This window comes from Methylobacterium sp. ME121 (genome assembly GCF_000974725.1).
Classification (GTDB): Bacteria; Pseudomonadota; Alphaproteobacteria; order Rhizobiales; family Beijerinckiaceae; genus Methylobacterium; species Methylobacterium radiotolerans.
Map to the genome: position 1 here is coordinate 1 of NZ_BBUX01000056.1, position 42,360 is coordinate 42,360.

A 42,360-nucleotide genomic window follows, 5' to 3' on the forward strand; every position below is an offset into this window, starting at 1 on the left:
CACTTTGCCCTTCGACGACGCCACGGCATCTCGTCTCTGATCCGTTGTCACGATATCGGCTCCTGAGCCTTCCGGCAGGCGGTCGGCGAAAGATCGGTGTCGGGAACGAACCGGTCGGATGCACTCATCGTCCCGGGTTCAGATAGAGTCGTCGTGCCGACTCGTCGATGCAAGCCCGTTGCAACCGAACCAGTGCGCGCAGGCTCCGGTTCGACGGAGGTCGCCAGCCTCCGTAAGCGGATTGCGAAAGGAGGCCGCGGTCAAGCGCGAGTCTCGGCAGCGGTCGCCGGTAGTTGGCTCGGCCGAGAACGATAGGCGATCATATCGTCGACGCTTAGAGTGGCCCGAGCGCCCGGACACCGACGGTGCAGTCGAAGATTGCGGGGCACGGTCAGACGAGGACTGGCGAATGACGCCCGACCCGGTAGCGGCCGAGCACCGCGCATTCGTGACAGCCGGGTTCGCAGCAAGCGCCGATGCGGGCTTCGCTTCTCGCAAACCGAGAGTCCTGCGCGGGGCCGGAGCGATAACCCACACGGTCGCGTCTCAGGTCGCCGAAGACTGGAGGCGACCGGACGGCGGGAAGGCGCGCGTCGTTCGCCCCTGTGGCACACCGGCACGTTTGAGCCGCAGCGCAGGACGCCGAAACTCGGCTGAATGTTCAAGGCCATTACGCAAAAGGGCCGTGGCCGGCCGCCGCCCCGCCCGCCCAGTCGACGTCCCAATCCACCTGTCGGCGATCACGTCCGGATCGTCCGTATGAGAGTGGACAAAACGAAGAGGCGACCGCTTGCGAATCGGCGCCGAAGCACGCGCCTTGGGCGACACTGCCTAAGCGGTTGCGGGCTCGACCGGAATCCCATGAAGGTTGCGGTCGCGATCGGCGCCGATCCTGACCCCACCGAAAACCCGGATTCGTTGAACTTGTAGGAGATCGGGGATCGACTCCGCCAGGGGCACGCTTTGGTGTTGAATTGGACTTACGCCCGACGTTGGCGCCCGAAGCCGCGCTGATTCACATAGACCCACTTGCTCCTGCCCGACTTCGGTTTCCGTCATCGTCTCGATCGCGCTCAGCTGGTCCGGACCGACATTCCGACCAGACCGGTTCAACGCCATCATACAACGGAGATCTGTAAACGAGCGTTCGTTCAAATCGAACGACCCGGGTCCCGACGTCGGTTCCGCCATCCCTCGAGTTCGGACTTGAGATAGCGCACGCGGGCTCCGATCCTGTGGAACGGCGGGCCGTTGCCCGTCAGCCGCCACTTGTCCAAGGAGCTTTTGCTGACACCCAGGAAGCGACTTGCCGCGCGGACGTCCATGCCTTCCACGTCGCCGGTCGAAACGACCCCCGGCGCACCGACGTCGCACGGCGTCTGCCTGCCGGTCGCTGTCGGGCCGCCCTCGTCGCCGGGGCGCGGCGAGGGCGGTTCCGACCGGGCGACGTGGATCGAGAAGTACACATGGCCGTCCGGCGACGTGCACGTTCCGGCGGCCCAATCGATGGACGAGGATGCCCATACGTCGGCAGGCACCTCCCTGAAGCCGTCGACCGGTCTGGGACCGCCCCTTGCATGGACGGCCAGGACGTCGCCGACGATCAGAGCCGAATGGCGGCTGATCAGCGCCGACCAGAAGGCGTCGACGAGGCCGGCGCACAGCATCGCCGATGCGGACGGCGACGTTCGCGATGCCGCGGATCGGAAAAGTGCGGGATGCGAGCTCACGCACACGCGGTAGCCGTCACCCGGCCCCATGTCGTCGTCGACCGGATCCCGGGCGAGCACCTCGATCAGTCCGGCGGACCAGTCCGCCCGAACGAGCATGTGATCCGGCGCGTCGACCGCCAACGCGCGCTCCAACTCCGCATCCAGCTCGAGATCGCGAGCGCACGGCTCCTGCATCCGGCGCAGAGTGAACGGAGCGAGATGCAGCGGGATCCAGTGCGGACGAATCTTGGTCGGGTATCTCACGACCGTTCTCCGCCATCGGCCGCGTTCGACCGTTCTCCACCGAACGCGTCGCGTGTCGGCGCGCCCAGCGCCGCTGCGAAGTCGGTCATGCATGGGCCGGCCGCTCTGGCCGCGACGTCGTGCTGGACGTGGGCGTAGATCAGCGTGGACCGAAGGTTGGCGTGTCCCAGCAGGGCTCCGGCCAGGGGGATGCTCAATCCCTGGGAGATCGCGTTCGATCCGAAGGTGTGCCGCAGGAGGTGCGGGAACAGCCTGTCGAGTCCGGCGAGGCGCATGATCAGTGGCAGGTACCTTTTCGTACCCGTAAACCAGCCGTCGCCTCTTTTCGCCGGGAAGACGTAGGCGGAGTCGGCTGTCTCCTTCAGCTTCCGCAGGAACGCCACCGCCGGGGGCGTGAGAGGCCGTTTGGTCTCGCTCTTGGAAGTCTCGAGTTCCAGGCTTTCATGTTCCAGCCTGACCTCGCTCCATTTCAACGCGGCTCCTTCGTTCCTCCTCAGGCCGGTCAGCAGCCAGAGACGGATCTGGTCCGTTGCGACGCGCGGGACGCCGTGACTCGTCTCCGCCTCGACGAGTGCTCGCCCGAGGCGCTGCACGTGCGCAGTCGTCAGGTAGTCCTTGCGCTCGTTGTCCACCTTGTTGACCCGCGCGTTCGCGACGGGATTCGCCTTCATGAGATTGTTGTCGACTGCGAACGTGCAGACCGCCGATAGATCGCGGACCACCTTTCGCGCGGCACCGCGTCCGCCGCGGACGACCGCTCCCCTGCCGGTCCGCTCCTCAGTCTTCGCGGCTGTCGCTCCGGAGCCGACCTTCCTGAAGAGCGACTCGACGTGCGTCTTGTCGAGTTCGACGAGCCGGAGCTGGCCCAGGACCGGTACGACGTGGTTGCGCAGCCGCGCCATTGTGTACTTTGCGGTCTCCTCCGTCATGTCCTCGCCCTTGCGGCGTCCTTTCAAGCGGACGAGGCCTTCCGACCCGTATAGGTCGATCAGTTCGTGCACGAACAGGCAGTTCTTCGCCGCGACCCGCTCGGCTGCCGGATCCTCGCCCTTCCGGGCAAGCACGAGCTTCTCCGCCGCTTCGCTCCGCGCTTGGCTCACACTCATGCTGCGCACGTCGCCGAGCTTCATCTTCTTGGAAGGAAAGCCGCGGCCTCCGAGACGATAGTGGATGTAGAAGGATTTCGCGCCGGTCGGCTCGATCCGCAACCCGAACCCGGGCTGATCGAGATCCCAGATGAAATAGGAGGTGGGCTTTGCGGCCGCCTTTTCGATGGTCCTGAGCGTCAGGCGAACGGCGTTCCTTCGCTTCATGGTCTTGCTCCTTCAGGACGCACGCAGGCAGCACCGTGTCGGAAACGGGCGGCTACGCCATGAAACGGCGCAAAGCGAATGCAGTCAATACTGCAACGACTTGCAATGATGAATGAAAACTTTTGAAATCGGCGGAAACACAGGGAAACGACTTCATACATCCTTGCCAAGGTTGGGGTCGAGGGTTCGAATCCCTTCGCCCGCTCCAGTTTTCCCAACCATACGAACGACGTACAAGGCCGCAGCTCTGCGGCCTTTGTCGTTTCCGGCCGCCTTCGCGGTGCGCTCCAGGCGCGTCGGACAGGGCACACGGCTCGTCGCGCTCCGAGCGGGGCGATAGCCTGAGCGGACGGTCGTCGGAACCAACTGTCATCCTGCCGGGCTGTCATCGGCAAGCCCGGACCGCCGCGCCGCGACCTCGGGGCGGCGATAGCCCAAGGCAGAGCGATCATGAGAATCCGACCTACCGCGGCCACGCTCGCCCGATGAAGCACACGCCCCTCACGGCCGCCTCTCTCCGGGAGCACCCGCTGCCGCTCCCGCAAGCGGGGAGCAAGGACGCGCGCGGCAGGGCGCTCGTGGTTGCCGGCTCGGCCTCGGTCCCGGGGGCGGCCCTGCTGGCCGCCGTCGCCGCCCTGCGCGCGGGCGCCGGGAGGCTGAGGATCGCGACCGTCGCGAGCGCGGCCGCCGGCATGGGACTGATGGTGCCCGAAGCCATGGTCGTCGGATTGCCGGAGACCGCGGATGGCGCCGTCGATGTCGCGCAGGCTGCGACCAGCCTGCGGACGCTGGCGGACGGATGCGACGCCGTCCTGATCGGGCCCGGAATGCTCGGCGAGGCGCCGACCGCGGCGCTCACGGTCGAGCTGCTCGGCGCCGACGCGTCCTTCATCCTCGACGCCACCGCACTGTCCGAGCTCCGCGCCCGTGCGGGGGCCGTCAGGGCCCGCGCCGGGCGGGCGGTAGTCACGCCCCATGCCGGCGAGATGGCGCGGCTCCTGGACCGCCGCCGCGAGGCGGTGGAGGCGGATCCGCTTGAGGCGGCGCGCGCGGCAGCCGAGCTTCTGGGATCGGTCGTGGTGATGAAGGGGGCGTCGACGTGGATCGTGGAGCCGCAGGGCGGGCGCTGGCTCTATGCCGGCGGTGGCATCGGCCTCGCGACGTCGGGCTCGGGCGACGTTCTGGCCGGCCTCATCGTCGGGCTCCTCGCGCGCGGCCTGCCGCCGATCTCGGCCGCTCTCTGGGGCGTGTTCCTGCACGGCGAAGCCGGCCGGCGCCTTGCCGGGGCGATCGGCCCGGTCGGCTTCCTTGCCCGGGAACTGCCGGGCGTCGTGCCGGAACTGATGCGAGAGACGATGGGCTAGGGCGCCGACTGCGGGGCGATCCGGATGTGGCGCGGTTCCACGGGCGCTGCGGACCGCCGCACGCTCGGAACAGCGCGTCCCGCCGCCGCCTTGCCCTTGGACAGTGAACGCGCGGACGGGCGACATGCAGGGCTACGCGACCTCTTTCGGCATCGGGTTCGTCGCGGGGATGCGGAGCCTGTCGGCCTGTGCCGCCCTGACCTGGGCCGCCTCTGGAGGACGGACGCGCCGCGCGCCGATCCCGGCCGGTGTCGCCGCGCGCGGGGTGGCGACGGCGGCCGCCCTGGCGGAGATGGCCGGCGACAAGATGCCGTTCGCGCCCGACCGCCGCATCCCTCCCTCCTTCGCGTTCCGACTGGCCATCGGTGCGGTCGGCGGATGGGCCCTGGCCGGGCAACGCACCTCACCCGAATTTGGGGCCCTGGCCGGCGCGGCCGGCGCGGTCGCGGGCACGCTGATCGGCCGGTCGGCACGGGGTGGCGATTCTCGTACCGCGTCCGGCCGGAGCCGCGGCTTGGCCGAGGACGCGGCCGCCGTCGTTCTCGCGGCGCTGGTGATCGCGTCGGCGGAAGGCCCGCCCCGCGCGCCGCGGGAATCGCGGGCCCGCGGCACCCGGACCTGACGCGCCCGCACGAGAGCCTGTCAGGCCGCGTCTCAAGCGGCGCTCGGCGCTTCCTGCATCGCGGCGAGGGGGGCTTCGAGCCGGCAGATCAGGCCGGTCGGGGCGAAGGTGAGCCTGACCTCGCAGCCGACTTCGACGGAGAAGCTGCGCTCGATCAGCCGCGAGCCGAAGCCGCGCCGCACGGGGGGCGCGAGGATCGGCGGTCCACCCGTCTCCGACCATGTCAGGCAGAAGCGCGGCTCGGCGGCCTCGCGTACCACGTGCCAGCGGAGATCGACGCCGCCCTCCGCGGTCGAGAGCGCCCCGTACTTGGCCGCGTTGGTGGCGAGTTCGTGCAGCGCCAGCGCCAGGGCGAGCGCCGGCTTGGCGGCGAGGAGCACGCCGGGCCCGCTCACGCGGATGCGCGTCCCGGCGCCGCCCTGATGCACCGCGAGAGCGCCGTCCACCACGTCGGCGATGGGTGCCTCGGTCCAGCTCGCCCGGGTCAGGATGTCGTGCGCGCGGCCCAGCAGGATCAGGCGCGCCGAGAAGGCGTCCCGGGCCGCGTCCAGGTCGGCGGCGTTGCGGAACGTCTGGTTGGCGATGGCCTGGACCATCGCCAGCGTGTTCTTGACCCGGTGCTGCAACTCACCGGTGAGAAGGCGCTGATGCTCCTCGGCGCGCTTGCGCTCAGTGATGTCGAGCATGGCACCGATCATCCGCACGGCCTGCCCGGCCGCGTCGCGCAGCACGTAGCCGCGGTCGAGGACGTAGGCGTAGTCGCCATCCGCTTTCCGGAAGCGGTACTCCTCGGACCAGTGCTCGATGCTGTCGTCGATCACGGCGTAGATGCCGGCCGTCACGCGCGCCCGGTCTTCGGGGTGGATCTGCGCCTTCCACCACGACCCGCTCGCGCCCACCGCGTCGGCCGCGTAGCCGAACAGGGTCTGCACGGCCTCGTTCCAGAGGATGTGGTCGCTCGCCAGATCCCAGTCCCAGATCGCGTCGTTGGTCGCACGGGCCGCGAGCCGATAGCGCTCCTCCGCCTCGCGGGTCGCATTCTCGGCGCGCCGGCTCGCGGTGACGTCGCGCGTGGTGCCGATGAATCGCACCGTCCGCCCGTCCGCCGCGAAGGCTTGACCCTTCGCGGCGACCCAGCGCTCGACCCCGTCCTGCAATCCGACAACGCGGAAGGCGATGTCGTAGGTGCCGGGACCGGTCGGGTCGATGGCGCGCTGGACCGCCGCGTCGACCCAGGCGCGGTCATCCGGGTGAAGCCCGGCCAGGAAGACGTCGTAGCTCACGGGCGCGTCGGGCGGCAGGCCGAACAGGGCGCGGGTGCGCGCGTCCCAGGTCAGCACGTCGGCGACGAGATCGTAGTCGAAGATCCCGGTGGCGGTCGCCTCGACGGCCAAGGCCAGCTGCTCCCTGGCCTCACGCAGCTCCAGTTCGGCGCGGCGCCGGTCATGGATGTCACTGTTGCTGCCGAGCCAGCCCACGACCGCGCCGCTCGCGTCCTTCAGGGGCTCGGCCCGAATGAGGAACCAGCGGTAGGTGCCGTCGTGGCGGCGCAGGCGGGCCTCGGTGTCGTACATGACCTCCCGGCTCCGCGCCGTCTCCCACGCCTGCAGCAGGCCCGGGAGGTCGTCCGGATGGACCGGCCGGTCCCAGCCCATCGGCAGCGCCTGCTCGGGCGTCTGGCCGGTGTAGGCGTACCACCGGTCGTTGAGGTAGTTGAGGCTGCCGTCCGGATTGCCGAACCAGATTATCGCCGGGGCCAGCTCGGTCAGGACCTGGAAGCGCTCCTCGGCCAACTTGCGCTCGTGGATATCGATGGTCGTGCCGATCCAGCTGCGCCGCTCGCCGTCCCCGTCGCGGACGGGGTGGGCGCGGGAGAGGAACCAACGGTACTGCCCGTCCGCGCGCCGCAGGGGGAACTCCACCTCGTAGAGACGCCCCGCGCCGGCCGCCGCGAGCCACGCCGCACGCGTCGCCTCCCGGTGATCGGGATGGATGACGCTCATCCAGCTCTGCTCGCCGGTCGCGCCGGCGGGTAGGCCCGTGTAATCGTACCAGTAGGCGTTGCAGTAGGTGACGCTGCCCTCCGCGTCGGCGAACCAGACGATCTGCGGGCTGACCTCGACGAGCGAGCGGTAGCGCAGCTCGCTGGCCTCCAAGGCGGCGTCGGCCGCGCGCTGCTCGGTGCGGTCACGCAGGATCTTGACGAACCCCACGAGGGCGCCGTCCTCGGATCTCAGCGGCATGATCTCGCCGCTGGCCCAGAAGCGGCTGCCGTCCTTGCGCAGATGCCAGCGCTCGTCCGGCGCGCTGCCCGACTCGAGGGATTGCCTCATCTCACGCGTCGGCCGCTCGGCGGCGCGATCCTCGTGGGTGAAGATCACTCCGATCGTGCCACCCAGCATCTCGGCTTCCGACCAGCCCAGGATGCGCTCGGCACCGGCGTTCCAGCGGGTGACGCGTCCCTCGGGATCCATCGCCACGATGGCATAGTCGGTGGCGCTGTCGAGGATGCGCGCGTGCAGCAGGCGCTGCTCGGCCTGCTCGCGCAGGGAGCGGCGCAGCTCCATCTGCGCCATCGTCTGGCGGGCGAGCCGGAGCAGGCCCGCGCGCTGCCGGTCGCTGAGCTGATGGGGCTTGGTGTCGAGGACGCAGACGGTGCCGATTGGATGACCGTCGGCGGTCTTCAGCAGCGCCCCGGCGTAGAAGCGCAGCCCCGGCTCCCCCGTGACGAGCGGATTGCCCTGGAAGCGCGGGTCCCGCGTCGCGTCGGGTACGTGGAGGAAATCCTGCTGCAGGATAGCCTGGCGACAGAACGAACTTTCGATTGGCGTCTGCCGTATGCCCAGTCCGACTTCGGCCTTGAAGAATTGCCGCCCGTCCCCGACCAGGTTGACCACCGCGATGGGAGTCCCGCACAGCTCGGCGGCCGCCTCGGCAATCTCGTCGAAATCCTGCTCACGCGGCGTGTCGACCAGGCAGTAACGGTCGAGGGCGCGCAGGCGCGCCGCTTCGTCCTCGCGTATGCGGGAGAGGTCCATCGGAATGGTAGTTTCGCGCGGTCCGGGTGGTTCCGTGAGAGGGGTTCTCGGGCGGCGAAAGTATGGCCGCCGGCAATAAACATCGGGCCGGCGGCATTTCCCCGCGGGATCCCGCGCCGACACGACGGGTTCGGATCGCCATATACGGCGCGGCAGCGATCGCCCGCGCGGGATCCGAATCTGGGAACATCGCGCGTCGACAACGATCATCGTCGGCGACCTCGGGACGACAGGTGACACGGACGGCATGACCGGCAGAACCTCATCTCGCGCCGAGTACCGGGCCACGCGGCAGCCTCCGATCGGGGCGGGCGCCCGCTCGACCGGGCGGAGCGCGCGCGGTCACCGAGACGTCCCGCTGGCGGCACGGTTCCGTCGTGGCTGATCCGTTCAGGTTCCTGCCGCCCGGCGGTCTGACGGGGGTGGAGATCCGCGCCCGTGACTGGGCGGAGACGCCGCTCGGGCCGCCCGACGGGTGGCCGTCGGCCCTGCGCAGCGCGCTCGGACTGATGTTGTCCTGCCCCACCGCGATGTTCCTGGCCTGGGGACCGGACCTGCTCTGCTTCTACAACGACGCCTACCGGCCGGTCCTCGGCTACCGCCTCGCCACGGCCCTCGGTCGTCCCTTCCGCGAGGTCTGGGCCAGCATCTGGGACGAGATCGCACCCCTGGTGTCTGCGACCCTCGCGGGCGAGAGCCAGACCCTGACCGACGTCATGCTCGACCTGTCGCGGGACGGCCGGTCCGAGCAGGGCTGGTGGTCCTTCACCTACTCGCCGGTGCTGGACGATGCCGGAGCGATCAGCGGCCTGTTCTGCGTCACCGCCGAGACAACGGCGCGCGTCCTCGGCGAGGCGCGGCTGCGCGAGAGCGAGGATCACTTCCGCCACACGGTCGAACTCAACCCGCAGGTGCCGTGGACCTGCGACCCGCAGGGCAACATCACCTCCTACTCCAAGCGCTGGCTCGACCTGACGGGACAGGCGCCCGGCGAGCCGGACGGCACGGGCTGGACCAGGGCGCTGCACCCGGATGATCTGCCGTGGACCATCACGGTGTTCACGCAATGCCTCGCTTCGGGCGACACGGTCGATGTCGATTACCGCATCCGCGTCGCGCGGACCGGGACTTACCGGTGGATGCGCGCCCGCGCGCAGCCGCGCCGGGCCGAGGACGGTGCCATCGTCCGCTGGTACGGCGTGGTCGAGGATATCCACGACCGCAAGCTCGCCGAGGACCGGCTGCGCGAGATGAACGCCACCCTGGAGCGGCGCGTCGCGGAGGCCCTCGCTCAGCGCAAGCTCTGGGCGGACGTGTTCGAGACCACCGACGCGCTCGTGGGCGCGCTGGATACCGAGTACCGGTTCCTCGCCGTGAACGCGGCTTACGCTGACGCGTTCGAGGCGATTTACGGCCTGCGCCCGGCCGTGGGGGCCAATCTGCTGGATCTGCTGTCCGGCTATCCCGAGCAGCGGGCCGCCGCGCAGGCGGTCTGGTCACGCGCCCTCGCGGGCGAGGAGTTCACCGTCGCGGAGGCCTTCGGCGATCCCGGCCTCAAGCGGCCCTCTTACGAGCTGAAGTTCACGACGCTGCGCGACGCGCGCGGTCGACGGATCGGCGCCTTCCAGTACGCCCAGGACATCACCGAGCGCCTGCGCCACCAGGAGCAGCTCGCGCGCGCCGAGGAGGCGCTGCGCCACGCGCAGCGGATGGAGGCGGTGGGCCAGCTCACCGGCGGCGTCGCGCACGACTTCAACAACCTGCTGACCATCATCCGCTCGTCCGTCGAGTTCCTGCGCCGGCCGAATCTCGCCGAGGAGCGCCGCACCCGTTACCTGGAGGCGGTCTCCGACACGGTCGACCGCGCCGCGCGGCTGACGAACCAGCTCCTGGCCTTCGCCCGTCGCCAGCCGCTCGCGCCCGAAGTCTTCGATGTCGGGGCGCGGCTGGGCGAGATGGCCGACATGCTGAACGCCGTGACGGGCGGGCGCGTCCGGATCGTGACGGAGATCTCCGACGCGCGCTGCCACGTGCGGGCCGACCCGAGCCAGTTCGAGACGGCTTTGGTCAACCTCGCAATGAATGCCCGCGACGCCATGGAGGGCGAGGGCACGCTGACGCTCAGGCTCACCTGCGGCGCCGCCCTGCCGCCGATCCGCGGCCATGCCGGCGCACCCGGACCGTTCGCCGCCGTCGCGGTGACGGACGAGGGGCCTGGCGTGGCGCCGGATCTGCTGGGACGGATCTTCGAGCCCTTCTTCACCACCAAGGCCGTCGGCAAGGGCACGGGGCTCGGCCTCTCACAGGTGATCGGCTTCACCAAGCAGTCGGGCGGCGACGTCGAGGTCGTGAGCCATGTCGGTCGCGGGGCGACCTTCACCCTCTACTTGCCGGAGGTCGACCCGCCGCCCGCGGCGGCGGACGACGGGGCCGTCATGGACGCGCCGGCAGGCGAGGACCGCGCGCTCTGCGTGCTGGTCGTGGAGGACAATCTCGAGGTCGGGCGCTTCTGCACGCAGCTCCTGGAAGATCTCGGCCACGCGACCGTCTGGGCCCACAACGCCGAGGCCGCGCTCGCCGAGATGGAGAAGGTGCCGTTCCGGTTCGACGCCGTCTTCTCGGACGTGGTGATGCCCGGGATGGGCGGCGTCGAGCTCGCGCGCCGGCTGCGCGCCGACCACCCCGCGCTGCCGGTCATTCTGACCACCGGCTACAGCGACGCGCTCGCGCGGGACGACGCGCACGGATTCGAGCTCGTGCGCAAACCTTACTCGGCCGAGCAGGTCGCGCGGGCGCTGCGCGACGTCCTGGCCCGGCACCGTCCAGGGTCGATCGACCGGTCCGGGGTGCAAGATCGCGCCGGGTAAGCGCGTCTCAAACGTCCTCCCCCTTCGCGAAGGCCCGCAGCGAGACGCGCGCGACTTCCCGCAGCGCCTCGCGGTCGGCGCCCGAGGAGGCCAGCACGCCCATGCCGGAGGCGACGGTCGACAGGAACCGTGCGAGGGCGACCGGATCGGCGTCCGCCGGGAGGTCACCGTCCTCCCGGGCCCGGACGAAGCGCTCGCGAAGTTCCATCTCGCTCTGCGCCCGCCGGGCTGCCAGCTCGAACGGGATGTTCTCCGAACCCGCCCCGCAGGCGAGCCCGCCCTGGACCAGGAGGCAGCCGGGCGGGTTCGCCGGATCGGTGTGGCTCTCGGCGATGCTGCTCAGGAAGCGCTCGGCCACGTCGTGCGCGGTCTCGCCCGCCAGGACGAAGCGCATGTGCTCGGAACGACGCTGCGCGTATCGGTCGAGGGCGGCCTTGAGCAGCCCCTCCTTGCTGCCGAAGGCCGCGTAGAGACTCGGAGGCTTGATGCCCATCGCCTTCGTCAGCATTGCGAGGCTCGCGCCGTCGTAGCCGTGGCGCCAGAACACCTCCATCGCCTCGTCGAGGGCCTTGTCCGTGTCGAAGGACCGGGGGCGCCCCATCACCATTGCCTCTGGACTCCAACTTTTATATCGAGTGGTAGATAAGTCACTTGACGCCCCGCGTCCATGCCGACATGTGTAGCGACCTGTACAGATGTCGGAGCCGCTCGTGGAACCTCAGCGTCATCCCTCTCGCGGTCCTCTCCCCGTCCGGCGCTTCGCCGCCGGCGGTCTCGCCATCGCACTTCTGGCGGGCGCTGCCTACGCTCTCGTACCGGGGACGCTGATCCGAGGAACCGCGGCCATCGCCGCGACGCCACCGGCCGAGGTGGCGATGCCGGCCGCGGTCGCGACCGTCGAGCCGCGCGACGTCATCCTCTGGGACGAGTTCTCGGGGCGCCTGGAAGCGGTCGAACGCATCGACGTGCGCGCCCGGGTCGGCGGTGCGATCCTGGCCACGCATTTCGCCGAAGGCGAGCTGGTCAAGGCCGGGGACCTGCTGGTGACCATCGACCCCGCGCCCTACGCGGCCGAGGTCCAGAGGCTCGAGGCCCAGGTCGCGGGCGCCGAGGCGCGCGTCGGCCTGACGGCGAGCGACCTCGAGCGTGGGCAGAAGCTGTCGGATCAGCACATCGTTACGGCACGCGACCTCGACGTCCGGGCCAACGCGTTCAAGGAGGCTCGGGCGAGCCTCGACGCGGCGAAGGCGGCGCTGGAGGCCGCGCGCCTCAACCTCGGCTACACGCAGGTGCGGGCTGCGGTGAGCGGCCGCGTCGGCCGCCGCGAGATCACGCCGGGCAACCTCGTGGCGACGGGCGCGGCGGCCGCCGTGCTGACCACGCTGGTCTCGGTCGATCCCGTCTACGCCAGCTTCGACGCCGACGAGGGCGTGGTCCTGAAGGCGCTGGCCTCGGTCGCCGAGCCGGGCGGCCGGCGCGGCAAGCTCGGCCTCATCCCCGTCGAGATGGCGACCGCCGACGGCGCGCGCGCCAGCGGGCATCTCCAGTTCATCGACAACAAGGTCGATGCGCGCAGCGGCACGGTCCGCGTGCGCGCGACCTTCTCCAACGGTGACGGCCGCCTGATCCCGGGCCAGTTCGCGCGGATGCGCCTCGGTCAGGCCGCTCCGGAACGCCTCGTCCTCGTCGACGAACGGGCCGTCGGCACCGATCAGGACAAGAAGTTCGTGCTCGCGGTCGGGGCGGACAACCGGGCCGAGTTCCGCGCCGTGACCCTCGGCCGGGCCGTCGACGGACTCCGCGTGGTCACCTCCGGCCTGTCGGGCGGCGAGCGCATCGTGGTCAACGGCCTGCAGCGCGTCCGTCCCGGGACGCTCCTGAGCCCCGAGCCCGTGGCGATGGGAGCGCGGCCGCAGGACAGCGGGTCCGGACCGCGCAAGCTCGCCCAGCGCTGACGGAAGCCGCTCGGGCGCGCCTCCCTTCCCCCGAGTCAGATCCCGGACGCGACGATGACGGCGGCCGCCTACGGCCGCCGGGACGCCCCTGCCTCGCGCCCTCGGAGGGCGGCATGAATCTCTCCAAGTTCTTCATCGACCGCCCGATCTTCGCGGGCGTGCTCTCGATGCTCATCTTCATCGGCGGCCTGCTCTCGCTCTTCGCGATGCCGATCTCCGAGTACCCGGACGTGGTCCCGCCCTCCGTGGTCGTCCGCGCCACCTTCCCGGGCGCCAATCCCAAGGTGATCGTCGAGACCGTGGCGACGCCGATCGAGGAGCAGATCAACGGCGTCGAAGGCATGCTCTACATGTCGAGCCAGGCCACGACCGACGGCATCATGACCCTGACCGTCACCTTCCGGCTGGGGACCGATCCCGACAAGGCGCAGCAGCTCGTCCAGAACCGCGTCTCGCAGGCCGAGCCGCGCCTGCCGGCCGTGGTGCGCCAGCTGGGCATCGTCACGGTGAAGAGCTCCCCCGACCTAACGATGGTCGTGCATCTCGTGTCGCCGAACGGGCGCTACGACATGACCTACCTGCGCAACTACGCGGTGCTGAACATCAAGGACCGCCTGGCCCGGCTCGACGGCGTCGGCCAGGTCCAGCTCTTCGGCTCCGGCGACTACGCGATGCGGATCTGGCTCGACCCGCAGAAGGTGGCCGAGCACGGCCTGTCCGCGGGCGACGTCGTGCGCGAGATCCAGGCCCAGAACGTGGAGGCCGCGGCCGGCGTGATCGGCGCGTCGCCGGCCGTCCCGGGCCTCGACCTGCAGCTCTCGCTCAACGCCGAGGGACGCCTGAGCAGCGAGGAGCAGTTCGGCGACATCGTGGTCAAGACCGGCACCGACGGCGCGATCACCCGCCTGCGCGACGTCGCGCGGATCGAGCTCGGCGCCTCCGACTACGCCCTGCGCTCGCTCCTCGACAACAAGTCGGCGGTGGCGATCCCGATCTCCCAATCGCCGGGCTCGAACGCGATCCAGATCTCGGACGAGGTCCGCCGCACCATGGCGGAGATCAAGCGGACCATGCCGGAGGGCGTCGATTACCAGATCGTCTACGACCCGACGCAGTTCGTGCGCGCCTCCATCGAGGCCGTGATCCACACGCTGCTGGAGGCCATCGCCCTCGTCGTGCTGGTGGTGATCCTGTTCCTGCAGACGTGGCGGGCGTCGATCATCCCGCTGCTCGCCGTGCCGGTCTCCATCGTCGGCACCTTCGCGGTGATGCACGTCTTCGGATTCTCGATCAACGCGCTGAGCCTGTTCGGCCTGGTGCTCGCCATCGGCATCGTCGTCGACGACGCGATCGTGGTGGTCGAGAACGTCGAGCGCAATATCGAGAGCGGCCTGTCCCCGCGGGAGGCCAGCTACCAGGCCATGCGCGAGGTCTCGGGCCCGATCATCGCCATCGCCCTCGTGCTCGTCGCTGTCTTCGTGCCGCTGGCCTTCATCAGCGGGCTGACCGGCCAGTTCTACAAGCAGTTCGCCCTGACCATCGCGATCTCGACGGTGATCTCGGCGATCAACTCGCTGACCCTCTCGCCGGCGCTGTCGGCGCTGCTGCTGAAGGACCACCACGCGCCGAAGGATCGCCTGACCCGCGTCCTCGACCGGCTCCTCGGGTGGTTCTTCCGCCGGTTCAACCGCGCCTTCGGGCGGGCCTCGGACGGCTACGGCCGCGGCGTCGGCTTCGCGGTGTCGCGCAAGACCGTGATGATGGTCCTCTACGTCCTGCTGGTCGGACTGACCGGCGGCCTGTTCCGCCAGATCCCGGGCGGCTTCGTGCCCGGGCAGGACAAGCAGTACCTCGTGGGTTTCGCGCAGCTACCCGACGGCGCGACCCTCGACCGGACGGAGGAGGTCATCCGCCGCATGAGCGAGATCGCCCTCAAGGAGCCCGGCGTCGAGAGCGCCGTCGCCTTCCCGGGCCTCTCGATCAACGGCTTCACCAACAGTTCCAACTCGGGGATCGTGTTCTCGACGCTGAAGCCGTTCGACGAGCGCAAGGACCCGTCCCTCAACGGGGCGGCGATCGCGCAGTCGCTGAACAAGAAGTATGCCGCGATCCCCGAGGCCTTCATCGCGATGTTCCCGCCGCCGCCGGTCAACGGCCTCGGGACGATCGGCGGCTTCAAGCTGCAGATCGAGGACCGCGCCGGCCTCGGCTACGAGGCGCTGAACGACGCCACCAAGGCGTTCATGGCCAAGGCCGCCCAGGCACCGGAACTCGTCGGTCTGTTCTCGAGCTTCCAGATGAACGTGCCGCAGCTCTTCGCCGACATCGACCGGACGAAGGCACGTCAGCTCAACATCCCGGTGACGGACGTCTTCGACACGCTGCAAATCTATCTCGGCTCGCTCTACGTGAACGACTTCAACAAGTTCGGCCGCACCTACTCGGTGCGCGTCCAGGCCGACGCCCCGTTCCGGGCCCGATCTGACGACGTCGGCCTCCTGAAGGTCCGGGCCGGTTCGGGCGAGATGGTGCCGCTCTCCGCCCTGCTGCGCGTCCGCCAGAGCGCCGGACCGGAGCGGGCCATGCGCTACAACGGCTTCCTGTCCGCCGACATCAACGCCGGCGCGGCGCCCGGATACTCGTCGGGCCAGGCCCAGGCGGCTGCGACGCGGATCGCGGCCGAGACGCTGCCGCGGGGCTTCGCCTTCGAGTGGACGGATCTCACGTACCAGGAGTTCATCGCGGGCAATTCCGGGATCTGGGTCTTCCCGCTGGCGCTGCTCCTGGTCTTCCTCGTGCTCGCCGCGCAGTACGAGAGCCTCGCCCTGCCGCTCGCCATCCTGCTGATCGTGCCGATGGGCCTGCTCGCCGCCATGTTCGGCGTGTGGCTGTCGGCGGGCGACAACAACGTGTTCACGCAGATCGGCCTGATCGTGCTCGTCGGGCTCTCGGCCAAGAACGCCATCCTGATCGTGGAATTCGCGCGCGAGCTCGAGTTCGCCGGGCGGACCCCGCTCCAGGCGGCGATCGAGGCGAGCCGCCTCCGGCTGCGGCCGATCCTCATGACGTCGATGGCCTTCATCATGGGCGTGCTGCCGCTGGTCACCGCGACCGGCGCCGGATCGGAGATGCGCCGCGCGATGGGCGTCGCGGTGTTCTCCGGCATGATCGGCGTGACCGCCTTCGGGCTGTTCCTGACGCCGGTCTTCTACGTGCTGCTGCGTCGTCTGAGCGGCAACAGGCCGCTCAAGCACCACGGCACTCCCGCAGGGACGACCGCGCCGGTCCCGGCGGCTCCCGATCACGGCCTTCCGTCAGGCGCGCCGCTGCCACAGGCCTGACAGGGCCCGCCACGCCGGCGCCAGCACGAAGGTCGTCAGCGGGATCAGGGCTCCGCCGACGACCAGCCCGATCACGCCCGACACCGTCGCGGTGACGAGCCACGCGACGAGGCCCGCGGCGAACGGCACGCGCGCCGCAGCGGCCTCCGCCATCGCGTGGGCGGCGTGGGCCGGCGCCGACAGGCCGTAGGCCTCGAGCCCGTGCATGAGGATCCCGCCGCCGACCCAGATCATCGCCGCCGTCCCGATGATCGCCAGGATCGTGAGCAGGATCGGCATGCCCCTGACCACGCCGCGGCCGAGCCCGCGGATGAGATTTCCGACCGGCGGGCCGGCGGTGCTGCGGGCGAGGGCGAGACCGGCATCGTCGGCCTTCACGATCAGCGCGACCACACCGTAGACGCCCGCGGTGATGCCGACGGCGACGATGGCCAGCACCGCCGCGCGCATCCAGAAGCTGCCCTCCGGCAGCGCCGCGAGGGTGATGGCCATGATCTCGGCCGAGAGGATGAAGTCGGTCTTGATGGCGCTCGCCACGCGGCGGTCTTCGCGGGCCTGATCGCCGCCGGCGCCACCCTCCTGGTCCGCCTCGTCGCCGTGCCCGTGATGGGCGAACACGGCCTCGTAGACCTTCTCGGCGCCCTCGAAGCTCAGGTATGCGCCGCCCAGCATGAGGAGCGGCGTGATCGCCCAGGGGGCGAAGGCGCTGAGCGCCAGGGCACCCGGCAGCAAAAAGAGGATCTTGTTGCGCAGCGACCCGAGGGCGATCCGGCCGACGATCGGCAGTTCGCGCTCCGCGGCGAAGCCGACGACGTAGCGCGGCGTCACGGCCGCGTCGTCGATGACGACGCCGGCGGCCTTGGTGCCGGCCCGCGCCGCTTGGCCGGCGACGTCGTCGAGGGAGGCCGCCGCGGCCCTGACCATGAAGGCAACATCGTCCAGCAGGGCGATCAATCCGACGCTCACCCGTCTCCCCTCATCCGTGACCGGTCCGCCAGAGAGACGATCCGCGGGAGGATTTGATCCCTGACGGATGAAATTCGGCGCGCCCGACCTTCGGCGGGACGATCCTGCCGACGCTCGCTCGGGCCTAGCGGAGCGCCAGGGCGTCGAGCCATCCGTGCGCGGCGGCGTAGCGGATGATCTCCGCGCGCGTGCGCAGGCCCAGCTTCTCGGCGGCCCGCGCCTTGTAGGTCTCGATGGACTTGACGCTGAGATCGAAGCGCCGCGCGATCTCCTTGTTGCTGAATCCCTGCGCGATCAGCCGGAGCACGTCGGTCTCGCGCGGGCTCAGGGCCTCGGCCGACGGCTCGGTGTCCCCGCCCTGAGTCGGGGTCGCGGGATGCGCCATGGCGTGGCTCGCCACCGAGGGGTCGAGGTAGATCCCGCCCGCCGCGACGGCGCGGACCGCGCGGAGCAGGTCCTCCGCGGCCGAGCGCTTGAGGAGGTAGCCCCGGGCCCCCGCCTTGAGCAACGGCTGGACGTAGGCCGCGTCCTCGTGGACCGTCAGCACCAGCACGCGCGTCCGCGGGCACGACCCGGCGACGCGCTCGGTGAGCTCCAGGCCGTTGAGACCCGGCATCGAGACGTCGACCACGGCGACGTCCGGGTCCGCGGCGTGGATCATCGGCAGCGCCTCGCTGCCGCTGGTGGCCTCGCCGACCAGCTCGATCTCCGGGTCGGCGTTCAGGAGCGTCCGGATCCCCGCGAGGACGATGGGGTGGTCGTCGGCCAGGGCGACGCGGATGCGGTCCGTCATGCGCTTCTCCTCAGGTCTCGGGATGGTGCGGGATCGGGATGGTGACGAACAGCGTCGTGCCGATGCCCGGAGACGATTCCAGCGTGAGGGTCCCGCTCAGGAGCGACAGCCGCTCGCGGATGCCCGACAGGCCGAGCCGCAACTTGGCCGGTGTCTCGCCGATGGCGCGCTCGCGCAGGTCCTCGGTGACGAAGCCGATGCCGTCATCCTCGATGACGACCCGCATCTCGCCCGGACGCTTCTCCAGCGAGACGCTGACGCTCGCGGCCCGGGCGTGCTTGAGGACGTTCGTGAGTGCCTCCTGCACGATCCGGTAGACGGCGGTCTCGATCGCGGCCGGCAGCCGGGTCGCCTCGCTCAGGAATTCCAGATCCGCGCGGATCCCGTGCCGCTGGCTCCAGTCGCGCAGCAGGGTGGCCAGGGCCTCGCGCAGGCCGAGATCGTCGAGGGCGGTCGGCCGCAGGTCGACGGCGGCCCGGTGGATGTCGCGACCGATCTCGCCGGCGAGGGATTGCAGCCACTCCACCTGCCGGCCGGCCTCGGCCGTGGCCCCGCGTGCCAGGAGCCGCTCCATGCTCTTGAGGCCCAGCGACAGGCCGGTCACCGTCTGGCCGACTTGGTCGTGCAGTTCGCGGGCGATCCGGCGCTGCTCGTTCTCCTGGGCCTCGCCGAGGCGGCGCAGCAGCGCGAAGCGCTCGGCCTCCGCGCGCTTGCGCGGCTCGATGTCCGACACCACGCCGTAGATCAGCCCGGCCGGAGTATGCTCGTGGAGCTGCGGCACGCGGCCGGCGACCCGCACCCAGCGCGGGTCCCCATCACCCTGGATCACGCGGAACTCGACGTCGAGCGGGGTGTCCTCGGCGAGGCTCCGGTGCAGGGCCTCGCTCAGGCGCCCGCGATCCTCGGGATCGACAGCCTGCAGGACGGTGTCGGCGTCCACATCGCTGTCGCGCCCCTCCGCGGCCGCCGTCCACCCGAGGAGGTCGGCCGCGCGGGCCGAGCCGGTGACCCGGTGCGCGACCGTGTCCCAGCGCAGCGTGCCGAGTTCCGCGGCCTCGGCGGCCACGGCGCCCTGCTCCTCGCTGGAGCGGAGGGCGAGGGAGAACCGGGCTTGCTCGCCCGCCCTGCGCTGCGCCATGTCTCGGCCGACCAGTCCCACCAGTGCGAGGGCGAGGCCGATGCTGACGAAGCTGCCGCCGCCCAGCACGACGTAGGACCGCGACACCGGCGCGTTGAGCGTCGCGACCGGCATGCCGAAATGCACTGACCAGCCGCCGGTATGCTTCAACGTCCGGTAGACCACCTCGACATCCGCGCCTTCCAGCGTCGGTCCGGTGTAGAAGCCGTTGGGGGCGTGCCGGATGGCCGCCTGCAGCGCCGGGTTCGCCGGGTGGCCGAGTTCCTCCACCTCGGCCCGGGTCCGGGCGATCGTATTGCCCTCCGCGTCCACGATGGTGCCGACCCAGCCCTCGGGGGCGCCGGCGTCGCGCAGGATCGAACTCACCGCGTTGGTGGCGAGCCGGATCGACAGGACGTAGCGCAGCGTGCCGTCGCGGATGACCGGCACGCGCAGGGCCACGAGGCGCTTGCCCGAGATCGAGCCGGCCGGGCCGATCCCGCCGATCACCGGCTGCCGCGTGCGCACCACCGCGTCGAAGCTCGTCCGGTCCGAGGTCGGTCCGAGTTCCTCCTCGAGGGAGCGGAGCAGGTTGACGATCTGAGCGCCGTCCGGTCGGGCGAGCTCCACCGTCTCCCAGAGGGGGTGCGCCTGCCTGAGCCGCTCGGCCTCGGCGTAGAAGGCCGCGAGGTCCGGCCGGTCGAGGGTCGCGGAGGCGGCCTCGGCCTCGAGGACAGCGATCTGGGCAGCGATGTCGGAGGCGACGCGCTCGGCAACCCGTGTCGCGCTGGCGACGGCGGCGTTTCGGGCGAGGTCGCGCTGCTGCTGCGCCATCAGCGTCGCGACCCAGCCGCTCAGCAGCAGGACGGGAATCGCGGCCGCGAGGGCGAGGGCGACGAAGGTGCGGCGGCTGCCGCGGCTGAGCTGGGGCTCGGGCCCCCGGATGGCGTCGCGGGGTCGGACGGTCATGCGTCCGTGTGCGGGCACGCTGCGCGTCGGTCCGCACCTGCCGCCCATCGCTCGGACGGCCTGACCACCCTACCGCGCCGTCCCGAGCGCATCGTCGCCCGCCTCCCCAATCACCGCATCGCCTTGGAAGTCCCCCGCTCTCCTACGGGAAAGTCGCCCCGCCGTCAGGCCGGGGATGCGGAGTCGGACGCGGCATTGCCGTCGCAGAGGGTCGATCCGGGCAGCATCCGGGCCGGGTGCGGCATCCGCGTCGCCACCGCCCACGATGAGCCGTCGTAGCCCTCGAACCAGGCCCGGCGCTCGCGCGACTCGCCCGGATACGGACAGGCATCGCGGGGCCGACCGACGGAGCGCGCGCGGGCGCCCTGTTTGACGATGTCCATGAGCATGGGCGCTGATCTCTCCGGCTGCTCGGGAGCATGTCCCGCCCGGTCAGAAGCGCCGAGATCGAACAGCCGAGCAAGCTGTTTCGAACCGGGATATCGCTCACACCGACGCGTGTCGGGCTTATCCCGACACGCGTCGGAACGATGATCGGTTGACCATTGCACGAAAGGGGCACCGGACCTCGCGGTACTTGCGCCGATCCATCCGAATGCCGCGCGGAAGGCTATCAGATCCTCGCGTCGTCGGGCGCGAGGACGACCGGGCGCGGCTCGGCGCAGGACGCTGTCCGGGAAGCCGCGATGGCCCGGTCTCGCGGACCGGACGGCCAGCCTAGTAGTAGGCGCAGCCGTAGCCGGCCGGTGCGTAGCGGTAGCCGTAAGGCCGCCCGTAGGCCGCACCGTAGAGACCGGGGCGGGCGGCGCCCGCCGCGAGGCCCAGGCCGGCGCCGGTCGCGAAACCCAACCCGCGGTGACTGCCCCAGCCACCGTAGCGATACGCGTAGGGCCGGTAACCGTAGCCGGCGGGGCGGAAGTGGACGCCGCGGTATCCGCGATACCCACGGTGCCGCCGGTAGTGCCGGTGGAGACGGTGATGCCGATGGCGGTGCAAACCGTGGCGTCGCCCCCTCCAGGCACCGTGGCCGAGATGGTGGGGCCCATGATGGAAGCCGCGGCCGTGGGGCCGCGCCTCACTCGACGGCGCGAACAGGACGAGGCTGGACAGCGCCGTGAGGGCGATCGCAAGACGTTTCATGGGTCTGCTCCAGAGACGGTGAAGGACGTCCGCGCGGATCGGACCCGATGCCGGATCCGGACGCGCGGCGCGGTCTGTCGGGGTGGCGATGCCGGCCGCCATCGCCGGCCACCGCTCGTCCCCTGAGGGGCCCGTCGGCGGGTCGCCGCCGGTCGCTGCCCCGCACCCTCATCTGTGCCGTCGCGGGCCGATCAGCAGTCGGAGAGATCGGCATTCGTGTCAGGGTCGGCCCGACATGCCCGGGCGCCCGGCCTGGATTAGCTTGGCCGTGGGCATTCGCGCTCGCGCCAGAGGGGGACGGCATGAGGAAGGCGTTGGGGCTGCCGGTGCAGCGGGCGCGATCCTGGTACCGGCGCTACGGACGCCTGGGGGAAGCGCAGACATCGCGACCCGTCGTTTCGGGCCCGCACGTCGCCCGCGGACGGACGCTGGAGGACTGGGCGCGGCTGGGGGGCGGTCTACTCACACCCGAATCCGCCGATGCACCGCCTGCGGAGAGCCGCGCGCCGACCGAGCGGCGGTCTTCCGCCGCCTCGATCAGTCCGACGGGCTGAAGACGGCGTCGCCCACGAAAATCATCTCGCGGTCGATCTCGGGGGGATTCTTCTGGGAGCCGTAGGCGAAGAACAGGCGCCGGGTCCGGCCATCCGCTGTGATCAGGGTGAGCGTGTGGCGATCGAGGGCGTAGTGGCCGCCCTCCGGCGCGCGCCGACGGCCGATCGCCGTGCCGACCCCGGTGCTGGCCCCGGAATTCGTCGCGCCGACCGAGCCGCCGCGGCCGTAGCTCCCGTCCGCGTGGAAATCGTAGCGGCTCTCCACGGCGATCGCCACGTCGCCCCCCAGGGCGGTGTTGCCGCCGCCCGACAGCCGCCGGTACGCCCGCGCCACGCGCTCGCCCGAAGCGGCCGGGAAGGCACGGAAGAAGCTGCCGTCGCCGAGGGCGTAGTCGCTGGCACGGCCGCGCCCGTCCGTCAGCACGAAGCCGGCCCCCTTGGCGGTCCACCGCCCGAACCGCTTGGGTCGGGCGCCCCGCTCGGCGGCGAGGTCCACGTCTTCCAGCGCGGTGTCGTCGATCTCGTAGTAGGTGCCGTCGCGCAGGAAGATCAGCGGCTCGAAATCGATCGTCATGAGACCACCGACGCCGAATCCCGTGGTCGACCGGAAGTACACGCCCTCGACCGATTCCCAGTTGGCCGCGTGGCGCGGGGGTTCGGGCGCGGCCGGCGCGGCCGGGCTCTCCGCGGCCGACGGCGGCTTCGGGCCCGCGCGTCCGGCCCGGTCCTTCAACACCAGCCCGTCGTCAGTCAGCGCCAGGGTCCGCAGCGTCGCGACCGGGATGAACTCCTTGGACAGGCCCGCGAGGAAGCGCGGCAGCACGCCGAGCCGCTTGGCCGCCTGCCATCCGGCATGGTGGAGCACGGCACGCAGCTTGACCTGCTCGGCGAAGGCTGCCCGCGCGGCCGGCTGGGACAGGGGCGGCCGCTCCGCCATCGGGGCCACGAACCGGCTCCGGATCGCCCGCAGGGCCGACGGGCTCGGCTCGATTGTCGCGTCGTTGGCGACCATCCATTGCAGGGCGATGAAGGCAGTGAGCACGTCGCCCGCATCGTCCGGCCGCAGGGGCGTCCCGTCGAGGAAGCCGCGGAAGACGGAGTCGTAATCGTGCCGGGCGAGTTCCCGCGCCGTCTCGTCCGCGGCGATCGGGTTCGCCGCGCGCTGGTCGCGCACCGCCCGTACCACCGTGGCGGCCCTCAGGTCAGGCGTGGAGGCGTAGGGCAGGGCCGGACCCTGCGCCTCGGCCGCCTGCGCCCGTGCCGACGTCGCTGACGCGGCTATCGCCACGCTCGACAGCGGGACGGCTGACAACCCGAGGCCGAACAGCGCGGCCGCGCGCCAAATCGCATGTCGCATCATCGCCGCCGCCACGCCTTGAGGAGCATCAGCAGGCCCTGCAGCCCGGTGAGCAATAGTGTCAGGGCCATGAAGGGCAGGAATGGGATCAGCAGCCAGCCCGTCATCGTCAGCGTGTAGAGCAGGTCGCCGATATCGTGTCCGGCTACCGGGCACGGGTGCGTGCCCGCCTCGTTCACCGTGCATCCGGTCAGGCTCGTCAGCGTGAGGCCGAGGGCGAAGGGCAGGACCGGCAGCCACGTGATCAGCAACAGGATGAGGATCACGCGCCGGCGTCGCCGGGACGGGCTCGGCCGCGCCGTGCTGTGGATGTTCATCGGTCAGAGTCCTGCACACAGGCGCCGGTCCGCGAGGCATCCGGAGGCCGGTCGCGCGACGCATCCTGCGCGGGCCCGGGGCGGCCGCGTCTCGCCGCGCCGCTCATGGCTGGCGGCGGTAGAGGCCGCGGAAGGAGACGTTGAGCCCTCCGCAGGCGAGGTTGTCGTCGACGATCAGCCAGGGGCCGACCCGGCGCAGCCAGACCTTGCAGTCGGAGGCGTCCCCGGTCTCGACGGGCAGCGCCCCGCTCTCGCCGACCGCGAAGCTCGCCGCGTCGCCCTGCGGCGCGACCGTGCCGGCGAATTCGCCGATATGGACCCCGCCGCGGCGTACCCGCTCCGGGTCGCCGGCACCCCATGTCGCGTCCCCCGCGAAAGTGAGCATCCCCGGCTTGTCGACCGGCTTGTCGCCCGGCGTGACGCGGATGCGCGCCTCCGGCCGGGTCCAGGTGCCGAGCCAATCCGCCGGTGCGACGGTGCCCGACGGCTCGACGGCGACAGCTTCGGCCGGGAGCCAGCCGGACCGGCCCATATCGTCGCCCGCGCCACGATAGTGGGCGCAGACATAGGCGCCGCGCCGCTCGCCGAGAATGACGGGATCGGCGGTCACCAGGTAGGCGCGCTCGCGGCAGGCGGCGCTCGGGTCCGGGCAGTTGGCGCGGGCGAGTCCGTCCTTGACGAAAGCCGTGCGCCCCGGGGCGGTGATCCGTCCGAAGATCGGGGGCGGACCTGAGGCCAGCGACGGTGGCCGCCGGCACTCGTTCTCTTCCGCATGTGCCGGCCCCGCGAGCAGCGCGAGGGTGGCGAGCAGGATCGAGGGAGCGAGGGGCGAGAGACGCATCGGGCAAGCGCTTTCGATTTCGGGCCGGAGATCGGTCAGCGCATCGCCACCGAAGCGGCGACGCGGTCGGCCCGGTCCAGGGCGTCGGTGCGACCGGCGTCGGCGAAGCCCAGAACCCGCAGGTAGCGCTTGCCGTCGAACACCATCGTCTGCGTCACGCCGAGGGCGCGGCCGCTCTTGGTGTCGGTTCCGGTTCCGCGCAGCCGCACGACTACCGCCCCGCCGCGGCTGGACCGCGCCTCGTCGGTGACCTTCACGTCGGCGAAGTCCTTCTGCGACGCGAGAAGCCGGCGGGCGACCGCGACCTCCGCGCCCGACGGGACCGGCGCCTGACCGAGCGACGGCGCGACGACGATCACCGGCTGCTCGCGCTCGGGATCGACGTCCTTGGGGCCCTCGGTGAGGAGCAGGCTGCTGCCCGCGAAGACCGCGGCCGGACGGTAGCCCGCCATGTCGCCGACCGTGTAGGGCAGCGCCGCGACCTGATCGGTCAGGCCCGCCTTAGGCCGGAACGCGATGGTGCGGAGGGCCGCCTCGACGGCCGCGGCGGGCACCTGCCGGGCCGCCTTCTCGGGCACCTGCACGGTGACGAGCCCGGTCCCCGGGGCACCGCGCACGACGGCGACCCACTTCGCGTAGGTGAGGCCGTTGGCGGGCTGGGTGCCGCGCAGGACGAAGCCCTCGCCGCCCGCGACCGGCAGCGTCTCCGCCCCGCCCTTCACCCGGAAGCCCGTGGCGGCCAGCGCCTCGGGCGTGAACCGGCCGTTGATCTGGTCCCAAGCTTCCGGCGGCATCTCGACCAGGATGATCGAGGCGCCGGCCGGATGCTCGAAGCCGGCGAAGCGCCGGCTCACGCTCATCCCGGCCGGCGGCGTGAGGCCGAGGGCGCCGGCGGCCGGAAAGACCGGATCGGCGCAGGCCTCCGGGGCCGGTCCCGCGATCGCCAGCGGCGCCACGACCAAGCCGACCAGCAATTCGCGCCGCGCCGGTCGGCACGGGCCAAGACGGGAGAGGACGCCGCGCAGGCGCTCGCGAACCGACATGGTCAACCTCCAGGTCAGGGGGGACGAAGGGGCGGGACGGTGAGACCGGCTACCGCGTCGCCACGCGGCTGATGACGAAGGTGTTGCCCGAGAACTGGACCTGCCCCGGCGCGCTCATGTGCTCCAGCATCAGGCGCAGGTTCCGGCCGAGCCGGGCGGAATCGGAGCGGGTCTCGTACCAGTACTCGGTGCTGGCCCCGCTCGCGCGCACCGGACGGTGGTGCTCGTAGCAGCGGAAGGCCGCCATGTACTCCTCGGCCGCCTGGACCTCCTGGTTCGAGAAGCCGTTCAGACGGACGACGTAGGCGCTGGGCAGGCCCCCGCAGCCCTCTGCGCCGGGCGCCGCCGTTACGGCGCCGCCGATTGGCGCGGGGTCGGGCGGCGCGGCGCCGGCATCGGCCCCGCGGCGGGGCGCGATGACGCCGTCGAGCTTCGCGGCGAGCGCGGCCGCGACGTCGGCGGCCACGGTCTTCGCCTCGGCGCCGACGCGCTCGAGCAGGCACTCGCGATCGCAGCCCTGGGGCAGGGGCGGCAGCTGGAGCCCGGCCACCTCGAACGACCCGAGCGACTGGCCGGTGCGGACGTTGAGGAGGCGGCCGGGGATACGGATCTCCGGCCTGACGATATCCGAGTAGGCGGATTTCGACGCCGACGCGTAGATCTGGAACACCGCCACCACGTCGAGAGGCGGGTTCTGGACCGCGCGGGCCACCTCGATCAGCTCGGCATCCCGACGGCGCACCCGGTTGGCCTGGGTGAAGCCCATCGCCACGGCGGTCTCGTCGTAGACGTTGTAGCCGCGCAGGTTCATCGTCTCGGACAGTTCGTGAATCACCCGCTGGAAGATGCGGTTGCCCCGCGGCACCGCGTCCTCGTCGGCGTCCTCGCCCATCACGACGATGTTGGGTTTGGTCTGTGCCCGGGCCGGTGCCGCGTAGGTGGATCCGAAAGCCAGGACGGCGAGGCAGGCAGCGCGGAACGCCGTGGTGCGGACGAGGGGCATCGGGATCCTCCAGGACATCGCGGGTCTCTCGGTGATCGGAGCGCGGGTGAGGGGGGCGGGCTTCATTCAGCGCAGGGACGCGGCGTCGGCGCCGCGCCGAAATCGTCGAGGTCGAGATCAGTCCGCAGGCGCGGATCGGCCGAGTCCGTGCAGGTGTGATCCGCCACCGGAAGGACGAAGCGCAGGGCGCCGCTGCGGGCGGGCGCGATCAGGCTGACCTCCACCCTGCGGTTCACCCGTGACAGGGGCGCGTCGGGATCCTTCGGTCGCGCGGGTCCCCAGCCGTGGACGCGCAGGCGCTCCGGCGCGAGGCCGTAGGTCTCGACGAGATGCGCCTTCACGGCGCGGGCCCTGGCCAGGGAGAGGCGGCGATTGTAGGCGCGGCCGCCGGCGGCGTCGGTGTGACCGGCGATCAGGAAGGCGTGACCGGCCAGGGGCTGGGCGCGCAGGGCCTCACCGAGCGGTTCGAGCTGGATCCGGGCTTCCGGCGTCAGGCGGGCGCTGTCGTAGGCGAAGAATACGGTGAGATCGACCGCCCGTGCCGGAACGACCCGCACCGCGGGGCCGCCGTCGTCGGGGCTGATCGTCAGCGGACGCGCGGGTGCGCCCGGATCGCCGTCCGCGAACGGCGCCAGCGACCGGATGATCGCGGTGGCGCTCGGATTCGTGGCCCGCGCCTCCTCGGCCTGCGCCCGGTCCGCGACCGGGTCCGGCGGCGGGGCCGCCGCGTCCGGTTGTGCGGCCCGGGCACCCGGCACCTCGGTGAGCGGGTTCGCCCGGGCGGGCACGACCAGAGCGAGGCCGATGGCGAGCAACAGGCCCGAGCGGCCGAGGCGCGTCCGCGCGGCGCGTGGCAGATCGTGGGTCCGCATCGCTTCCCTCTCCGAATGCCGGGCCTCGCTGCGGCCCCTCTCACCCCGTTCATGGTCGACCCAGAGCGATTTCCGTCGCCGGGCGGAGCGGTTTTCGACGACGGCGCTCAGCGCCCCCGCAGGATGGCGTTCATCCCGGCCGGATCGAGCGGTCCGTCGGTCGCCGGCCTGGGCTGCGGCGCCGGGCCGGGTGCGGGCGGGACCGGCCTGCCCCCCGGATCGACGGCGGCGACCGGTCGCCCCTGGGCCGCCGCGATCCGCGCGAGGATCGGGCTCCGGCCCAGGATGGCGGAGAGCCGGGTCGCACTGTTGAAGCTCGTCGGATCCTTCGGATCGAGGCCGCCCTCCTTGTGGAGCGCGATGCCAGCGACGGACGCGTCGAACATCAGCGACCCGGAAGAGCCGCCGAGGGTGTCGCAGCGGTGGCGCAGGTCCGGACCCTCCGCCTGATCCTTCACGGCGAAGCAGCGGAAGCGGCTCATCACCTTCGGACGCCCGAGGGGATGGTGGATGACCAGCATCGAGCGGTTGGCTGTCACAGGCTCGCCCGAGAGCCGCGCGGCGCCGTAGGTCGCGGTCGGATTGCCGGCGACCCGGGCGAGGGCGAAGTCGAGGCGCGCATCGTACTCGACGGGTTTCGGGTCGATCTCGAACCGTCGGGAGCCCTTCCCGTCAAGGGTCAGGTAATCCATCAGGATCGACGCTTTGATCGGGTGCAGGTCGCCCGATTGCGGCAGGCAGTGGTGGTTGGTCAGCACGTAGTCGCCCGGCAGGAGCGTCCCCGTGCAGGAGGCACCGACCTGCTGACCGGTGCGGCCGTTTTGGAGCACGATGTCGACGCGGCCGATCGGCCGAGCGAGCGCCGCGAGGCCGTCCTTCGGGTCGAGTTCGCTGACCGGCTCGAAGGCGCCCTTGTTCTGGTCGACATAGGCCGCCGCGTCGCCGGTCGTCTGACGCAGGGGCAGCTGCGCCCGGCCGTAATCGGCGGGATCGAAGCCGACGCTCTGCGCCCGCGCGGCGTCGCCGCGGCCGAGCACGATCAGCGCGCAGGCTGTTCCCAGCAGGAGAGGGCCTTTCCGGCGGATCGAGATCATCCTCTCCCTCCTCGCGGTGCGGGGCTCCGGCCGGTGCTCGCGGCGTCGATCGACAGCATTCGGGACACGTCGGGCTCCCATCAGCGCGTCAGGGCGTGGACCAGACGGCCGGCCGACGCGGGGCCCCCGGCCTCCGGAACGGCCTGGACCGTGTAGACGAGGTTCTGCCGCGCGCCCTCGCGCAGGAAGTAGCCGAGAGTGCCGTCCGCCAGCCGGATGGCGGGAAGGGCGGCGTCGCGCAGTTCCGCCCCGACCTGCACGCGCAGACCCGGCTCCGCACCGATGGCGAGCCCGCACAGATCCGGCGTGAGCCGGCTCGCGGCCAAGCGATCGCCCGCCTCCGCCCGCACCGGACGCCGCTCGGGCGGATCAGCCCCGAAGGCCACGCGCCGGCAGGAGGAGCCCGCCGGGGCACGCAGCTCCGCGACGTGGACCCGCTGCGCGATCCGGGCTTCGGTCCCGGCCGGCGTCTCGTCGGGAACGGCCGGCGCGTCGCGCCGCGGGTCGCCCTCGGGGCCGGGCCTCGTGGCCCCGAGAGCGAGCACACCGGCGAGGCCGGCCGCCGCGACGGCGCCGGCCGGCAGCGCCAGACGTCGCCATCGCGGCGGCGGCGAGGCGGCGGCTTGCTGCGGTCGCTGAGGGGCCGCCAGCCCGGCCAGGGCCGCGGGCACGCTGTCCGATGGCAGGAGCCTCACGTCTCGGCCGAGGTCGCGCAGGGCGGCCTCGGCCTCGGCGCGCTGCGGCCCCTCGGGCAGGAGGACGGCCAGCGCGGCGCCCGGAGCCTCGGCGATCAGCGAGGTGCAGCGCGCGATCTTGTCGAGCAGCGCGTAGTCGCCGGGCAGGACCGAGAGGTCGAGATCGACCGCGCCGGTCGCCCAGAGGATGAGGTCGGCCTCTGCCGGTGTCGCGGCCAGCGGGTGGCCGCTCTCGACGAGGCCGTGCGCCAGGCACACCGGGACTTCCCAGGAGCGTCCGGCATCGAAGGAGCCCGACAGCCGCAACTCGTGGGGCTCGGGCGGGCGGCCCATCCATCGGGCGAGCGGGCCGCCGGCACCGCAGAGCCGCGCGTAATCGGCCGACCAGGGTAGCGGCCGGTAGTCGCCGTCCGCGAAGGCAGCCGGGGCCGGAAGGCCGGGGCGCGGCCTGAGCGCGCGCAGTACCAGCGGTCCGCGGGTCGTGGGCACCACGACGAGGATGGCCGGACGCGTCATGCCCGAGCCGGCCATCCGGACCCGGACGGGCCCGGACGGGTCCGCCTCCTGTCCCACCGGTTCGTCAAAGCAGGAACACCGCGCAGGCCGGGTCGCGCAGCATGCGGCCGAGGAGGGCCGCATTTGGCACGGCCGGGTCGAGGGCGAGCACGACCGCGCCCTCGGTCGCCGCGCCGAGGTCGAACCGGACCGTCTCGTCGTCGAGCCACGCCTCGATCACCCGCGGCATCTGCCCGGCCTCGCCGCGCAGGACGAGGAGCGGGGGCGCGCCGTCCGCGGCCTCCAGGATTTCCAGCGCGTAGGCGCCGACCCGGCGTCGGACGATCGCGCCGTCCGAGGCGGCCGCGGCGAGCGGCGCGTGGGCCAGCGCCACCGCGCCGAGCATCGTCCTGTAGCGGCGGCCGGTCGTGGGGTCGCTGCGGATCGCCCGTACCGTCGCGAGGTCGACGGGGCCGTGGGGCGCCCGGGTCGCGTGGGCCCAGAGCCTCGCGTGGTCCGGCCGGGCGCTCGCCTCTGCATCGCGCAAGCCATCGCGCACGAGCGCGCGGGCCGCGTGGATCTCGGCGAGGAGCCGCGCCGCATCGCTCACGCGGCGGCCTCCCCGGCATAGGCCGCCGCGAACGCGACCGCGAAGATGCCGCGATCCGCCGGGAACAGCGCGTCCAGCGGCCGTTGGCGGGCGAGGCCGTCGAGCGACCGGTTCAGGTCGGCCGCCGCCTCGGCGAGGCGCAGCAAGGCTGGCTCCGCGGCGGCGAAGCCTGCCGAGAGACCCTCCCGATCGTCGAAGCCGGCGCGGCGGACGCGGTGCAGGTCCGCCTCGGCGGCCTCCAGCGCGGATCGGACCGCCTCGGGCAGCGCGTCGCGGTCGGCGATCCGGAGCGCCGCCGCGATGCGGAGCATCCGGGTGAGATGGGCAGCGAGCAGTCCCGCGCGCGCGCGCAACGCGCCGTAGCTCTCGGCCTCCAGACAGCTCGCGCGCTCGGCGATGTCGGCGCCGCCTCCGCCGCGGCGGAGGCGGTTGGCGATGCCGGACTGAACCCGGCCGAAGCTCACGGCCCTGAGCGTCGTCAGCGGGCGGGTGCGGTGGTAGGGCTCGAGGCGCAGGAAGTCGGTCAGATCCTCTCGCTCGGCGCCGGTGAGGATCTTCGGGCCCTGCGGCCAGTCCGCCAGGAGGCTCGCCAGCGCCGCGGCGGGCTCGGCGGCCGCGAGATCGCCCAGTGCCGCGTCCAGCCTCTCGTCCCAGCCCTCGTGAGCGTCGAGGGCCGCGGGGGCCGAGAGGGCCTCGAGACCGTCGAGAAGGTGGCCGGCCGCCTCGAAGGTCACGAAATGCTCCGCGACCGTACGGAAGCCCGGCCGCTCGCCCGTCGCCATCTCGGTGCACCAGAAATCCAGGATGTCGTCGTCCGTGACGGACCGGCGCCCGCCCAGGAAGGTCAGCAGCGCCCGGAAGCGCCGTTCCAGCGGCGCCAGCGGCAGGTGGGCGGTCCGGTAGGCGGCGAGATGCCGGGCCAGGCGCTTGGCCAGGATGTCCGCGCTGTCGGGGTCAGGCGCGGCGGCGAGTTCGTCGAGCCAGCTCGCCACGGTGGCGAACTGCGCCAGATCCTCGGCGGTGAGCACGAACTCGGCGAGCGCGAGGAGCCGGGCGAGCCCGACCCAGCTGGTGGACCAAGCGGTGCCGAGCACGGGTCCGCGGTCATCGACGGCCGGGCCGTCGCCGAACCGCGCCGCGAGGGCGGCCGGTCGCGCGAGGCCCGGATCGAGGGTGAGGGTGATGAGATCGCGCCCGTCGCGGGCGCCGGTCGCCCCGGCCAGAGCCGCGAGGGCGTGGGCGAGGTCCCACACGGGCTTGTCGCGGTTCGGTCGCACGGCACCGGTGACCACGCGGGCGAGCCAGGCACGGTCGGCGCGGGAGAGATCGCGGCCGTCGCCGACATTGGCGAGGTCGGCCGCGCAGCGCTCGTCGTATCCGCCCGTCATGCGCCTCCCGGTCGCGGGCTGCCACGCAACCCCTTGGGATCGTTCGATTCGCCTTATGGTTACCTCGCGACCGGCCATCCGTCGACCTCCGGCAGCCATCCGGGCGCCACCCGTCCGATCTGTGCGAACCAGACGCTGTTCTGAGTCCGTCGCTCCGCCTCAGCGGACCACGATGCGCGCGGTGGCCTCGGTGACCCCGGGGGTGGCCCGGATCCGGTCGAGGAGGTCCAGCACGTCCGGTGGCTGGAGAAGGCGCGCCTCGCCGGCCGCGCCCGGCGCCGCCGCCAGCCACCGCGCGGCGAGTTCCGGCGGCAGGCCGCCCGGCACGCCGAAGCAGGCGAACAGGTTCTCGAACGCTTCCCCCGCCACGATCTCGTCGAGGCCGTAGCCGCGCGGGTAGCGCCGCGACTCTCCCGGTGTGAGGGCCAGCTGCGAGGCGGCGTTGTCGCGCACCGGAAGGGCGACGAAGGCGGTCTCGTCGGGCGCGACCACCCAGCAGTACAGGTTCTGCGCGACCCGGGACTCGATGCGCATCTCCAGGCGCTGACCGGCCGCGAACGGCGTGGCGGCGGCCGCCACCGAGAGGCGGCCGGCATCCGTGCGCGCCGTGGCGGCGAGGTGGTCGAGAAAGGGCCGCGGGACGGGATCGCAGCCGAGGCCCTCCGTGGCGATGCGGCGTTGCCCCGTCGGGGCCAGCACGGCGCCGTCGCGCTGGAACTCGACCTCCAGCCAGGATTGCCGGTCGTGATCGGTGCGGAAGCGGCCGCGCGCCGTGATGGGGCCCGCGCACCCTGTGCCGGGCGGCCGGCGGCGCACGTCGAGGCGCGCGCCGCGGAGCACGCGGTTGGCCGACCGGGCCTCCGCGTCGAGAGCGATGACGAGGCGGTCCGTGAGGGCGCCCGCGCAGGTCGAATGGCCACCCTCCGCCACGAACGGGCAGACTTCGACGGCGGCGGCGCTCGGTACGGCCTGCGCCAGGGCCTTCACCGCGCCGTCGAAGACAGCGTCGACGTCGGCCACGCCGGCACCGACGTGGATTGGTACAACCAGAGGCTCGCTCGTCGCCTTGCAGGCGGCGCTCTGCGTCACGGCCTGGAGCCGGATAGAGGCGGTCTCGCCGGCCCGACGGGGCTCGACCAGGAACACGGCGGCGTCCCCCGCGAAGGCCGACCGGATCTGCGCCTCCGCCTCCGCGCCCGACAGGCCCGTCGTGCCCTCGCGCAGGGCCTTGATCCGCACCACGTCGGCCGCCGCCGCGAGCCTGACCCGACCCGTTGCCTGGAGCCGGGTCTCGACGGCGAGGCGCACCTCCTCGGACTGCTCGCGCGACAACGCCGTCTGGCCGGGCTCGACTCCCACGACCGCGAGCGTGAAGTCCGGACGGCCCGCACAGGCCGCCACCGCGTCGAGGAACGGTGTCAGCGCCTGCGTGGCGGGATCGGCGCGCGCCGCCGCCGGGGCGAGCAGTAGCGCGGCGAGGAGGAGGCGCCTCATTCGGTCTCGTTGGCCCGAGCGTACTGGTCGAGGGCGCGGACGAAGACGGGGTTGAAGCGACCGTCGAGGGCGCCGGTGTAGTAGTCCGCGTCCTTGATCGCGCGCTGCACCGAGCGGATCGTCTCGGGCTTCAGCTTCTGGGCGGCGGTGTCGGTGGCCGAGACCGAGGCGGCGCCGAGTTCCCCGTGCTTGAGGGCGCGCATCACCATGTCGGCGGAGCGCACACCGGGGAAGTACCGCCCGAAGCCGTTGTCGATCAGCGTCGCCATCGTGGCCATGGCGACCGGGTCGCCCCGGTCCGCCGCCTGCCGGAAGAGGTCGAAGCCCTGGCGCAGGTCCTTCGGGAAGCCGTAGGCGCCCGTCGCGTAGTGCGGCACGAGCTTGCTGATCGAGGCGACGTCGCCCCCGGCCACGGCGCGGCGATACAGGGCGACCGCCTGCGCCTCGTCCTTCGGGATGCCGTTGCCGTATTCCAGCATCCGGGCCGCGTTGGCGAGCGCCACCACGTTCCCGCCTTCGCCCGCCTGCCGGTAGAGGCGGAACGCCTCGGCCTGCTGGCGCTTCACGCCCTGGCCGTTCTCGTAGAGGGCGGCGAGGTTGTTCAGCGCCGACACGCTCCCGGCCTTGGCAGCGCGGTCGTAGGCGGCGAAGGCCTCCTTGTAGCGGTCGGCCCGGTCGTAGGCACGGCCGAGCTGGTAGGAGAGGCGGCGCAGGTCCGGATAGGCGGCCGCAGCCCCGCGGCAAGCGTCGATCGCGGCTGCCGGCTCGATCCGGCCGAGCTTCACGCCGGTGACCCCACTCGGACGATCCGGATCGTCCGTGCCGGCGGCGAGCTCGTCGCATCGTTTGACGCGCGGATCGGCACTCGGATTCTTGCCGCCGAGATAGCCCTCCGCGAGGCTGCGATAGGCGCAGACCTCGCCGCAGGAGTCGAGATAGGCCTGATACTGCCGCTGGGTCCCGAACCTGGCCCAATTCTCCTGGTCGATCGCCGCCGCGTCCCGGCGCCGTCCGGCCAGGAGCCTGTCCATGGCCTGAGGCCGGTACAGGCAGGTCTCGCCGCAGGCGCCGATATAGGCCTCGAACGCCTCCCGGGTGCCGAGCGTTTCGGCCCGCCGCCAGGCCGCCTCGTCCCGGATGGCAGCGACGCCCTGCGCGACGGCCGCCACCGGCAGCGAGACCTTGAGGACGATCGGGGCCTCGTCGATCTCGGGCACCTGCTCGCGGCCCGACGCGCGGCGGGCGGCGTCCTCCACCTCGCGGCGGAGGTAGCCCTTCAGCTCCGTCCACTGCACGAGCCCGTCGCCGTCGCCCTGCTGGTCTCGGGCGTCGGCGAGACCCGACACGCCCATCAGGAACCGGCTGGTCAGCAGGCCGAGCCTGTTCGCCTCGTCCCAGTTGGCGGGCGTCGCGCCCGAAGTCGCGACCAGCCGCACGATGCCGCCCTCCGCCTTCGGACGGGCGGGCGCGAAGCCGGGCGCTGACACCGCCAGGAGGCTCTCGCCCTTGCGCCCGGTCTCGCCGGTAAAGCAGGCATCGACCATCACGACGAGCTGGTGGTCCGGGCCGATCTTGCGCTTCACGAGCTCGAGGTTGCGGTACAGGGTTTCCAGCGAATACCCGCTCTCGCCCTGGTTCGGATTGCCGTCTTCCGGCAGCAGGAACGGCTGCTTGGTGGTCAGATCCGGGACTCCGTGGCCGGAATAGTAGACGAAGACGTTCGAGCGGCCCTCGCGCACGCTGCGCCAGAGACGGCCGGATTGCGGATTGCGCTCGGTGCCGAAGACTTGGTTGAACTCGTTGAGCGTCGCGTCCTTCAGCAGGAAGACGTTACCTTCGCGGTATCCGAGACGCTCGATCAGGTAGGCGCGGATCGCCTCGGCATCGTTGTGGGCGTAGTCGACCGGCACCGTCTGCTTGTAGCTGCGGTTGCCGATCACCACCGCGACGGCGTCGGCATTGTCGGCGAAGGCTGCGGGATCGGCGGCTGCCCGGGCCGGCGCGACCGGGGCTAGGGAATTTATCCCGAGCAGGATGATCGCGGTGCGGGCGGCCCGCCGCAGCGCGGATACCGGGTTGGCTCTCGGCAAGCGCGTCCTCCTGTCCGGGTCGCGGCCCGGATTCACCGTCCTCGAAGCGGGGCGCGCCCGGTCGGCACGCGCGACAGGGTTATCCGCTGGGGGATCGGGAAACAATCTCACGCGTCGGACGCGTCCGGCGAATGCAGTCCTCGCGACCGCGCGACCGACGTCCAGGACACGGTTGCGGGCGGTGGGGGCGCAGCTCAGCCCCAGCCCAGATACGCGACGATCAGGCTGAGGGCGGCGAGGTGGAGCGGCGAGAGGGCGGTCAGCATCGCCTCGCTCCTCACGGCAGGTAGAGGCCGCGGCCGCAGCGGCGCGCGCGCCGCGCCTCGAAGTAGCCGGTGTAGCGATTGTAGACCTCGACCGTGCGGTAGACGCAGTAGCGGCCTGAGTTGCGGCCGTTGAAGTAGACGCCGCCGCTGTCGAGATCGACGCCGAGGAACTCCTGATTTCCGCGCTGCGGCGCCGCGTCCTGGGCGCGGGCGGGACCCGCGGCGCACAGGAGGCTGGCGGCGAGCACGAGCATCTTCGTCTTGGTCACGTCAGTTCTCCCTGATCGGGCGGTGGATCGTCCGCCTCGTCAGAGGCATGGGCCGGCCAGACGCGGTTTCGCGCGGCCTGCACGGTCAGCGGGGAGGTTTCTCACGCGACAGCCGCGCCGAGACCGTCATCGATCGTTCGGCGATCGTTCGGAGCCGGTGGCATTCGCCCGTGCCGGAACGGGCAGGGTCAACGACGGCGAATGTTCATCGCCCGGCCGGATCCTCAGCGAATTACTGAACCGGTAACACTATTTCCGCCGTTTCGTTGACCTATGACTCGATCTGGGTCAATGCAACGTGGATCGATCCGCAGATTACGGCTCGGAGGCCGGCGGTTGTTGTTGGCACAGTTTCTTCGACGGGAACCATGATCATGAATACTATCGTCGCGGGGGCGCTGCCGGGCACGGGGGCGGCCATACCGGGAGCGGTGGCCCGGCATCCTGAACCGGCCATCTGACCCGCTGACGGGCTTCCGCCGGCGACTGCCCGGCCTCGATCCACCACACCTGCGCGATCGCGCGCGGGCTGCAGAGCTCCTCTCGGCGCCGATAAGGTTCTCACGCGGTGTCGATGCGGCGACGCGATCTCTCCGGGGCCGACATGCGCCAGGCGTTTCAGGATCCTCCTCAGGCAGCCCGCCCATCCGTCCGCCCGCGGGGGCGTTACACCCGAACGGCTTCCGCTCTCCTGAGCGTCGAGATCGCGGGCGCTGCGCTGCTCGGCCCGGCCACGCCGGCGCGAGCGGTCGATGGGCCGAGCTACGAGGATGACCGACGCGGCATCTTCCTGCCTTTCCTAAACGCCCCGCAACCCGGTGGCGCCATCACCCGCTCGCCGCGCCTCGGACTGTCGTTCGGCGGCGCGGCTCGTCCGGTGCTCGTGGATACGGGTTCGACAGGCATCGTGGTCTCGGCCAGTCGCATTCCGGGCAACGAAGCCCTGCCGAGCGAGCCCGGGCGCCTGACCTACTCAAGTTCCGGCCGGATCATGGTCGGACGCTGGGTGCGGGTGCCGGTGACCCTCGTCGGCCGCGACGGCGCGAGCGTGGTCACGCAACCCATACGGGTCCTCGCCGTCGACCGGATCGACTGCACCGTTCGCGCGCGCGAGTGCACGCCTCAGGAGGCGCCGGCCCACGTGGCGATGATGGGGATCGGATTCGGCCGGGAGGACGACAGCCAGACCGAGAGCACGCCGGACACCAACCCGCTCCTCAACGCGGACCCGCCGGGACCCGGCGGGGTGCACCGCGGCTACGTTCTGACCCGGCGGGGCGTGCATGTCGGCCTGACGCGCGCCAACACCCGCGGACGCTACCGCTTCGTGAAACTCGATCCGCACCCGCACGTGCCGGGAGACTGGCTCGGCGTTCCCGCCTGCATCGCCGTCGACGACCGTGAACCCGCCGCCTGCGGCCGGGCGCTCCTCGACACCGGCGTAACCGGCATGTTCCTGACGCTGCCGCCCGCGCAGGTCGCCGACAGCCTCCGGGCCGATGCGGCCGATCGCGCGGTCCTCCGCCCGGGAACGCGCCTGAGCTTCCGGTTCGGCGACGCGGCCGGCTACGCGATCACGGTCGGCGATCGCGCCGCGCCGCTCGCGCCCGAGCGCATCATCCTCAACACGACGCGCCCGCAGCCCTTCGTCAATACGGGGCTGCACGTCCTGAACGGCTTCGACGTCCTCTACGACGCCGACCGCGGGTATTACGGATTCCGGGCACGCGACTCGGGCGCGGCGTCGGAGGAACCATGATCGGCCCCCGGCCCCCGTGTCTCACGCCCGCCTCAGATCCGAGATCGCCATGCTGCGCAACGCGCTCATCGCCGCCCTGCTTCTGGTCCCGGCCGTGGGGCTCGCGGCGGAGGTCGATTGCAGCACCTCCGCGAACCAGATGGACGCCAACATCTGCACGGGCCAGGAATTGGATCGGGTCGATGCGGAGCTGAACCGGCGCTACGCGACCCTGCGCAGCAAGCTCGACGAGAACGGCCGACGCAATCTGGTCGCTGCCGAGCGCGCCTGGATCGCCTTCCGCGACCTCGAGTGCAACCTGAGGACCGGGTTCGACACGCTGGCGCCCGGCAACAACGGAAGCATCGCGCCGATGCTCCTGGGCCAATGCAAGATCGCGTTGACGCGCCAGCGAATCCAGGACCTCGCGGCTCAGATCAGGTGTCCGGGCGGCGACCTGTCCTGCTCGCCGTGACCGCGCCCCGTCGCCCTCTTCCACCACCGCCCTGAGCGAGATCCCATGATCATCGTCACGACCGAGAACATCCCGAACTATCACGTGCGCGAGGTCCGGGGCCCGTGCTTCGGCGCCGTGGTGCACAGCCGCGGTGCGGTGGGCAATCTCACCGCCGGCCTGCGCAGTCTGATCGGCGGCGAGATCAACGAGTACAGCCAGTTGATCGAGCAGGCCCGGTCCCAGGCGATCGACCGCATGGCGCAGAACGCGGCGCAACTCGGCGCCAACGCCATCGTCATGATGCGCTTCGATACGGCAGACACCGACCAGTCGATGATGGGCGTCGTGGCCTACGGCACCGCCGTCATCGTCGACGCCCGCTGAGGCCGCAGGCCGGGGCCGTCCAGGGCTGCGGTCCGCGCCTGCCTGTCGTCACCAACCGCGCGCAGGATCCCCCTCTGCCGGGTAGCGGAGCGCGCGAACCGGATCCGATCGCCATGAACCACGTATGCTCACGCCTGTTGCGACCCTCGGCTCCCGTCCTTGCCGGGCTGCTCGCATGCCTCGCGGTGTCGACGGGTGCCAGAGCCGAGCCGCCCTCGGCCAAACTGTGCCTGACCGAGACCTCGACACCGGGCACGACGGATTGCATGAACCGCGCGTTGCACGAGGCGGATGCGAGGCTCAACGCGGCCTACGAGAAGGCGCTGTCGGTGATCGACCACGACGATCGCACGCAGGATCCCGACGCCAGGGCGCTGTGGAAGACGCGACTCGAGAAGGCGCAGCGTGCCTGGATCGCCTTCCGTGACGCGGATTGCGGCGACCTGACCTTCAGCGAGTGGGCCAACGGGAGCGGCGCGAACCCGGCTGTCCCCGCTTGCCTCTACGACAAGACCGTCCAGAGAACCGCGGACCTTCTCGGCCGGTACCCGCTGCATTGAGGGGCGCGACAGTCCGGCGCTTGCCTGCTGACGCGCGGACGCGGCTTCGATGGCGTTGCCGATCGGTGGCCGCAATCGTCGGAACACGGGCCGATCCGGCCCGCGGCATCGGGCGGCCGAACGCTCAGCCCGCTTCGATCGGCCCGGGCGGTCGCGGCGTGGGCGGCTCGGCCGGCGGGTCTCCGTCGGGCGGTGCGGGCTCGGGCAGCGGATCGTCGATGGGGGGCAGCGGATCGTCCCCGGGCCGCGGCGTATCCGATGACATGGCGTGCTGTCCTGTCCGATCCTTCTGACCGTCGCGGACGTAACGCGCGGCGGTCCGCTCGGATGCAGCCGCGTCAGCCGAAGGTCAGCGCCGACCGTTCCCGCAGTGCCCTGCGGAGGGCACGGCTGAGGTCGGCGACCGAGTAGGGCTTGTGCAGGAGCTCGAACCCGTGCGTGCCTTCCGAGGCCAGAACGTGACTGTAGCCTGAGGCCAGCACGACGGGCAGGTACGGACGGCGGCGCCTGATCTCCCGGGCCAGATCGACGCCGTTCATGCCCGGCATCACCACGTCGGAGAAGACCACCTCGATCTCCTGGTCGTTCGCCTCGATCGTGGCGAGGGCTGCCTGCGCGTCCTTGACCCAGACAGCCTCGTATCCGAGCTCCACGAGGGCCTGCCGGGCGAAGCCGCCGACCTCCTCGTTGTCCTCCACCACGAGGACGGGCGTGCCGTGCCCCTCGGCCAGCGGCTCCGGTTCGTCCGGCGCGGCATCGCTGACTTCCGCTTGGTGCGATCGCGGCAGGAAGAGGGTGAAGGTTGTACCGACGCCGACGACACTGTCGACCGCGACGTCACCGCCCGACTGCTTGGCGAAGCCGAATACCTGGCTGAGCCCGAGCCCGGTGCCGTGTCCGACGCCCTTCGTCGTGAAGAAGGGCTCGAAGATGCGCTCGAGCAGATCCGCCTCGATGCCCGAGCCGGTGTCCGAGACCGACACGGCCACGAAGTCTCCCGGCACGGCCGGATGCGCCCGCAGCGCCGGGATGCGGTCCGCGCGTCGCACCTTGATCAGCAGACGGCCCTCGCCCTGCATGGCGTCGCGGGCGTTCACCACGAGGTTGACGAGGGCCGTGTCGAACTGGCTCGGGTCGGCATCGACGTGGCAGCGCAGGGTCCGGCCGCCCGAGTCGGTGCCGGCATCGGTGTCGGTCGCGACGTGGATGCGCGCGCCGGTCAGGGTACCGACCATGTCGGCGATGGCGGCCACGGACTGGACCACGTCGAAGATCGCTGGTCGAAGCGCCTGCCGGCGCGCGAATGCCAGCAACTGGCTGGTCAGCTTGGCGGCGCGGTCGACCGTGTCGGAGATGGCGTCGACGTAGCGGCCCCGGCGATCCTCGCTCAGGCCCGGACGCTTCAACAGGTCGGTCGACGACTTGATGACGGTCAGCAGATTGTTGAAGTCGTGCGCCACGCCGCCGGTCAATTGCCCGACCGCCTCCATCTTCTGCGACTGGCGCAGCTGCTCCTCGAGGGTCCGGCGCTCCGTGACGTCCCGCCCGGTCGCGTGGAACCGGTCCCCGCGCGCGATGGCGTTCCAGGAGATCCAGCGGTACGCGCCGTCGGCAGTCCTGAAGCGGACGTCGAGGTCGGACAACCTGTGGCCGATGCGCAGCGTCTCGAACGCGCTGGCCGCCGTCTCGCCGTCGTCCGGATGAATCAGGCTGTCGATGCGGATGCCGACCAAGCTGCCGGCCGGCCAACCGAGGAGCTCCGTCCAGGCCGGATTGACCGCCTGACAGGTTCCGTCGAGGGCGCAGACGACGAGAAGGTCGCGGCTCGTCCTCCAGACGAGGTCGTGCTCGATCCGCCGGTCGCGAATCCGCGCCTCCCGCCGCTCCTCGTCCGACTGCTTGACGGCAAGATCCTCGAGGAGGACGGCGACGCGGCTCTGGATCCCTGTGCCGATCCGCATCGCGTGAACCTCGAGGACGGGCCCGGTTCGCGACATGGAGCCCTTGAAACGGGCACTGCGCCCGGATCGCGCGACCTCGCCGAGGATGTCGAGCCAGTGTTGCGCGTCGTCCGGCAGGAACTCGCTCATCCAGCGGCTCTCCGCGGCGGCGAGGCCCGACCGGCGCTCGAAGGCGGCGTTGGTCTCGACGAGCTGGCAATCCCGGGTCCTGCCATCCGCGTCGAAGCGCAGCTCGACGATGCAGAAGCCGACCTCGTCGTCCGCCGGCGGACCCCGCAGGTAGGAGGCCTGCGCGACCGCCTGGGCCTCCCGCTCCCGGAAGCGCGTGAGGTCGAGCTGGCTGCCGAAGAAGAACAGCAATTCGCCGTGCGGACCGAACACGGGGCTGATGTACAGCTCGTTGACGAAGGTGCTGCCGTCGCGCCGGTAGTTCAGCAGCTCCACCACGACGTCGCGTCGCGCGGCGATGGCGGCCCGGACGCGGGCGATGTCGGCCGGGTCGGTCGCCGGCCCCTGAAGGAAGCGGCAATTGCGCCCGATCAGCTCCTCCGCCGTGTAGCCGGAGAGTTCCAGGAAGGCGCGGTTGGCGAAGACGATCGGATTGTCGGGCAGGTTCGGATCGGTGACGATCATCGCCATCCGGGTCTTGTCGGCGGCGGTGAACAGGAGGTCGGACCGGGCGGTCCCGACACCGGCCAAGCTCGTGGTCGGGACGGCCGGGAGCTGGGTCGCGCGCAGGCGCGCGTTCTCCTCCACCAGCGCGCGCTCGCGCCGACGCAGCCGCTCGACCTCCCCCCGAAGATCTTCCATGCTCATGGTGCGGTCTTATCCGGAGCCGCTGCCGGGTCCAACGGCTACCGGCACCCGGATGCGAGGCGAGGGTGTGACCTCTGGTCCCGACAGGAGCGTTCGTCGTCGCGCGGCGTTCAGAGGTCACGACCTGGGGGAGGGGCCGTGCGGCCACCCCGATCCCGGCGCAGGACCAGGAAGGGAGCGTTCGGAGTGGCCGAGGCCTGATACGTAAGAGCCGCCCGGTTTCGGAATCGGCGCCCCGCGAACGCGAACGGCCGGGGCGCTGCCCCGGCCGTTGCGGCGGTCTGGGGGTCGCGACTTACCGCAGGAGCTGGAGGACGCCCTGCTGGGCGGAGTTGGCCAGCGACAGGGCCGAGATGCCCATCGACTGGCGGGTCGACAGCGCCTGCGAGTTCGCCGCTTCCTGGTTCAGGTCGGCGTTCGTCAGGTTGGCCGAACCCGTCTGCAGCACGTTGATCAGCTGCTTGGAGAAGTCCTGGCGGTTCTGAACGACCGACAGGTTCGAGCCCAGCGTGCTCGCCGCGGAGTTCAGGGTCGCGCCCGCTGTGGTCAGGGTGGCCAGCGTCTTGTTGACGTCCGAGTTCAGCAGGAAGTTCCC

The 42,360-nt window shown here is 71.5% G+C and carries 33 protein-coding genes; 9 read left to right on the top strand and 24 right to left on the bottom strand.

Going from position 1 to position 42,360, the window contains the following annotated elements:
• Positions 1-1,151 precede the first annotated feature (1,151 nt).
• Positions 1,152-1,976 (bottom strand): helix-turn-helix transcriptional regulator, encoded by an 825-nt coding sequence (locus ME121_RS24830; RefSeq protein ID WP_043388016.1) that lies wholly within the window; start codon positions 1,974-1,976, stop codon positions 1,152-1,154.
• Positions 1,973-3,289: a tyrosine-type recombinase/integrase gene (locus ME121_RS24835; RefSeq protein ID WP_059409799.1), complete on the bottom strand. Its 1,317-nt coding sequence runs from the start codon at positions 3,287-3,289 to the stop codon at positions 1,973-1,975. The genes ME121_RS24830 and ME121_RS24835 overlap by 4 nt, the downstream gene beginning before the upstream one ends.
• A gap of 485 nt (positions 3,290-3,774) precedes the next feature.
• Between ME121_RS24835 and ME121_RS24840 the strand changes: the two genes are divergently transcribed.
• Together ME121_RS24840 and ME121_RS24845 are read left to right on the top strand one after the other, a co-directional pair.
• Positions 3,775-4,653 (top strand): NAD(P)H-hydrate dehydratase, encoded by an 879-nt coding sequence (locus ME121_RS24840; RefSeq protein ID WP_059409800.1) that lies wholly within the window; start codon positions 3,775-3,777, stop codon positions 4,651-4,653.
• A gap of 124 nt (positions 4,654-4,777) precedes the next feature.
• Positions 4,778-5,275 (top strand): hypothetical protein, encoded by a 498-nt coding sequence (locus ME121_RS24845; protein ID WP_012319998.1) that lies wholly within the window; start codon positions 4,778-4,780, stop codon positions 5,273-5,275.
• A gap of 32 nt (positions 5,276-5,307) precedes the next feature.
• Here the strand turns inward: ME121_RS24845 and ME121_RS24850 are convergent, their stop codons facing one another.
• Positions 5,308-8,313 carry a PAS domain S-box protein gene (locus tag ME121_RS24850; RefSeq protein ID WP_059409801.1) on the bottom strand — a complete coding sequence of 1,002 codons (3,006 nt, stop codon included), beginning with the start codon at positions 8,311-8,313 and terminating at the stop codon, positions 5,308-5,310.
• Between the two features lie 377 nt (positions 8,314-8,690).
• Between ME121_RS24850 and ME121_RS24855 the strand changes: the two genes are divergently transcribed.
• A complete protein-coding gene (locus ME121_RS24855; RefSeq protein ID WP_058606999.1) occupies positions 8,691-11,180 on the top strand; it encodes a PAS domain-containing protein in 2,490 nt (829 codons plus the stop codon).
• A gap of 7 nt (positions 11,181-11,187) precedes the next feature.
• On the opposite strand, the gene ME121_RS24860 is transcribed toward ME121_RS24855, so the two are convergent.
• Entirely contained in the window at positions 11,188-11,787 is a 600-nt protein-coding gene (locus tag ME121_RS24860; RefSeq protein ID WP_012319995.1) for a TetR/AcrR family transcriptional regulator, read from the bottom strand.
• 88 nt (positions 11,788-11,875) lie between these two features.
• On the opposite strand from ME121_RS24860, the gene ME121_RS24865 reads away from it, so the two are divergent.
• Together ME121_RS24865 and ME121_RS24870 are read left to right on the top strand one after the other, a co-directional pair.
• Positions 11,876-13,135: an efflux RND transporter periplasmic adaptor subunit gene (locus ME121_RS24865; protein WP_059409802.1), complete on the top strand. Its 1,260-nt coding sequence runs from the start codon at positions 11,876-11,878 to the stop codon at positions 13,133-13,135.
• 113 nt (positions 13,136-13,248) lie between these two features.
• On the top strand, positions 13,249-16,476 hold the full coding sequence (locus tag ME121_RS24870; RefSeq protein WP_012319993.1) for an efflux RND transporter permease subunit: 3,228 nt from the start codon (positions 13,249-13,251) through the stop codon (positions 16,474-16,476).
• On the opposite strand, the gene ME121_RS24875 is transcribed toward ME121_RS24870, so the two are convergent.
• From ME121_RS24875 to ME121_RS24960, 18 genes are all read right to left on the bottom strand, one after another.
• A complete protein-coding gene (locus tag ME121_RS24875) occupies positions 16,450-17,442 on the bottom strand; it encodes a DUF808 domain-containing protein (RefSeq protein WP_012319992.1) in 993 nt (330 codons plus the stop codon). The two genes, ME121_RS24870 and ME121_RS24875, sit on opposite strands and share 27 nt — an antisense overlap.
• A gap of 124 nt (positions 17,443-17,566) precedes the next feature.
• Positions 17,567-18,235 (bottom strand): response regulator transcription factor, encoded by a 669-nt coding sequence (locus tag ME121_RS24880; protein ID WP_012319991.1) that lies wholly within the window; start codon positions 18,233-18,235, stop codon positions 17,567-17,569.
• Between the two features lie 10 nt (positions 18,236-18,245).
• On the bottom strand, positions 18,246-20,321 hold the full coding sequence (locus ME121_RS24885; protein ID WP_059409803.1) for an ATP-binding protein: 2,076 nt from the start codon (positions 20,319-20,321) through the stop codon (positions 18,246-18,248).
• A 164-nt stretch (positions 20,322-20,485) separates the two neighbouring features.
• The gene (locus tag ME121_RS24890; RefSeq protein ID WP_024829568.1) at positions 20,486-20,710 is read right to left on the bottom strand and encodes a ribosome modulation factor; all 225 of its coding nucleotides are present in this window, start codon (positions 20,708-20,710) and stop codon (positions 20,486-20,488) included.
• A gap of 328 nt (positions 20,711-21,038) precedes the next feature.
• Positions 21,039-21,461, bottom strand: a complete 423-nt coding sequence (locus ME121_RS24895; protein WP_053621132.1) for a hypothetical protein — start codon at positions 21,459-21,461, stop codon at positions 21,039-21,041.
• A 537-nt stretch (positions 21,462-21,998) separates the two neighbouring features.
• Complete coding sequence (locus tag ME121_RS24900) at positions 21,999-23,372, bottom strand: hypothetical protein (RefSeq protein WP_245337801.1); 1,374 nt, start codon at positions 23,370-23,372, stop codon at positions 21,999-22,001.
• Complete coding sequence (locus ME121_RS24905; protein WP_059409804.1) at positions 23,372-23,689, bottom strand: hypothetical protein; 318 nt, start codon at positions 23,687-23,689, stop codon at positions 23,372-23,374. The genes ME121_RS24900 and ME121_RS24905 overlap by 1 nt, the downstream gene beginning before the upstream one ends.
• 103 nt (positions 23,690-23,792) lie before the next feature.
• A complete protein-coding gene (locus tag ME121_RS24910; protein WP_012319985.1) occupies positions 23,793-24,530 on the bottom strand; it encodes a hypothetical protein in 738 nt (245 codons plus the stop codon).
• A gap of 35 nt (positions 24,531-24,565) precedes the next feature.
• A complete protein-coding gene (locus ME121_RS24915; protein WP_059409805.1) occupies positions 24,566-25,573 on the bottom strand; it encodes a hypothetical protein in 1,008 nt (335 codons plus the stop codon).
• Positions 25,574-25,622: 49 nt separating this feature from the next.
• A complete protein-coding gene (locus ME121_RS24920) occupies positions 25,623-26,594 on the bottom strand; it encodes a hypothetical protein (protein ID WP_234740646.1) in 972 nt (323 codons plus the stop codon).
• 44 nt (positions 26,595-26,638) lie between these two features.
• Positions 26,639-27,448 (bottom strand): OmpA family protein, encoded by an 810-nt coding sequence (locus tag ME121_RS24925; protein ID WP_012319982.1) that lies wholly within the window; start codon positions 27,446-27,448, stop codon positions 26,639-26,641.
• Between the two features lie 107 nt (positions 27,449-27,555).
• Positions 27,556-28,542, bottom strand: coding sequence for a trypsin-like serine peptidase (locus tag ME121_RS24930; RefSeq protein ID WP_059409806.1), 987 nt, complete (start codon positions 28,540-28,542; stop codon positions 27,556-27,558).
• Positions 28,543-28,622: 80 nt separating this feature from the next.
• Positions 28,623-29,753 carry a hypothetical protein gene (locus ME121_RS24935; protein WP_070999820.1) on the bottom strand — a complete coding sequence of 377 codons (1,131 nt, stop codon included), beginning with the start codon at positions 29,751-29,753 and terminating at the stop codon, positions 28,623-28,625.
• A gap of 64 nt (positions 29,754-29,817) precedes the next feature.
• Positions 29,818-30,342 carry a hypothetical protein gene (locus ME121_RS24940; RefSeq protein ID WP_059409807.1) on the bottom strand — a complete coding sequence of 175 codons (525 nt, stop codon included), beginning with the start codon at positions 30,340-30,342 and terminating at the stop codon, positions 29,818-29,820.
• On the bottom strand, positions 30,339-31,730 hold the full coding sequence (locus ME121_RS24945) for a hypothetical protein (RefSeq protein ID WP_059409808.1): 1,392 nt from the start codon (positions 31,728-31,730) through the stop codon (positions 30,339-30,341). Before ME121_RS24945 ends, ME121_RS24940 begins: the two co-directional genes overlap by 4 nt.
• A gap of 159 nt (positions 31,731-31,889) precedes the next feature.
• Complete coding sequence (locus ME121_RS24950) at positions 31,890-33,224, bottom strand: hypothetical protein (RefSeq protein WP_029359812.1); 1,335 nt, start codon at positions 33,222-33,224, stop codon at positions 31,890-31,892.
• On the bottom strand, positions 33,221-35,314 hold the full coding sequence (locus tag ME121_RS24955; protein WP_059409809.1) for a caspase family protein: 2,094 nt from the start codon (positions 35,312-35,314) through the stop codon (positions 33,221-33,223). Before ME121_RS24955 ends, ME121_RS24950 begins: the two co-directional genes overlap by 4 nt.
• 277 nt (positions 35,315-35,591) lie before the next feature.
• Positions 35,592-35,849: a hypothetical protein gene (locus tag ME121_RS24960; protein ID WP_012319975.1), complete on the bottom strand. Its 258-nt coding sequence runs from the start codon at positions 35,847-35,849 to the stop codon at positions 35,592-35,594.
• A gap of 907 nt (positions 35,850-36,756) precedes the next feature.
• On the opposite strand from ME121_RS24960, the gene ME121_RS24965 reads away from it, so the two are divergent.
• From ME121_RS24965 to ME121_RS24980, 4 genes are all read left to right on the top strand, one after another.
• Positions 36,757-37,608: a hypothetical protein gene (locus ME121_RS24965; protein WP_245337802.1), complete on the top strand. Its 852-nt coding sequence runs from the start codon at positions 36,757-36,759 to the stop codon at positions 37,606-37,608.
• A gap of 49 nt (positions 37,609-37,657) precedes the next feature.
• A complete protein-coding gene (locus tag ME121_RS24970; RefSeq protein WP_051252354.1) occupies positions 37,658-38,062 on the top strand; it encodes a lysozyme inhibitor LprI family protein in 405 nt (134 codons plus the stop codon).
• Positions 38,063-38,107: 45 nt separating this feature from the next.
• Complete coding sequence (locus tag ME121_RS24975; RefSeq protein WP_012319974.1) at positions 38,108-38,428, top strand: YbjQ family protein; 321 nt, start codon at positions 38,108-38,110, stop codon at positions 38,426-38,428.
• A 113-nt stretch (positions 38,429-38,541) separates the two neighbouring features.
• Positions 38,542-38,988, top strand: coding sequence for a lysozyme inhibitor LprI family protein (locus ME121_RS24980; protein ID WP_053621119.1), 447 nt, complete (start codon positions 38,542-38,544; stop codon positions 38,986-38,988).
• A gap of 338 nt (positions 38,989-39,326) precedes the next feature.
• On the opposite strand, the gene ME121_RS24985 is transcribed toward ME121_RS24980, so the two are convergent.
• Together ME121_RS24985 and ME121_RS24990 are read right to left on the bottom strand one after the other, a co-directional pair.
• Positions 39,327-41,765 carry a PAS domain S-box protein gene (locus ME121_RS24985; RefSeq protein WP_179239985.1) on the bottom strand — a complete coding sequence of 813 codons (2,439 nt, stop codon included), beginning with the start codon at positions 41,763-41,765 and terminating at the stop codon, positions 39,327-39,329.
• Between the two features lie 295 nt (positions 41,766-42,060).
• The coding region (locus ME121_RS24990; RefSeq protein WP_491892885.1) for a flagellin at positions 42,061-42,360 on the bottom strand (300 nt) is incomplete at its 5' end.

Coding starts and splice junctions, on each gene's coding strand:
- ME121_RS24835 (WP_059409799.1), bottom strand. CDS start 3,289: ATGAAGCGAAGGAACGCCGTTCGCCTGACGCTCAGGACCATCGAAAAG.
- ME121_RS24840 (WP_059409800.1), top strand. CDS start 3,775: ATGAAGCACACGCCCCTCACGGCCGCCTCTCTCCGGGAGCACCCGCTG.
- ME121_RS24845 (WP_012319998.1), top strand. CDS start 4,778: ATGCAGGGCTACGCGACCTCTTTCGGCATCGGGTTCGTCGCGGGGATG.
- ME121_RS24850 (WP_059409801.1), bottom strand. CDS start 8,313: ATGGACCTCTCCCGCATACGCGAGGACGAAGCGGCGCGCCTGCGCGCC.
- ME121_RS24860 (WP_012319995.1), bottom strand. CDS start 11,787: ATGGTGATGGGGCGCCCCCGGTCCTTCGACACGGACAAGGCCCTCGAC.
- ME121_RS24865 (WP_059409802.1), top strand. CDS start 11,876: ATGTCGGAGCCGCTCGTGGAACCTCAGCGTCATCCCTCTCGCGGTCCT.
- ME121_RS24870 (WP_012319993.1), top strand. CDS start 13,249: ATGAATCTCTCCAAGTTCTTCATCGACCGCCCGATCTTCGCGGGCGTG.
- ME121_RS24880 (WP_012319991.1), bottom strand. CDS start 18,235: ATGACGGACCGCATCCGCGTCGCCCTGGCCGACGACCACCCCATCGTC.
- ME121_RS24885 (WP_059409803.1), bottom strand. CDS start 20,321: ATGACCGTCCGACCCCGCGACGCCATCCGGGGGCCCGAGCCCCAGCTC.
- ME121_RS24890 (WP_024829568.1), bottom strand. CDS start 20,710: ATGCTCATGGACATCGTCAAACAGGGCGCCCGCGCGCGCTCCGTCGGT.
- ME121_RS24895 (WP_053621132.1), bottom strand. CDS start 21,461: ATGAAACGTCTTGCGATCGCCCTCACGGCGCTGTCCAGCCTCGTCCTG.
- ME121_RS24900 (WP_245337801.1), bottom strand. CDS start 23,372: ATGCGACATGCGATTTGGCGCGCGGCCGCGCTGTTCGGCCTCGGGTTG.
- ME121_RS24905 (WP_059409804.1), bottom strand. CDS start 23,689: ATGAACATCCACAGCACGGCGCGGCCGAGCCCGTCCCGGCGACGCCGG.
- ME121_RS24910 (WP_012319985.1), bottom strand. CDS start 24,530: ATGCGTCTCTCGCCCCTCGCTCCCTCGATCCTGCTCGCCACCCTCGCG.
- ME121_RS24915 (WP_059409805.1), bottom strand. CDS start 25,573: ATGTCGGTTCGCGAGCGCCTGCGCGGCGTCCTCTCCCGTCTTGGCCCG.
- ME121_RS24920 (WP_234740646.1), bottom strand. CDS start 26,594: ATGTCCTGGAGGATCCCGATGCCCCTCGTCCGCACCACGGCGTTCCGC.
- ME121_RS24925 (WP_012319982.1), bottom strand. CDS start 27,448: ATGCGGACCCACGATCTGCCACGCGCCGCGCGGACGCGCCTCGGCCGC.
- ME121_RS24930 (WP_059409806.1), bottom strand. CDS start 28,542: ATGATCTCGATCCGCCGGAAAGGCCCTCTCCTGCTGGGAACAGCCTGC.
- ME121_RS24935 (WP_070999820.1), bottom strand. CDS start 29,753: ATGACGCGTCCGGCCATCCTCGTCGTGGTGCCCACGACCCGCGGACCG.
- ME121_RS24945 (WP_059409808.1), bottom strand. CDS start 31,730: ATGACGGGCGGATACGACGAGCGCTGCGCGGCCGACCTCGCCAATGTC.
- ME121_RS24950 (WP_029359812.1), bottom strand. CDS start 33,224: ATGAGGCGCCTCCTCCTCGCCGCGCTACTGCTCGCCCCGGCGGCGGCG.
- ME121_RS24970 (WP_051252354.1), top strand. CDS start 37,658: ATGCTGCGCAACGCGCTCATCGCCGCCCTGCTTCTGGTCCCGGCCGTG.
- ME121_RS24975 (WP_012319974.1), top strand. CDS start 38,108: ATGATCATCGTCACGACCGAGAACATCCCGAACTATCACGTGCGCGAG.
- ME121_RS24980 (WP_053621119.1), top strand. CDS start 38,542: ATGAACCACGTATGCTCACGCCTGTTGCGACCCTCGGCTCCCGTCCTT.
- ME121_RS24985 (WP_179239985.1), bottom strand. CDS start 41,765: ATGAGCATGGAAGATCTTCGGGGGGAGGTCGAGCGGCTGCGTCGGCGC.